Genomic DNA, 57,671 nt, shown 5'->3' with positions numbered 1-57,671 from the left:
GGCGCCGAGCGGGTGATCGAAAAATACCAGCCGCTGGTGAACGCCGTGATCGCAAAATATCGCCCGCGCCTGCAGGGCAAGACGGTGATGCTGTACGTCGGCGGGCTTCGTCCGCGTCATGTGATTGGCGCCTACGAGGACCTCGGGATGGAAGTCGTGGGGACCGGGTACGAGTTCGGTCATAACGACGACTATCAGCGCACCGCCCAGCATTACGTAAAGGACAGCACCCTCATCTACGACGACGTCAACGGTTATGAGTTCGAGCGCTTCGTCGAAAAGCTCCAGCCTGATCTGGTCGGCTCGGGCATCAAGGAGAAATACGTTTTCCAAAAGATGGGTGTGCCGTTCCGGCAGATGCATTCCTGGGACTATTCGGGCCCATATCACGGCTATGACGGCTTTGCGATCTTTGCTCGCGACATGGACATGGCTGTCAACTCGCCGATCTGGAAGAAGATGAAGGCACCTTGGAAGGAAGCGTCGAAAGCCAAGCTCCTGGCTGCAGAATAACAAGCACTTGGTCCCAAAATAGAGCAACCGATCCCAGCTCTCCGCGGAGAGCTGGGCGACATCAATTTCGATAGTGAAGGATCTTAACAATGGCGCAGAGTGCAGAACATGTGCTCGATCATCTCGAACTGTTCCGCGGTCCAGAATACCAACAAATGCTGGCCGACAAGAAGTTGTTCGAAAATCCCCGCGATCCTGCCGAGGTCGAACGTATCAAGCAATGGACGAAAACGCCCGAATACCGCGAGAAGAATTTCGCGCGGGAGGCGCTTACGGTAAATCCGGCCAAGGCCTGCCAGCCGCTTGGCGCGGTATTCGTCTCAGTCGGTTTTGAGGGCACGCTGCCCTTCGTCCATGGCTCGCAAGGCTGCGTGGCCTATTACCGCAGCCATCTGTCGCGGCACTTCAAGGAGCCGAGCTCCTGCGTATCTTCGTCGATGACGGAAGACGCCGCTGTATTCGGGGGGCTGAACAATATGATCGACGGCCTCGCCAACAGCTACAACATGTACAAACCCAAGATGATAGCGGTCTCGACGACCTGCATGGCTGAGGTGATCGGTGATGACCTCAACGCCTTCATCAAGACGTCGAAGGAAAAAGGCTCAGTTCCGGCAGAGTTCGACGTGCCGTTCGCGCACACACCAGCGTTCGTCGGCAGCCACGTCACGGGCTACGACAATGCACTCAAGGGCATTCTCGAGCATTTTTGGGACGGCAAGGCTGGAACGGCGCCGAAGCTGGAGCGCAAGCCAAATGAGGCAATCAACATCATCGGTGGTTTTGATGGCAATACCGTTGGAAACCTTCGCGAGATCAAGCGAATCTTGGCATTGATGGGCATCAAACACACGATTCTCGCCGATAACTCTGAAGTCTTCGATACCCCGACCGATGGCGAGTTCCGGATGTATGACGGCGGCACCACGCTGGAAGACGCGGCTAACGCGATTCATGCCAAGGCGACAATCTCCATGCAGCAATGGTGTACGGAAAAAACGCTGCCGTTCGTGTCCGAGCATGGCCAGGACGTCGTGTCTTTCAATTACCCGGTGGGTGTATCCGCAACGGATGAGTTTCTCGTGGCGTTATCACGCATCAGCGGCAAGGAGGTTCCGGAGGAACTCGCGCGAGAGCGCGGCCGCTTGGTTGATGCCATCGCGGATTCCAGCGCGCATATCCATGGCAAGAAGTTCGCGATCTATGGCGACCCGGATCTCTGCTATGGGTTGGCTGCCTTTCTGCTCGAACTCGGCGCCGAACCGACCCATGTTCTGTCCACCAATGGCAACAAGGCGTGGCAGGAAAAAATGCAGGCGCTGTTTGCAAGCTCGCCATTTGGTCAAGCCTGCCAAGTCTATCCGGGGCGCGACCTCTGGCACATGCGCTCGCTCTTGTTCACGGAGCCTGTTGATTTTCTGATCGGCAATACCCACGGCAAGTACCTGGAACGGGACACTGGAACGCCACTGATCCGGATCGGGTTTCCAATTTTTGATCGGCATCACCATCACCGCTCCCCTGTGTGGGGCTATCAGGGCGGCCTGAATGTGCTGGTGAAGATCCTCGACAAGATCTTCGATGAAATCGACAAGAAGACAAATGTTCTTGGCAAAACTGACTATAGCTTCGACATCATTCGTTGATGGCGGAGAGTGCGCGTGCCCATCGCCGGAACACTCGCCGATGGCACGCGCAAGATGGTCGGCAGAGAGTTGCTTTCGCTGAGAGGAAAAAGCTTATGAGTTCGCTAGCGGCCACGGTCAAGGATATCTTCAGCGAGCCGGGCTGCGCTAAGAATGGCAGTAAGTCGGAGGCTGAGCGCAAGAAGGGTTGCACCAAGCAACTGCAGCCGGGCAGCGCTGCGGGCGGGTGTGCCTTCGACGGCGCCAAGATTGCGCTGCAGCCCTTTACCGACGTCGCTCACCTCGTGCATGGCCCGATCGCATGCGAAGGCAATTCTTGGGACAATCGCGGCGCGGCGTCCTCCGGCTCTAGTCTGTGGCGTACCGCATTCACAACGGACATGAGCGAAACAGATATCGTATTTGGGGGTGAGAAGCGGCTCTGCAAAGCGATCAAGGAGATCATCGACAAGCACGATCCGCCCGCAATCTTCGTCTATCAGACCTGCATCCCGGCCATGATCGGCGACGATATCAACGCGGTCTGCAAGGCGGCGTCTCAAAGGTTCGGCAAGCCGGTGATTCCGATCAATTCCCCGGGGTTCGTTGGTTCCAAGAACCTCGGTAACAAGCTCGCCGGCGAGGCCTTGCTCGACTATGTAATCGGAACACAGGAGCCGGACTACGCCACACCGTACGACGTCAACCTGATCGGAGAATTTAATCTCTCGGGAGAGCTCTGGCAGGTAAAGCCGTTGTTCGAAGAGCTTGGCATCCGGATTCTGTCTTGCATCTCGGGCGATGCCAAATATCGCGAGGTCGCTTCATCCCATCGGGCACGGGCGGCGATGCTGGTGTGCTCGAAGGCCATGGTCAACGTCGCACGCAAGATGGAGGAACGCTACGGGATCCCGTTCTTCGAAGGGTCGTTCTACGGTATTCAGGATTCGAGCGATTCGCTGCGCCAGATTGCCCGCTTATTGGTTGAACGTGGCGCGCCGCAAGAGCTGCTCGAGCGCACCGAAGCGGTGATCGCACGCGAGGAGGCGAGAGCGTGGGCTGCGATCGAGCCGTACAAGCCACGATTAAAAGGCAAGAAGGCGTTATTGATTACCGGCGGCGTCAAGTCATGGTCGGTCGTTGCGGCACTACAGGAAGCCGGCCTCGAAATGGTCGGAACCAGTGTGAAGAAGTCGACAAGGCAGGACAAGGAACGCATCAAGCTGCTCATGGGGCAAGATGCCCACATGATCGAGGATATGACGCCGCGCGAAATGTACAGGATGTTGAAGGACGCCAAAGCGGACATCATGCTCTCGGGCGGCAAATCGCAGTTCGTTGCACTGAAGGCGGCGATGCCCTGGCTCGATGTCAACCAGGAGCGTTGCCACGCCTATATGGGCTATGTCGGAATGGTCAAGCTGGTGGAGGAGATCGATAAGTCGCTCTCCAACCCGATGTGGGAGCAGTTACGTCGACCGGCGCCATGGGAGGCATTGGCCAAGGCGATGATGCAGATGCAATCGCCGGTGGCCGCGATCGCGCACGATCCGGCGCTCGCCGAAGCGGCGCGGCGCGCGAGGAAGATCTGCTTCTGCAACACAGTCGATCTCGGCACGATCGAAGATGCGATCTACACGCATGACCTGAGGAGCGTCGAGGCAGTCAGAGACCACACCAACGCCGTCGGCGGATGCTGCAGGCGACGCATCGAGGACGTCCTGGCGTCCTCGCCGCCCGCCGGGCTGCAGGCCGCCGAATAGGGAGGTGTCATGGCCATCGCCACGGTGCCGACGAAAGCATGCGCAGTTAACCCGTTGAAGATGAGCCAGCCGATCGGCGGCGCATTTGCGTTCATGGGGCTAAGCGGGGCGATGCCGCTCTTGCACGGCTCACAAGGTTGTACCTCCTTCGGGCTCACCCTCTTTGTGCGGCATTTCAAGGAGGCTGTACCGCTGCAGACCACCGCGATGAGCGAGGTCGCGACCGTGCTCGGCGGCTATGAGAATCTCGAGCAGGCGATACTCAATATCTACAATCGTGCCAAGCCAAAGATCATAGGAATCTGCTCGACCGGTGTCACCGAGACCAATGGAGACGATGTCGATGCCTACCTCAAGCTGATCCGGGACAAGCATCCGCAGCTTGCGAAATTACCGCTGGTCTATGTCTCGACGCCTGATTTCAAGGGGGCGTTCCAGGACGGCTGGGAGAAGGCCGTGGCGAGCATTGTGGAGTTGCTGGTGGAAGGGCCAAACGTCAATGGCCTGCGCGATCCATCGAGGGTGAATGTTCTTCCAGGATGCCACCTCACGCCGGGTGATCTTGATGAACTCCGCGCTATCCTCGAGGATTTTGGGTTGCGGCCGTCTTTCCTGCCTGATCTGGCGGGGTCGCTCGATGGGCATATCCCTGATGACTTTATCCCGACGACCATCGGCGGCATCGGCGTGGCCGAAATCGCAAACATGGGCGGCGCAGGGTGGACTATCGCAATAGGCTGGCAGATGCGGCGAGCAGCAGAGGTCATGCAGGCCAGGACCGGCGTGCCATTTCGCCTGTTCGAACGGTTATGCGGTCTCGGTCCGAACGACGAATTCATGACTTTTCTGAGTGAGATCAGCGGCCGCCCCGTGCCATCGAAATATCGGCGCCAGCGCGGCCAGCTCACTGACGCAATGCTGGACGCGCACTTCCATATTGGTGGTCGCAAACTTGCAATCGCGGCCGAGCCAGACCTGCTGTTCGACCTGTCCAGCATGCTGCACGAGATGGGCGCGCAGGTGAGCGCGGCCGTCACGACCACGCAGTCGGCGGTGACCGAGCGGATCAAGACCGAGGAGGTGCTGATCGGCGATCTTGAGGATCTGGAAGAGCTAGCCAGAACAAAGCATTGCGACCTGCTGATCACGCATTCGCATGGCAGGCAAGCGGCGGCTCGGCTGAAAATCCCGTTCTATCGAGCCGGTTTTCCGATGTTCGATCGGCTTGGCGCAGGGCACCAACTATCGATCGGTTATCGTGGCACGCGCGATCTCATCTTTGATATTGCCAATCTTGTGATCGCGGACCGCGAGGAGAATCATCAGCCGACGCCTGATAGATGGAGGCCTTCGGCGGCACTGCCGCTAGTGTCGGGCCACCGCAGTGCAGCTGAGAGGTCAACTGCATGAAGGTCGCATTCGCCACGCAAGACCTAAGACGCGTCGATGCCCATTTTGGTTGGGCAAAGAATATCGCTATCTACGATGTCGCGCCAAGCGGGCACGTGTTTCTCAAAGCGGTTGAGTTCGAGGGAGATCTCAAGGAAGACGGCGACGACGACAAGCTGGCGCCGAAGATCGAGGCGATCAAGGATTGCGCAATCCTGTATGTTGCCGCCATCGGCGGTGCCGGCGCTGCACGGGTCGTGGCCAACAACATCCATCCTATCAAGGTGAACAAGCCAGAAAACATCCTTGCGCTGCTCGAAAAGCTCGAGCGCGTATTGAAAGGCACGCCGCCGCCGTGGCTGCGCAAGGCCTTGGCGAAGGACCAACGGCGCACATTCGAGTTCGACGAATGAGGTGAGATGACCGAGGCCGCAGAGATGGCGCAGCAGGGCGACGCCCTCGATTCCCCGTTCCTCAAGGAGCTGGTCAAGATATGGCGCGCTCAGGATACCAACGGAGCCTGGGAGGCCAAGAGCGATTTCGAGCTGCTTGAACCCTATATCTTGGACAAGGAGAAGCGACGAGCACTGCCGATTGTCGGCGATCCTGATCCCGACACGCTGTGGCGGCTGGAGCTGTTCTTCAACGCAGTCGCACTCTCGATCGAGAGGGCCACCGGCGTGATGATCCAGCCGATGCTGAAGATGCATCATGAAGGCTTTGGCCGCATGGTGCTGATTGGGGGGCGGCTGATCGCCGTGAACAAGCAGCTGCGCGATATGCATCGCTTCGGCTTTGACAACCTCGCAAAGCTCGCGCGGGAGGGTGACAAATATGTCGGGGCCGGAATCGACTTGATCCGGAAATTTCCGGACGTGGCAAATTATTGAGGGCACTCATGAGCGATCGTGAACTACTGAAGGCGGAGCTAAAGAAACTTTCGGCCAAAGCGCTACAAGCCAAAATGGATCTGCACGACCTCTCGGAAGAACTTCCCATCAACTGGACGTCGATCATGGCGGTGGCCCAGAAGGCGCATGACGCGTATGCCGAACTCGAACGCAAAAACCATGATTTGAAGGCGCTGGAAAATAGCTAAAGGAGTCCGATTCATGTCATTTGCCACGCGCGATGGCCGCGACTGGACGCCGGACTACTTGATCTCGATCGATGCCAAAAAGTGCATCGGCTGTGGCCGCTGCTTCAAGGTGTGCGGTCGAGATGTTATGACATTGAAGGGAATCAACGAGGAGGACGAACTTGTCGACCTTGACGACGACGAGGATGATGAGATCGAAAAGAAGATCATGGTTTTGAATGATCAGGGTGCCTGCATCGGCTGCGGCGCCTGCGCCAGGGTTTGTCCGGCCAATTGCCAGACGCACGGTTCAGGCGCGGCCGAAGCTGCGTGAGCCAAGGCTGGATCTTTCTCTGCGGCAGGGGCGATGGACCCGATAGACTAGAACCATCGCTGGTCTCGTACAACCCGAACCTGAGACTGGGCCGGCGTGAGTGGTAGCCTCGATTGTTGGACGGAGGGAGCGGAGACATTGCGGTTAGGCTCGCAGAAGGCAAGCCAATACATTGAGTGGTAATCCCGTGGAGAAGATCCTCCGCAAGATCTACGTTTTCGTGGAAGGACGTCCTGCACCTATCCGGGCTCGGAGAGTAGGGTGAACTAGACGCGATCCAGATGGTCGGAGAATGCGGGCTCCCCGAAGTAGGGCGCACTCCTCCAGATGGTTCCGATTATGTCCCGTAGCTTGTCCTCTTCAGGAACAGGGGAGCCGTACCTTGGCCTCGGTGCCGCCAACGATGGATCCATGACCGATCGCGTTGACGCGGAATCTGGTGACGGCAGCAGTTAGTTGTTTCTTCCGTACCCGTCTTGGTTTGGCACTGACGGTGTCGTTGCACCGGATCGGAGGGACAGTGCAAGAGCGTATGCGGGATCGTCGAGATCGGTAGCACACTAAGAAAAGCATGGAACGGCTGATGGGGGCAAGCTCGGGCCGGCCCTCGACGAACGGTTGCATTTGGTCAATGGCCTGCTCAAACCTATGAGGTCCCAGCGGTCTGATGTGGCGGTGGTCGCGGATCTGTATCGACAACCGGCCGGTCTCCGAAAAATCAACCATCAGAAATATGCGCGGCTATCGATTGCAGCTCGATGAGCAACGCGTGTTTACGAATCGCGTGCTGATAGCCTGGTCGTTACATGGAAGCCGGGCAGATGTTCTGCGCCGTGTGGGTCAGCTTACGGTCAGCTAAGCCGCGTATCCTCGTGGTCAGAGCTTGCGCGGCACGAGCTCTACAGCGTGCAATTGTGCCGATAAGAGAGCGATCTGATGTATGGCAGAATCGTCGGCTCATCCAGCCAGTCCCCAAACGCCAGCCAAGCTGATGAATCGGAAGAGGCGGGAGATAGCCCGCGCTTTGCGGAAACGCTTTCAGACGTCGGGTCAGGTGGGTCGTCGCCGGCGCTATACTTTCTGGCTTCGGATCCACCAATAGACGACATCACCGAATCTTCCTTCAATGCAGGGCTGCGGAGATTTTTGGGCGACGACATCAGGCAGATCGCCAGGAATCCACAAGAGTACTCGGATTTCGTATCCAAGAAGGCCGAGCGCGCGGCAATTGTTGCTGGAGGCTATAGAAGCACTCATTACGATCCGACCAGGCCCGCGCGATTTTACAGCTATCAGTTGGGTAACGAAACTGTTGGGCTCCTAAGAGCGGGAGGTCCGGTTCTCATCGATAGAGAGGATTTCCGGCAACAGTTCGGGCGCAACGATATCACTTCTGTCGTAGACCTCCGGGTGACGCATCCCCTGGCCGAAAATGCGGGCGATATTCTGCTGGAACACCAATTGAGAAAGGATGGCGCTGATCCGTTGATCTTGTCAAACCCGGCCTTGCCCGGCATGGAACCCCGCTTGGCGGAAATGGGTTTTGTTCACTGGGATGAAAATAACTGGGTGCTTGATCCTCATCAGCATCCCGAAGTGTGGACGAAGAATGATAACAACGAGTGGCAGCGAGTAGGCAAGCCCACAAAGTACCTTGCTAAGGTAGATGACGGCGATACTGCTACTGAAGAGTGGAACTCTTCTGACGATGATCCGTCATTCTACTTAGAGCGCGCCCTTGCCGGGCTGAGCATGGAGTAAAGCAGTCGCGATAATGCCACCCGGCCAGAAGTGGCCGGCCCGCATTCGCGGAGTGCACGCAGCAGCGACCGTTCTTGCTTGATAGGGCGCACGCTTTCTGCGTGCGCCCTAAGGAAAACCTGCCTCGGATTTGGCGGTGATAGGGGTGCCGCCATCGGCAAGCTCGCCCGACTGCAAGGCGTGAATCATTGCCAACTATCAAATCGGCTTCATTAACGAGGCGCTCGGTATTGGCACATCGATTCTGATGTCGCCGCCGAATCCAGTCTGCTCGTCAAGGCGAAGTGGCGACCGGCGAGCGCTAGTCGTAACGCAAACGTTTGCATCGCCGCTCTCGATTAGCTGGCGCTCAGCGAGAAGGCCTGCGAGCATCCAGGATTCATTGTATTCTATTCGGCTCTGATCGGACCGCATCATTCTCATCACTGTTCAAGCCGCTACGGCCCCCGCATGCACGGGAACGTCGCCGTGTATCCGAAGACCGAGGGTACAGAGAGACGGTGTGCCGCCTCCCGTCGAAGACACGTGACGGCCACGCCAATCCGCAGGTCTGGTTTGTTCGGCTGACCAGAACGGCATTGCCGCTCTGTGAGCGACAGCTTAGCGGTTTCCATCAAGTGATCGGAATCTGATGGGCGAAAGCGACGCGGCCGGCCGCACCCGCGCCAATGAGTTGTGCTCGCTGTCGAGCTTGCTCGCTTGGCGTGCCACAAAGCTGAGCCGGTTGGGCGCTCCTACCGGGTCTTGCTTAATTGACGTACAGCGATAATGAGGCACGTCTCGCAATCAACGAGCAGTCAATGCAGCCAGATGCCATCTATGCGATTTGCGGCTTCGACGACATTCCAAACCGACGGGCGAGGGGATTTGACCTTATGGTCGTCGATGACGAGGGCAATCAGCGGCCGTGGCCCATCGTTGTGATCCGATGGAGTAAGAAAGTGCTTGGCTATGTCAACAAATGCCCGCACAACAGCGTCAAACTAGATTGGGAGCGAAACGAATTCCTCGATCCATATGGCGTCCGGCTGATGTGCGGCAAGCACGGATCGACCTTTGAACTGAGCACCGGGCGGTGCGTCGAGGGTCAATGCAAGGGCAGAGTGCTCACGCCGATCGCGCTGACAGTTCTGGACGGCGAAATCTGCGTCGTCGGCGTGCGTCTTGTCGAAGACGATGCGCCCTCCGATGCATGAAGCCTGCGCTCAGACCGGCCGATTTTCGTTCCGATTCTTCACGGGTTCCATCCTCTTCAGTCCATCTTCGTACGAGATCTCGTCACAGGACAGATCCAGATTCTTTGCCGCATCGAGCAGGTAATCCAGCTTGCCACCTGAATCGAGCTTCTTGATGTCGTCCTTGTTGATTCCGACCAGGTCCATCATCTCCTTCCAAACTGTGGACTCGTCGCACGGAAGGACGTGGAAATTGGCATCGCCAAGCTTGACTCGGTATTTCGCCAGCAGATCTATGTTGTTGCAGAACATGAAGTAGCTGCCGTCGGGGCTTAACGCGCTGTCCAGCACGCCTGCAACGTCGGCAAGATAGGCGAAGGAATGCAGATAGCCGGCTAGCACTGGAATGGTTCGCTCTCCATCCTGCGCGATGGTCAAAACTTGTTCGATCGAATAGTCCGGCGGCCGCTTCTCGTCCGCGACCTGGGTTTGGAATTTCAGTGCGACGTCACCACGAAAGCCGAACCGCCCAGGCTTAATGGTCCCGCCTTTGAATACGGCATTGAGCAGGCGACCCTCCTTCTCAAGTCTGCCGAGTGCGGTGTTCTCGATTGCAGTCATTAGAACGTTCCTCGATCTAAGCGTTTCACCAACGCTTCGGCGCCGGTGCGAGATGCAGTGCAAATTGCTTGCCGTCCATGTGCAGCAGTCGGCGGCGTAGCCTGGAAGGAAAAGGCATGAAATGGGCTCCGACTGCCTGAAGCAGCCCTGTCGGAAATTCGACACGAGTTCCAAAGGCAACAGGCCCGGTCTTAAAAGGCAAGCATCATCAGATGTCTGTACGCTGGCACATGACTTGCCATGAGCACGCAGTCTTAAGCAGACGAAGGATAAGCCATGATCAACCTGACGGATAGCGCGGTGAATGCAATCAAGAGTGCGATTTCATCATCGACGCAGCCAGCAAGCGGCCTGCGCATTACGGTCGAGGCAGGCGGCTGCAGCGGGTTCAAATACACGATGGGTCTGGCCGAGGAACCGAAGCCCGACGACAAGGTGATCGAGTGCGGTGACCTGAAGGTGTTTGTCGACGACAAGAGCCATCAACATCTGGTCGGAACAACCATCGACTTCGTGATGGCGCTGGAGAGCTCAGGCTTCACCTTTCACAACCCGAACGCCACCTCAAGCTGCTCCTGCGGAAAATCGTTCAGCTGACAAGGAAGGGACATCAAGCATGCTGGCCGAATCAGAGCAACTCAAGCAATTGCAAGCCGCCGCGAACGGCCGAGAACCGCGCCTTCGCGCCGTACTCGAGGAGATCCGACCCATTCTGCAACGTGGCGGCAGCAGTCGACTGATCACAATCGCTGGCAGCAGGATCATGGTCAGCCTTGGTGCCTGCGCATTCTGCAAGCTTTCGAGCGGGGTGCTGGAAGGCATTCAGGCGTGGCTTGTCGAGAGGCTCGGCGAATTCGCCCGCTTCATCCGGCTTGCTGCCGCAGCCAAGGCGTGAGATTGAGCGGGGGATCAGGTGCCGATTTATCTCGATAACAACGCGACGACGCGGACCGATCCGTCCGTCGTGCAAGCCATGTTGCCTTTCTTCACCGAGCGATTCGGAAATGCGTCGTCCAGCCACGCCTTTGGCGGCGAGGCCGCAATCGCGCTGAAGCAGGCGCGCCGTAGCTTGCAGGATCTGTTGGGGAATGCCCACGATCATGAGATCGTTTTTACCTCCGGTGGGACCGAGGCAAATAATGCCGCGATCCTCTCGGCGCTTGCGAGCCAGGAAGGCCGCGACGAGATCGTCACCACCTCGGTTGAGCACTCCGCCATCCTTTCGCTGGTCGAGCAATTGACGGCGAAAGGCGTCAAGACACACATTGTACCGGTAGACTCCCGCGGCCGGCTCGACATCGAGGCGTTTCGGCGCGCGCTCGGGCCCCGCACGGCAATCGCCTCGGCCATGTGGGCCAATAACGAGACCGGTACGATTTTTCCCGTGGAGTTTCTGGCCGGGTTGACCCGTGAGGCAGGCGCGCTTTTTCACACAGATGCGGTCCAGGCCATCGGTAAGGTACGCGTCGACCTAAAGGACAGTGCGATCGACATGCTGTCGCTTTCAGCGCACAAGCTGCATGGCCCAAAAGGGGTTGGCGCGCTCTATCTGCGCAAAGGGACAAAATTCCGGCCGCTGATCTGGGGCGGATCACAGGAACGTCGGCGCCGCGGCGGTACCGAGAATGTCCCCGGCATCGTTGGTCTTGGAAAAGCTGCGGAGCTGGCGGTGGAGCGGCTCGAGCCGGAGCGTGTTCGCATTGGTGCGTTGCGTGACCGCCTGGAGCAGGGGATTTTGCACAATGGCGAGTGCGCGGTGCTCGGCGATGTTAGCAACCGCCTAGCGAACACGGCCAGTGTCGCGTTCGATGATCTCGAAGGCGAAGCAATCGTCCATCATCTCAATCGTGCGGGCATTGCGGTGTCGCTGGGGGCAGCCTGCAAGTCCGGCTCAATGGAGCCATCGCATGTTCTGGGCGCCATGCAGGTGCCGGCGCGGAGCATGCGCGGCGCGGTGCGCTTTTCTCTGTCGCGTGAAACCTCTGTTGCGGAAGTCGATGAGGTCGTGTGCGTACTATGCGACATCGTGGCTCGCCTGCGCGCCAATTTGCGGGGATCGGCCAGTCTGGCCAGCTATGCGCTGCAGTCGAGGGAGTTGAGCTCGTGAAGATCATGATCCGCCGCGCTCCGGATTCGGGCCTGTCGATCTACGTGCCGAAAAAGGATCTCGAAGAGCCGATCGTGGAATCTGAGTATGAGACGCTATGGGGCGGCTGGATCAAAATAGCTAATGGCTGGGTGCTCGATTTGCCGCAGATGGCGAGCGATACGCGCTTGCCGGTGACAATCAATGCCAGAAAACGGGGCGAAAACGGTGACGATCCGTGAAGGCGCCCGTGCAGATCGATTTTGTCAACGCGACCGATGCTAAGGCCATTCTCGCGGATGTCGCTGCCGGGCTGAGGGCCGCGAGCATTGTTCCCTATATCGGTCCTGGGCTTGCCGAACTGTCCAGACCCGATGTGCCGACGACACCCGAGGCGTTATCTGCTTTCTTCGCCAGCAAGGTTGCGCTGCCGCGGCGGGCCAAGGGCAATGCATGGGCCGCGGCGCAGCACATCGAGATCAGCAAACATCGCTCCACCGTGACGGCATTGATGGCGCAGGCCTTCGCTCGGCCGGTCGAGTCGACCGTGTTGCACGATCATCTTGCGTCTCTGTCGCTGCCCATCATAGTCGACACATGGTACGATGGCGCGATGCGCGGGGCGTTGGATAAGCGCGATGGATGGGGCGAAGTGCAGGGTATCACCCGCGCCAGCATTGGCGAGAATCGCTGGTATCGATTTTATGACTCGATTGGCCAAGAGGTCGACGGTATCGTGGCGGACAGCTGGACGACGGTGCTGTACAAGCCGCATGGCAGTGTGCGGCCGGCAAAGAACTTCCTGATCTCCGACGCTGACTATGTCGAGCTGCTGACCGAAATCGATATCCAGACACCGATTCCGGACATCATCAAGAAAAGGCGGATCGGACAGAGCTTTCTCTTTATCGGCTGTCGGTTCAACGACCAGCTGTTGCGTAGCTATGCCCGGCAAATCATCAAGCGTTCAGCCAAAACCCACTATGCGATCGTTGATCTGGATGCGCTCTCACGCAATGAGCTCCGCTTTCTGCGCGAGCAGGGCCTGACGCCGCTTGCGATTGGATTGCCTCGCGCAGTCGAGATACTGCTCACTCATTAGCGGCATTGCGAGGTCGGATCGCTCAGCCCGCATCGGCCCATTGTGAGATGCCGCGTCGCATTAAGGCCAACAGGGATGGAGCCCAGGGTCGCGCGTACTTGGCCGTTAAATGAATGCACCTGCCGTGGAACTCCGCGGCAGAAACACGACGTGCTTGTTGCGTTTCAAACATGTGCATCATTGCTGTTCTTGCATCCGCTGGCGTTGATGTTCCCGCTAACTGTTTGGCGCATGGCTGCAAATCGCATCGTCTCTACCATGGCATGTGAGTTGCTACTGCTCTGGCTGAAGCTCTCTCGGGGCTGGTCCTGAGAAGCCGATGATTGCCTGCAGGGAGACATGGGAAATGAACGCGGTCGTCGGGCTCGGAAAATGTGCCAAAGCTGCGGTAGGTGCCGGCAAGATGGTGCAGCCGGCCGCTGAGCATCGGGGCTGCCGCGTCTCGTCCAACACCGGCCAGGCGAGCTGCGGCTCGCGGGCAGGGCAAGGCGATCTGCCGACCGAGATCTGGGAAAAAGTAAAGAACCATCCCTGTTACAGCGAAGAGGCGCATCATCATTACGCCCGCATGCACGTCCCAGTAGCGCCAGCCTGCAATATCCAGTGCAATTACTGCAACCGAAAATACGACTGCGCCAACGAATCACGTCCGGGCGTGGTGAGCGAGAAGCTCACGCCGGAGCAGGCGGTAAAGAAAGCGCTGGCAGTCGCGGCCACTATTCCCCAGATGACCGTGCTTGGCATCGCCGGTCCCGGCGATCCGCTGGCCAATCCAGAAAAGACATTCAAGACGTTCGAACTCGTCGCCAAGGCGGCTCCGGACCTCAAGCTGTGTCTGTCAACCAATGGGCTGAGCCTGCCGGATTATGTTGACGTCATCGCCAAGTCAAAGATTGATCATGTCACGATCACTGTCAACATGATCGATCCCGAAATCGGCGCCAAGATCTATCCTTGGATCTTCTTCAACCACAGGCGCTACACCGGCCTCGACGCGGCAAGGATACTTGCCGATCGCCAGCTGCTAGGCCTGGAGATGCTCAGCGAACGGGGGATCCTGTGTAAGGTCAACTCTGTGATGATCCCGCATATCAACGACGATCATCTGGTCGAAGTGAACCAGGCGGTGAAGTCGCGCGGCGCCTTCCTTCACAATATCATGCCGCTGATCTCCGCACCCGAGTACGGCACAGTGTTTGGCCTCAACGGTCAGCGCGGGCCGACAGCGCAGGAATTGAAGGCACTGCAAGATGCTTGCGAAGGGGAGATAAACATGATGCGTCACTGCCGTCAGTGCCGGGCCGATGCTGTGGGTCTGCTCGGAGAAGATCGCAGCGCAGAGTTTACGACCGACCAAGTCATGAAGATGGACGTCAAATACGACCTCGAGATGCGCAAGGCTTACCAAGATCGGGTAGAGGACGAGCGTGCCGCCAAGGCCGCGGGCAGCAAAGAGGAGCTCGGGGAATTGGCCAGAGAGGTGAGCGAGATCACGCTTCTGGTGGCAGTCGCAACCAAAGGCTCCGGGCTGATCAACGAGCACTTTGGACATGCGAAGGAATTCCAAGTCTACGAACTTTCCACATCCGGCGCAAAATTCGTCGGCCACCGCCGCGTGGACGTCTACTGCCAAGGTGGTTATGGGGAGGAGGATAGGCTTTCGACCATCATTCGCGGCATCAATGACTGCCATGCGGTGTTCGTGGCCAAAATCGGCGGCGACCCGAGAAGCAATCTGATCAAGGCCGGAATCGAGCCGGTTGATCAATATGCGCATGAGTTCATCGAGAAGTCGGCGATCGCCTGGTTCCGTTCCTATCTCGACCGGGTGAAAAGCGGTGAGATCCAGCACGCGAAACGTGGCGACGCCTCAATTCGGCAGGGAGCCCTGATCTCTGCGGCGTAGGGGGGGTATGTGCCATTCAAGATCATTGCCTCGCAGTGTACGAGCTGCTCAGCCTGCGAACCCTTATGCCCGAACGTTGCAATCTCGGAGAACGCGGGGAGCTTCGTCATTGAACCAGCAAAATGTACCGAATGCATTGGCCATTTCGACGAGCCGCAATGTGTCGCCGCCTGTCCGGTCGACAATACCTGCGTCGTTGACACATTCTTGGCGCGCTACCAAGCGCCAGCCTAAAGGGTGAGCCCCGTGAATGGATTGCCGCCGCTTGAGGATGCGAACCGTGCCCGGGAATGCGCCCGCCTGCTCCTGGGACTGCGAAGCGTGCCCCATCGCAGCCTCGCCGTCTGGCCCGGATCTTCGTTTGATGCGAGGGAATGACGCCGATGCTGGCCGGCCAGGACAATGAAGTTGATCGCGCCGTCGCACGCCGCATCGCGCCGCAGCTGTTCGACCGATTGATCAGCGATGAGGAGGTCGAGTGTCGCCACTTGTGGCACGGGTTATCCACAATGAGTGGCCGTTAGCCATGGTGAACGACCCGAACGCCTCCGTGCGGTTCGAGAATATGCAAGGACTGTTGCCGAGGGCGCTAACTGCTCCGCAGCGCGGTCCTGACCGGCATGTCCGCCATGAAATCGCGTGCGGCATCGCCACTGGTGAATCGCCAGATGCCTTCGAGAATGAGGCCAAATCGATGCAGGACCTCGCTTGCGCTGGTACGGCAGCGGCCCTGCATGTTCACGAGGGAGCGTTGCATGAATAAAATCGTTCGCGATAGCGACGTTGTCGAGCTCAGCGGGCCGCCTGTCTTCAGCTTTAGCGAAAAGGTGCGCGCCAATCGCACTATCCGTAATGACGGTACGTTTCGCGGCAAAGAGATTGGCGAGGTTTTGGTCAAGAAGGGAGAGGTGGGTTACGTCGTTTCGATCGGCACGTTCCTGCAGCAATTCTACATCTACGGCGTCGAGTTTATCGAACGTGGCTACCGCGTTGGCATGAAGTGCAAGGAGCTTGAGTCAGTGGACGCGTGCGAGGAGATCGATGATTCGCCATTGCCGGAAGAGGCTGTGTCGTGACTGAGGGCCGCTTTCCGAAATATCGGCGGGGCCAACGTGTTAAAGCGGCGATCGACCTCATCAACGATGGCTCGTTTCCCAACACGGAACCCGACGGGATCGTGCTTGGCGCCGGAGCAACCGGCGAGATCGTCAGGGTCGCTATCCATACCGAAGCCGACGTGCCGATCTATACTGTCGATTTTGGTGTGCAGCTGCTCATTGGCTGTTTTGAAGAAGAAATCACGGTGCTCTGAAGGGGGCTTTCGCAATGACTGCCGCGCTGATGAGGAAGGTAAAGACCGGGTTGGTTCCTCACCCAAACGAGCTCGATCGCAAGCGAATCGAGCGCGGCTTGAGCTCGCGTAAGCGCTATCTCTATGTCTCGCCGAACGTGACGCCAGTGAGGGGTGGCTATCTGGTCGAGAGTCCCTGTTGCTCGCGCAATATTGACAAGAATGGTGGTCTCATTGATGTCGCGCTGATTCTTTACGACGCCGTGAGTGGGATCTGGAAGCTGTTTTGCAAGAACCACGCGCGAGGGATCTGGGAATTTTACAGCCTTTATCACCGCTTGACTTCAGCAATCGATGAGTTGAACGCAGATCCGGAGCGCCTGTTCTGGCAATGACGACCGCCTTGGCGAGTCATAGAGGAGCCACGATGGCGCTTACTGCGGAGGAATTGATCGAAATCGAACGGCTGCTTGCCTCCGATAGCGCGGACACGGGTCCCCTTGTCGAGCTGCGGCGCCGCTTTCCGCAGCTTGCATGCGTTCGCTGCGATGCGTCGGATGTGACGGATCCGCCGTTTCGGCAGTTTCCTCGTTTCGACCTGCATTTGCTCGACGGGTCGGATCACTGCGTGCAGATTACGGCCGATCCGAAGCGGGCGACCGGTATCGTGTTGGCAAAAAGGAATGTTCCCCGGTGAGCGGCATTGAGTTCGCAGAGCGTCGGCTTGATGGTGCTGACAGGATGGAGGCAAATACATCCTTCATTCCACTGTCCGATCCCGATATCACCTTCGCCGAGCTCTCCGCCGTGGAAGCGGTTCTGTGCTCGCCGCAGATTTCCAATGGGCGGGTCACCGAGGAGTTCGAGCACGCTTTTGCAGCCAATCTTGGCCGCAAATATGCCGTTGCGATCTCGAGCGGTACCATCGGGCTCCTGCTTGCGCTCAAGGCGGTCGGCATCGGGCCAGGGCAGGAAGTCATCGCCTCGCCCTATTCCCTTCGCGAGACGGTCCATGCGATCGGTCTTGCAGGCGCACGGGCGGTATTTGCCGACATCGACTATTGGTCGGGAACATTGGTCCCAGATAAAGCCGAAGAGCGCATCACGGCCAACACGCGGGCGATTGTTGCCGGCAATCCCAACGGCCATCCCGCGCCGTGGTCGGAACTGCGGGCGATCGCGCAGCGCCACCATCTGGCGCTTTTAGAGGATTCCACCGAAGCAATCGGATCGCGTTACAAGGGTGAGCTCGTCGGCCGGTTCGGCGACCTGGCGGTCTTCGACTTTGCCCAGCCCTTGGCCCTAAGCTGTGGCGAAGGCGCAATGGTGGTAACGGACGATATCGACATCGCGGTTGGCTTGCGTCGCTATCGCTCCCACCGCCTGGACGAACGCTCCTCGGTGATCGTCGGTGCCGCAGCGCCATACCAAGCCGGCATGAGCGATCTCACGGCAGCCTTGGGGCTGGCACAGCTCAAGCGTCTCGATGAAATCCTGGAGCGTCGTCGGCTGGTGGAGCAGGTCTACAATGCGCATATGCAATCATTTGAGGGCATCAAGCCGCCTTATGTTGGTCCCCATGTGACCGAGGTGAACTGGTTGCTCTATCTCGTTCATCTCGGAACACGCTTCACGCGATCCGGCCGCGATGCCATCGTCGATGATCTACGCGTCGCCCAAATTGAAGCCACCGCCTATAGCTACCCGCTGCACTTGCAACGCCACTATTTCGAGCTCGGCTATCGACGTGGCGATTTCCCGGTTACGGAAAAGATCGCCGATCGCGCCCTGGCGCTGCCGTTTCACACCCATCTCACGAACAACAAGATCGAGTTCATTGTCGAGGCCATGAAAGATGCGTCGATCAACGTGGGCGCAGGGGCAGCGATCTACTGAGATGCTCGTCATCCACCACATCGAAGGACGAGGATGGAATGGCGATGATCCTACTTTGTGACGTCGCGCAAGATGAGCGGGGCGACCGAGGGCAGGCCCGTGAGCACGAAGAAGACCTGCTCGAAAGTAGCGAGGCGCGGTCTCCAAGCCGCGGCTCGAGGCCACGCGCCAAGCTGCCGGAAACCGGGCACGTCACAACAGAGATCCTCAGTCTCGGATCGGGTCTTTAAAGTCGGTCAAATCGGGGTTGCCATGAATTCTCAACAAGTCATCATTCACGTCCGCTTCGCTCCAAACGGGAGGGTAATCCAAATCAGCGAGCGTCCGGCGAAGCTCACGCCGAACCAATGGTTTGATGTCCTCAATACCCGTGCCGGCTCGACCTATCGGCCGCTCGCTCGTGGCCGCGGCGTTTTTCGGCTGGCCCGGGCTGCTGTCGAAGCTTTCAAGCAGGAAACTGCGAGGCCTGGATGAGCAAAGGGATGAGCGGCCCGATGTGTGATCAGATCGAGGTGTTCGCCGTCTGTCCGGCCGATGCCATCGAGCGGTGTGGCGCCAAGGCCTTTAGCTTGTCGCAGGTAGACGACAGCGGCGAGAGCCGGCCGTTTCCAATTGTTGTGGTTCGCACTTTTGGCGACGACTATTTAGGGTACGTCAATCGTTGTCCGCATGACAGCTTATGGCTCAACATCGGCTCCGGCGAGTTCTTCTCCTCCGATCGCTCCTTTCTCAGATGCGCACGGCACGGTGCGAGATTTGAGATCGACACTGGGCTGTGCATCGATGGTCCCTGCACTGGACAAGCGCTTGAGCCGGTCGCACTCGCCGTCATCGAAGGTGACGTCTGCCTGTGTGGCATCAAGCTGCTTGAGGATGATCGGTTTTCCGAGCCGTTCGAGGACGGCGACGAAACCATGGATATAACCATCCATCCCGATTAACAGGCGTATCACTTGGCCGTTGCTCAGTTGTTTCCCGGCGCGTTGTCGCCGAACAATGCCATCGTACTAGTGAGCGCTGGCGCGGATGCGCGTCAATGGTTTTGAAGTTGAGAGGCAAACAGGCGAACCGTCGTTTCCCAAACGTGCAACTGCGATCTTGGCGGCACAAGTGCTTTGGTGCTAGCTCACCAAATCGAGCCAGCAGGCCATTGCCGCCGCTTGATACAATGTCTTCGAGAAGGAAATGCCCTCGGCGGTTACGCCGAGGGCACCGTCTGGGCTTGGTGAAATGGGGGGACCCAGACTGACAGGACCGTTTGGTTTGGAGGAATGACGATCCTGTGTCACGATTATTGGACGATTGCCGAAGCGGGCGTAGCAATTGCAATGCCAAGCTTTCGTTCATGCGATGCCCTTAGCAAGTGCCGCCACCATAGTCAGCCGGTGGCGGCGGCCAAGCTCAAATGCATGAACGGGCGCGTGGACGCGGCCCGGCTATTGTGCGTGCGATCTGCGAAACGCTGAAGCGGGAGAGGGTCAAACGCGATGCGCCATATGTCACGTATGGAACAGGGGAGGGTGGCATTGTTGCAACCTCGGCATAATTGTCAGTCGCGCCGGAGCGGAGAATGAGATCGCTGCAGAAATGAGCGCTACGCACCTGGTGCGGAACTTGCTTGGAGAAGTTGGATGGTTGCGTAAGGAGCTAGACAATCGCGAGGTTGAAACTGATCAAGGAGGCTGTTCTAGATGCCGAGTATCGCTGATCGTCAGCGACAATCATCGGCATTTCGCCCTGCTTTCGCAAGCTGGAGTGGGGGTTAGTGGGATCAATTGGTCGATGCGGCGTTCGACTGAGGAGCAGGTTGTTCGGGCGGATGTGCTCGGATCTTGTCTCTTTTCAGATGATGGAGGCCGTAGATTTCAGGATAGGCGCATGAACGCAGAAACCGAATTCGAGCTTCGTCAACTTTATAGGCATCACGTCTTTGCCTGCAACACGCAGCGTCCGCCGAATCATCCGCACGGCAGTTGCGGCGCTTCTGGGGCGCAGGCCCTCTGGGATCGGATGGGCAAGGCGATCGAAACGCAAGGCCTCACTGATGTCGGCTTCACGGTGACGGGCTGCCTTGGTTTTTGTAACTCAGGTCCTTTGATGGTCGTCTATCCAGACGGAATCTGGTATCGCCCCACCACGACTGAGGACGTTGATGAAATCGTAGACTCTCATCTCAAGCAGGGTAAGCGTGTCGATCGCCTCGTGATGGTGCTGAGGCGAAGCTAAAGGCGTCGCTTGAGCGCCGCTCGCCCGGTGTATCAAACATCGATGGCCTATCCGCCCAATAGCTGGCATCTCGGAACGCCGGGTGATCTAATGCTTCCAATACGTGCCCAACGCGGACTGCTTACTTGTCGCTATGGCTTTGGATTTCAGGAACATGCGGTGAGAGCGAAGCCTTGATCGGATCCTCCTCATGATCGGGGCCGATGAGCCCTGAGCTCAAGTCTCTTGCAAGTGCGGTCGTTCTCACACAGGGGGCGACCGCCTTGAATTCTCAGGTCCGATAAGCAGGCGGCCGCTTCCGCTAATGCCGAGAAACAACGAGCAGCATCCTATTGATCGCTGGTGGCTCGATTTGCTTGTTTTCCGCCACTTACCGATACACCGTGACTCACAGCGAGAGCAATGCTGGGAATGGCTCCTGGCCTTCAGCGAGACGACGTGTCTTTACACATCATCTCGCTCGCCTTCGCACTGCACTACACGGAGAGACGCGCCCGACGACCCCCGGCGCGTCCGAAAAGTTCACTGAAGGGTGTTTCCTGCCTCAGAACTTGTAGGTGATGCCACCGCTGACGAGCCATGGGTCGATATTGGCGCGGCCGGTGACGGCAATCGCATTGTTTACGGTCGCCGAATATTCCGGGCGCAACCACAATTTCTTCACGTCGAAGTTGAGGCCCCAATGGCGGTCAAGCATATAATCGAAGCCAAATTGGACCGCGGCGCCGAACTGGTTGCCGATGTGCAAATCCGTCACGGCAAGGCCGGCGAGCGACGTATTGGCAGCCGATTGGTTGAAGAATGCGGTGTAGTTGATGCCCGCGCCGATGTAAGGCTTGAGCGGGCCAAAATCGGTGAAGTGATATTGCAGCGTCAGCGTTGGCGGCAACAGCCAAACCTTGCCGATATCTAGTCCATTTAGCGTACCTGTGCCGCTGATGTGATGGCGGCTCACACCGAGAATGAGTTCGGCGGCAACGTTTTTTGTGAAGAAATAGGTGATATCGAGCTCCGGTACCGCTTGGTCGCTGATCGATAGCCCGGAAGCGGGCGAGGACAGCGGCGGCGCCCCGGCGACATTGACGGAGCTGCCTGCGGTATCCGGCAAAACGCCAAGGACGCGCAGGCGGATCATCCACGGATTGAAGGGCTCCATTGGGGGTGCTTTGTAGTAGATAGGTGCCTGCGCCAGGTCCGCGGCCTCAACCGAGATGCTGGCCAACGAGCTCGCGAGCGCAAGCAGCGATGCCGTCGTCAGAATTGTTTTCATCCTCATCGAATTCTCCATTCCAAAGTCCGCGCGAAGAGTCGCGCGAGATCTCTGTCACACATGGGAGACGGCCAATGATTTGATGCTGATCAAAACGGCGGCGGACGTAGCGCAATTATGCAGCCACGTTGCATAAGGGTCACGACCGCGACGCTCCGTGGTTCTGTTCGGATCGGTATTCAGTGCAGTGTTCTGTCCGAGCCGAATCTATTCAATAAACCGTGTCTCGGCTTAAAGCTCTGATCAAATCCAGACTGCAGGAATCGTGCGCGACAAACGCGATCGAACTGCGATGGTTTCACGCACCGCAGGCGACGAACATGTCTTATTCAAACCGAGTATACTGAGCGCCGCTGGTTACGAAGCGCCACGCACGCCGACGTTCTCGCCGAATATGCCGTCGGCCATTCCCGACAAAGCCGGTACTGGGAGGATCGTTGTTCGCATCGGTTGGCGGCGTGGCAGTATGATCGATCGTATCCTCACATCTGCGGACAGTGCGTGCCCTGTTGTTCGTGGGAGCATCCCTCAAGATCATCTTGCGTGTCCCGGCCAAGCAACGACAGCACGGGTTCATGATCGAATCCGGCGCATTTTGCACCATCGACGTCGATCAGCGGTCGTCTGATCAGGAGCGGATCTGCCAGCATCAACGCAAGTGCACTCGCTTCGTTGATTACGTCAGGATTAACCGCGCCTGACTTGATACGAGGCGCGGCTCGGTTGAACCAGGATGCGATCGGCATCTTGCCGAAGAAGTGTCGCAATTCCTCCGCAGCCCACGGCTGCTTCAATATATCCTTGGCTATCACGTCATGGCCAGCGGCCTTCAGCGCCTGCATCTGACGTGCATTGGTGACGCAGCCGGGCTTTTGATAAAAGAGGATTGTCGCCATGGTATACCTATGTGGGTACGCTGAGCTGAACGATCGGAGGCGGTTCCGCTACGTCGCAGAGCGCGTTTGACACTCGTGCAAACGATCGCACATAAGCGGCTTGACCACCGTATCGTGCTTGCGCCCCGCTTTAATGCCTTCGTTGGACCACTAACTCATTAACGAGAATTGGCCTTTCATGTCTCGCCAACGAAGCGCGACGCAGGACCTCAGCTAGTTTCGACTCGAGGCACCCTTGTAAGGCGCTTCTTGCTGCCTTTAGGCTCCGGCGCATCGTTCTGATTAGTTGGATCAATTGGTAGTTTGGCTGCACAATTGACCTCGTCATCATCGACCGACGAAACCCCATCGCCGGCCACGTGCCTTAGAGATGCCGACCTCGACCTGCATCTCGCTCTGCCGAAATTGCCGACCACCGGTTTACAAGAGAAGGAGCAAGTCCCGTTCCATTTGAGAGCATTGGATCTGGTCATGCCAAGCTGCCGTTTTCCAGCCTGATCGGTGTGACCGGTGTTCGTTTTCCGACAGTCCAGCGGATCCTGTCCGCTGCAAAACACTCTGGGGTTACTCAACGGCTCGTCGGCTTTTTAGAACGCAATCAGAAGCTTAATGAGCGCGGACAGTGTTGGCATGGCGGTTGCTATTAAGCGGCAGCAACACTGAGTGAGGGCTGAGTGCACGCCGACGCGCAAGACGAGCGATGCGCTCCTTCCCTTGAACCCGTGTGCCCCGTTTCTGGGAGAGAAACAAGCTCGCGTGTAGGAATCGCGCAACTTTTGGCAAATCGGTTGATGGAGAACAACATGTCTTCACTGAGACAAATCGCGTTCTACGGAAAGGGCGGCATCGGCAAGTCGACCACTTCCCAGAATACGTTGGCGGCACTGGCCGAGATGGGTCAGAAAATCCTGATCGTGGGATGCGATCCTAAGGCGGACTCGACCCGCCTGATCCTGCACGCCAAGGCGCAGGATACGATTTTGAGCCTTGCAGCGAGCGCCGGCAGCGTAGAGGACCTCGAACTCGAGGACGTGATGAAGGTCGGCTACAAGGACATCCGATGCGTGGAGTCCGGCGGTCCTGAGCCGGGTGTTGGCTGCGCCGGCCGCGGCGTCATCACCTCGATCAATTTCCTGGAGGAGAACGGCGCCTACGAGGACATTGACTATGTCTCCTACGACGTGCTCGGCGACGTCGTTTGCGGTGGCTTTGCAATGCCAATCCGTGAAAACAAGGCGCAGGAGATCTATATCGTCATGTCCGGAGAAATGATGGCAATGTATGCCGCAAACAATATCTCCAAAGGCATCCTGAAATACGCCAACTCTGGCGGCGTACGGCTGGGCGGCCTGATCTGCAACGAGCGGCAGACCGACAAAGAGCTGGAGCTGGCGGAGGCGCTAGCCAAGAAGTTGGGCACCCAGCTGATCTACTTTGTGCCGCGCGACAATGTGGTGCAGCATGCCGAGTTGCGCCGCATGACGGTGCTGGAGTATGCGCCCGAGTCGAAGCAGGCCGATCACTATCGCAATCTTGCGACCAAGGTTCACAACAATGGCGGCAAAGGCATCATTCCGACCCCGATCTCCATGGACGAGCTCGAGGACATGCTGATGGAGCATGGCATAATGAAGCCCGTCGACGAATCCATCATCGGTAAGACCGCCGCCGAACTCGCGGCCTCTTAAGGTCGCGGGTCGCGGCCTTGTGAAGGCGCGCGACGGATGCCGGTCTCCCTCACCCCCCATCCGGGGAGACCGGCATTCTGACGATCACCCGGCCAGCTAGAATGGGGCGGGGCACACGTGACCGCTCTAAAAAAATTCATGCCTGAAGCGAACTTCCAACCGTTTGTAGCTGCTTGCGCCGACGCGGGCAGCAAGGTGCAAAGAGGAATAGCGACCTACCGAGCGCTCAACGGTGTGCCTCCTGACGAGGCCGACATTGCGAGCGACAGCAATTTCGATTGCCATGTCCTGGCGTCAATTCTGGCGGTCGCCTCGATGGATGGTGGTCCGCTTCCCGAGCGGGCCGGCCTGTCCGGCCACGAGCTGGCGGCTCTGCTGGAGCGCTATTTTCCATCGATCGGGGTCAAGATCTCAGAGCAGCTCCTGGCTTTCAAGTGCGATGAGAACGACGAAATCGCAATGGTGCGCGATCTCTTGCTCAAGCAACGCTCAACGGAAGAGCGTATCGGGGGGTGGCTGGCCGCGATGATTGCACGCCGCGCCATAGAGCCAGACCACTTGTGGAAAGATCTCGGATTACGCAATCGCGGCGAACTCTCTCGGCTGCTGAGCCGCCACTTCGCGCCGCTCGCAGCACGTAATAACAACAATATGCGCTGGAAGCGCTTCTTCTACCGCTCGCTGTGCGAGGATGAAGGCCTCGTCATGTGCACAACGCCCGTTTGCACGCAATGTAACGACTTCAATCTCTGCTTCGGCGAAGAAAGCGGCGAGAGCCGGATGGCAGAACGCCGGCGCGACGTTCTGTTGCAGGCGGCTCGCCCTGTCATCAGCGTTGACTGGCCCATTTAAGCTGTTGCAAGACGCGATCGCCCAGTCAGCTAGAACCCCGCGCGAGCTTTGGCGAGTCCCGCAGGAGCTGGAGGGCGCGGCGAACGGCGTTCGATGCGCGCAACCATGGGTCTAGGGCGGTGCCGGGCCACAAATGCTCCGCGACAATTCCTGCCCCCCCGGCGTGCCGCAATCGAGCTAACATTTGCGTTCGGCGTTGCAAGAGGCAAGGTGAGGCGTGCGCTTCATAAGCCTGTCGCGTTTGCGACAATCCATTTGCGAAGGGAAGCTGGCCGAGGAAGAGAGCGTATCTTTTTCAACGGGTTGCCAAGAATGGCGGGCTGGCATGGGGGTTGCTGAAGGGTATCCGGGTCAAAAGCAATGAGGAGCCCTTTCGTGATGGCCGCCACCAAGACCGCCAAGCCGGCTTGGCCCGAGCAGGCGAGCGCCAAGCCGACCGTGCTCAACGACACGACGTTACGCGACGGCGAGCAGGCGCCTGGCGTTGCGTTCACCACAGAGGAAAAGCTGGCGATCGCGCAGGCGCTGGCGCGGGCCGGCGTGACGGAGATCGAGGCGGGAACGCCCGCGATGGGCAACGAGGAGATCATTGCCATCCGCGCGATCGTCGAAGCAGAGCTTCCGCTGACCACCATAGGCTGGTGCCGGATGCGCGAAGCCGATATCGACGCGGCGATCGAAGCGAAGGTGTCCATGGTCAATATGTCGATCCCGAGTTCCGATGTCCAGATCGCGGCCAAGCTTGGCGGTCGTCGCGACCTGGCGCTGGAACAAGTGAAGCGAGTGGTAGGTTATGCACGTGAGCGGGGACTTGAGGTTGCCGTCGGCGGCGAGGACTCCTCTCGCGCCGACATCGATTTTCTCATCAGGCTGATAGCCGCGGCAAAAGCGGCGGGAGCGCGTCGCTTTCGTATTGCCGATACGCTCAGTGTGCTCGACCCGGACACAACCTCCGCGCTGGTCGGAAATTTGCGGGCGACCACGGATCTCGAACTCGAGTTTCATGGTCACGACGATCTCGGCCTCGCAACCGCCAATACGCTCTCCGCCATCAAGGCCGGCGCGAGCCACGCCTCAGTAACCGTTATCGGCCTCGGCGAACGGGCTGGAAATGCACCGCTCGAGGAAGTTGCGGTCGCGCTCAAGCAGCTCTACAGGCACGAGACCGGGATCATAATGCCAGAGCTCGAGAACGTCGCCGCGGTGGTTGCAGCCGCAGCCGCACGTGCGATTCCTCTGAACAAAGCCATCGTCGGAGAGCATGTTTTTACGCATGAATCGGGCATTCATGTGGATGGTCTTCTAAAGGATCAACGTACCTACCAGTCGCTTGATCCGGTTCTGCTTGGGCGCCGCAACAGTTTTGTGATCGGCAAGCATTCCGGGCTCTCGGCGATCACCGCGTTGCTCAATGAATTACAGCTCGTCGCCAGCGCCGACCAGGCCAGACAAATCCTGGCGCAAGTCCGCAAGCATGCCATAGAGCACAAGGTGCCGGTCGAGCGCGAAACAGTAGCGGCGATCTGGCGCGATGTATGCGGATGCTTGTCGCCCCACCCCGCGTGAAGAGGCGCGCCCAGCAGGATCTAGACAGGCATTCGAAAACCAAGCGCCGCGAGGACAGTATCGGGCATCGTTGATCGGCGGCAACGACGGCCTGCGTCCGCATAGTTGTGCGAGGTGGGGCTGCAGCAGGATCACCAAGCACGGCTGCGTTGTCGCCGACCGTCCACGTGCCAATTCAAAGGGGAGTTTTCGATGAGTAACTCGCACTCAGCAGCCAGTATCCTGGATCGGCTCAACAAAGCCTCATCGGCGGAAGAGTTCTTTTCACTGCTGGGCGTCGAATACGACCCCGGGATCGTCAATGTCGCGCGCCTTCACATCCTAAAGCGCATGGGACAATATCTTGCCAACGAGCAACTCGCTGGTGCCGCAGAGCCGGACATCAGAGCTCGTTGCAAAGCGATGCTGGAGCAGGCCTATGCTGACTTCGTGGCATCGTCGCCAATCGACCAGCGGGTGTTCAAGGTTTTGAAGGATGCTGTCGCAGACCATGACAAGCCGACGGCCTTTGTCCCATTGAGCGAGCTGAAGTGATCTCGCGCCCCGAAGTTTGTCCCAAGTGGCGTGGTGATGATCCCTCGTGCAGCACTCGTCTTCTTTCAGATCAACTCTCTGCAGCCATGACTCGCGCGGCGCTGTCGTATTCCCGACCCATGTCCAGCCTGGTCGTGTCTTGGGGATTAGCAACCACTCCAAGTGTCTCCTAAGTCATTGCGTTCGCCTAATCTTCCTTGATTCTTGCAACTGGTACGACACTTGCTGTTGTCGTGTCGATCCGGTCATCGATGCAGACAAATGGTAGCCGTCCGAGATGAGATTTGAAGGAAGACCTTTCACGTTACGTCTACTGCCGGCCGAGTTGTGCGGCATCATCTCGTGGCTCACACTCGCGCAGTGTCACCCGAAATGGCTTGTGACGCGATTGAAGCGACGATCGAGTCCGCGATGGGGGGCGATGGGTAAGCCGCCTGTCCACGCTACACCTGGGGAGCGTATGCGCATCATCGTTCGCATCGGGCGGGTGTCCACTTGCGCGCAGATCCACATCCACCCCAGAGCCGATAGCAACATGCGCCAGGACCCTGCGAGTCAGCGGCGCTGGCGGCCGAGCACTCATCGCATGAAAGTGCGGTGGCAAGATCGGCCGGATCGTCACGGCCGATGTGGCGCGCTAGGCCGAAAGCAAGGTGCAGCTATTGCGCAGCAAGCGAACCGGCGTACTCAGGCATGGAGAGAGTCAATTAGAGTGATCGCAGCGGCCAGGCCGCCTCGCTGGCGCTTGTCGAATAGAGCGCGCAAGAAGCCTGTCTCGGGGCTCTCTCGGAACTCGGCCCGCCCGGCACGTTCACCCCGTGCGACGCCTCTCGTTGCGCGGTCGGGCCGCGCCGGGCAGGCGGGACCACCGAGAAGCCGGCCATCTGCTGATCAAAAGTGACCTTCAGCCAACCGAAGTAGAAACCAATCCTGTGGCGCGGTCGCGCGTATTTTTGAGGGGAATCTAAAGCATGAGCAATGTCACCAAAACGGCCGCGCCGGCGGCGGCCGGCCGCGCGGCGGCCAAAAAGGAACTGCCGGAGCACTTTAAGGCCTACAAGCATGTCTGGGTTTTCGTCGAGCAGGAGCGTGGCCAGGTGCATCCGGTTTCCTGGGAGCTCATGGGAGCGGGGCGCAGGCTTGCCGACAGGCTGAAGGTGAATCTCGCCGCGGTCGTTATCGGTCCGGAGGGGCAGCCGACGCGTAACGCCGCGCTGGAGTCATTTTGTTATGGCGCCGATCTGGCCTATCTCGTGAGCGATAATGTATTGTCGGATTACCGCAACGAATCATATACCAAAGCGCTAACCGAACTCGTCAACACCTACAAGCCTGAGATCCTGTTGTTAGGCGCGACGACACTCGGTCGCGATCTTGCAGGTTCGGTGGCCACCACCTTGTCGACGGGACTCACAGCCGACTGTACTGCGCTCGACGTCGACGCCGATGGTTCGCTTGCGGCGACGCGTCCGACCTTTGGCGGCTCGCTGCTGTGTACGATTTATACCTTGAACTATCGTCCGCAGATGGCAACCGTCCGCCCGCGCGTCATGCCGATGCCGGAGCGCGTCGTACGCGATGCCGCTCGTATCATCATCCATCCGCTTGACCTTGTTGAAGATGATATCGTCACGAAGGTGCTGACGTTCATTCCCGACCGCGACTCCGAAACGTCAAATCTGGCCTATGCCGATGTCGTAGTCGCCGGCGGCTTGGGACTGCGATCGCCCGAGAATTTTCGGCTGGTGCGCGAACTGGCAACTTTGCTTGGCGCCGAGTATGGCTGCTCGCGTCCTCTGGTGCAGAAGGGATGGGTAACGTCTGATCGGCAGATCGGCCAGACCGGCAAGACCATCCGGCCAAAGCTCTATATTGCGGCCGGCATTTCCGGCGCGATCCAGCACAGGGTCGGCGTGGAAGGTGCGGACCTGATTGTCGCCATCAATACCGACAAGAACGCGCCGATCTTCGACTTCGCCCATGTCGCGATCGTCAGCGATGCCATGCAGTTGCTCCCGTCGTTGACGGCCGCATTTCGCGCCAGGCTGTTGCCGGAGTCGCGCGCCCGGCTCGCGGTCTAGAGGAGATGCTGTGATGATTGAAGAGAGGTTCGATGCGATCGTGGTCGGAGCCGGTATGGCCGGAAACGCGGCGGCGTTGACTCTGGCCAAGCGCGGCATGAAGGTGCTGCAGCTCGAGCGAGGCGAATATCCGGGATCGAAGAATGTGCAGGGCGCAATTCTCTATGCCGACATGATGGAAAAGCTGATCCCCGAGTTTCGCGAGGAGGCGCCGCTCGAACGCCATCTGGTCGAACAGCGGTTCTGGATGATGGATGATCGCTCCCATGTCGGCATGCACTACCGCTCGGATGACTTCAACGAGGAGCGGCCGAACAGATACACGATCATCCGCGCGCAGTTTGACAAATGGTTCTCCTCGAAAGTGCGGGAGGCCGGCGCGACGGTGCTGTGCGAGACGACAGTCACCGAGCTCGTACGGGACGACCGTGAGAGGATCGTCGGGGTTCGTACAGATCGCCGCGACGGCGAAATACACGCCGACGTCGTCGTGCTGGCCGAGGGCGTCAATGGCCTGCTCGGGACGCGCGCGGGCCTGCGGTCGCGGCCAAAACCCGATAATGTTGCACTCGCGGTGAAGGAAATGCACTTTTTGCCTCGCGAGACTATCGAGGCGCGCTTCAATCTCAAGGGCGACGAAGGCGTTGTGATCGAGGCGGCCGGTACCATTTCTCGCGGCATGACCGGAATGGGCTTCATCTATGCCAACAAGGAGTGCATTTCGCTCGGCATCGGCTGTCTCGTCGCTGATTTCCAGCGCACCGCCCAGACGCCCTACGGTATGCTCGATCATTTCAAGCGGCATCCGTCCGTGGCGCCGCTCATCGCAGGTTCCGAAGTCAAGGAATATGCGGCGCATCTCATTCCTGAAGGCGGTTACAAGGCAATCCCGCAGCTCTACGGCGAGGGCTGGGTGGTGGTGGGGGACGCGGCACAGCTCAACAATGCCATTCATCGCGAAGGTTCCAATCTTGCGATGACCTCAGGCCGCATCGCAGCCGAAGCGATCGCCCAGGTACAATCGCGCCGCGAGCCGATGACCGCGACAAATCTGTCGCTCTACAAGAAGATGCTGGACGAGTCCTTTGTCATCAAGGACCTCAAGAAGTACAAAGACATGCCGATGTTGATGCACACCCATTCGCAAAACTTCTTCCTTACCTATCCGCAGCTTATCTCCAAGGCGCTGCAGAACTTTGTACGTGTCGATGGTACGCCGAAAGTTGAGAAGGAGAAGGCGACCTTGAAATCCTTCGTCAAGGCGCGGTCATGGACTGGTCTGTTCGGCGATGCGTGTCGTTTTACCCGGGCCTGGCGCTGACCGCCAACAGTGTGAAGTTCAGCAATGGAAGGTCAAAGCATGAATGTCGAGCCCATAGTGCGCGTCGAAGACAAGCTGTACTACAACCGCTATCTTGTCGACGTCGGTCGTCCTCACGTCACGGTGCGCGCGCACACGACGCCGTCGCCACAGCTACTTGCGCTTTTGAACGCCTGTCCCGCGCGATGCTACGAACTCAACGACAACGGCCAAGTCGAGATAACCGTCGACGGCTGCATTGAGTGCGGAACCTGCCGCGTGATCGCCGAACCCACCGGCGACATCAAGTGGAGTTATCCGCGCGGCGGTTACGGCGTGCTGTTCAAGTTTGGGTGAAGTGCAACGAAGGGCCGCGGTGTGATCGCCATGCGATGGGGGATTTCACCGCTTTTGTGGGCATTTTGGCTCATCAGCACTGCAGATGAAATTTGAACGGCGCGCAGCCGTGGAGGACGCCCCGCAAGACACAGCTTGAGCATATTACATTCGCTCCGGACCGGCGAAGCATTGGTTGTGGCACCATTGATTGGTGCCACAAACGGCGTCGATCCGACGGCGCAAAGGAAATTCAGCCCGTCGCCTTGGAGGGGGCGGGGCCGGCGGCCTCGATCGCAACCGCCACTGATTGCACAATCGCAGCAAAGCGCACGGCAGTCTGGATCACTCCGGTACTGACGCCCTCAGCCCGCAGCGTCTTCTCGTGAGCGTCGACACAGGCACCGCAGCCGTTTATGGCCGAGACCGCCAGCGACCACAGCTCGAAATCGGACTTATCCACGCCGGGATTGCCGATCACGTTCATGCGCAGCCGTGGCGGCATGGCCTTATATTCCGGGTTGGATACGAGGTGAACGAATCGGTAGTAGACGTTGTTCATCGCCATCACAGAGGCTGCGGATTTCGCTGCGGCGATCGCCGCAGGCGTCATCACGGCGGAGGCTGCCGCTTCGATCGCGGAAATCAGGGCTGCATTGCGCGTGGCAATCGCGCTCGCCAGCAGCAGGCCGTATTGTCGCTGCGGCGACAGCGTATCATCGGCCAGCAAGGACGCCAAGTTAAGCCTGACGTCCTTGGCGAAATTGGGAATCGTCTCATTCAACTGCTCAATCGACGACATGCTGCCTCACGCAACCTTCAGTGTCTCGCCGCCGACTTCGCGGTTGCAGGGACAGAGTTCGTCGGTTTGCAAAGCGTCCAGAACGCGGAGCGTGTCCTTGGGGCTACGCCCGACATTCAGATTGGTCGCATAGATGTGTTGGATTGTGTTGTCGGGGTCGACGATAAAGGTGTAGCGATAGGCGACGCCCTCGGGCGAACGCACGCCAAGGCCATCGACTAAGGTCCCTTTTGTGTCGGCAAACTGCCAAATCGGTAGATTGTGCAGGTCTGCATGCGAGCGCCGCCAGGCAAGCTTGCAGAACTCATTGTCAGTCGAACCACCCATTACGACAGCATCGCGATCGGCGAATTCTTTGGATAGCCGGCCGAATTCCGCGATCTCGGTCGGACAGACGAACGTGAAATCCTTGGGGTAGAAAAAGATGATCTTCCATTTTTCGGGGAAGCTCGTTTCTGTCAGCGTCTCGAACGCGCTGTGTCCTTCTTCTTCCTGCGCCTGAAAGCCCGGCTTCACGCCCGTGATTTCGAACGGCGGCAACTGACTTCCAATTCCGAGCATGCTGACCTCACAAGTTTGCTTTGCGTAAGTTGTGCCGCCACTAGTGAAGCAAGCTATATGCCATCCGTTCTCTAGATCGGATTGTCGCAACGAAGCGAACCAGCGACCGGGCTGCAGGCATTTGATCGTAAGGTCTGATGGCTCTCACATCCACCTCTATCATGCCGCGTGGAAACGCGATGCTCGATCGCTTGGAACGGTCGGTGAGCGCCGCGGAAGTCACGAGTGGGTACCGCAGTTAAAAAGTCGCAGCCAAATTCCTCGACCAGCGATTGAACCGCTGGTTGAAACGGCTAACTGCCGACCGAGAACGGATCCTCGGCGCCCGCGCAGAGCATCATGATATCTCACGGTGTGAAACGGCCGCGAAGCTAAGGTTGCTTTCGTATGCCGCGAATGAGCGCAACCGGCGATTCCGGAGCCGCCCTTGGCGATATTCTCGCAGCCGTCGTCAAGCTGTCCGGTATCATAGTCCCCAAATAGCTCCACCTAGGACTGAAGGCGCGGCGTCGCGCCGGGCGAGCGGCGACGTCGCGCCACCAATCCTCTACGGCTTGACGATCGCAAAGGAGCAGCGTGCCAACATCACCCATAAAAGCTCTCCAGTCGGAAAGACATTTTTGCGGAACAGCTGTCAGGAGCGGCACACCCCGAGTGATCGCGTCAACAAATTCAGCGCGCAGGCCGCGGCCAACCGCCTCTTGTTTGGCGAATTTGCTGATCACGACGAGATCGACTTTGTCGCGAAGCGCTTGGGAAACGATAATTGCGGCCTCAGCCAGTCCGTTTGTATCGAGCTTACAGGACGCGGCTCCGCTGCCGAGTAGCTGGGAAATCGAGATCTCTCGCCCTGTCGAGACGTCGACAGCGAGCATAACGTGCGTGCCGTTTGCATTTCTGAAGTGCCGCTGGACGATGCCGCCGACACGTACGTCATGCCGCGCGAGATCCTGGACGAAATCGGCAAGCAGTTTATCGGCGTCGTCCTCTGGCTGGTAGAGAATCGCGGCCACAGCTGTCGGGTCGATACTGTCAAAATTGTCGATCATGGCCATGATCCGATTTCTGTTCATTTCGTGTGTCGGCGCTCCGTTGTAGAGCATCTCCTAGTGGTGTTGCAGGCGTTATGAGCAACCGCTCGGGGGGTGAGACCGGCAAGGCTCGCGCGACCTCGGCGAATACGTCCATTCCGTTGCTGAGCCCTAGCACATCAAAAGAGCGGCGTGTGATGCGGGCCAAAAGCGGCACGCCCGAACGGCCAGTTTCGAGCGCTAGAACCAACGTGACCTCCGATTCGTCGAACGGAAGGGAGGCTTTGATGCGTGCCGGAAAGACATTCAGGAAGGAGCTTGCGCGCGGAGTCTCACGCACGATGCTGACATCGGTGGCCGCGATGCGCAGCCGTAGCTGCGCGCCAGGTCTGAGCGGCGGCCCAGGTATCAGCAGACGCGCGCCTCTGAGGCGGGCGATGATGAGTCCATAGCGCCCGTCGTAGCCGCCGACCACGGTATCAACGCAAACCGCCGCTTCGCCACGCGCGGCAAGCGCTGGATCACTTTGAACGACTTGAAGCGGTCCGGCCGCGGTCACCATGCCATCTTTCATCATGACGAGATGATCGGCAAAGCGTTCGATGTCAGCCATGTCATGACAGATATAGATCATCGGCAACGTGAGCTCTTCCCGCATGCGCTCGAGAAATGGCAGAATCTCGTGTTTGGCGGGGCGGTCGAGCACAATGAGCGGGTCGTCCAGCAAAAGTAGCCGCGGTTGGGCTAGTAGCGCGCTGCCTAGGGCAAGTCGCTGTCGCTGGACGCCAGAAAGATGTGACGGGGAACAGTCAAGCAGTGGCGCCAAGTCGAGCAACTTAACCACACCATCAAAGTCGATCAGTGTCGCTCTCGATTTCGATGCGTTGTACAGAAGGGTGCGCTTGACAGACAAATGAGAAAAAAGAATGGGTCGCTGAAATACGTATGCGACAGGACGCAGATGAGGCGGCCGAAACGTCGTCTCGTTCTGCCAAATTTCGCCATCGACGCCACAGAATCCACTCGGTAGATGCTGGATGCCGGCGATGCAACGCGCGAGCGTGGTCTTGCCGCACCCCGGAGGACCGAAAACGGCCGTGACACCTTTGGCCGGGGCGCTGAATTGCGCGTCCAGCGGGATGCCTGCGGGAGCACCGTTGAAGGCGACTTCGATATAGCCCGGTCTTGGTTCTCTCACCTGCCCACGCCTATGCTGCATCTTGCCATCAAATCACGAGGAGAATGGCCGCAAAGGCAATGAACACCATGCCGCCGACAATCCAGTCTGCTTGGCTCCAGCGCGGCGTCTTCGCCCCGAGGAGGCCAACAGGCGCGGCGGCAGCATTGCAGATCGGGTGTTACGGCAGCCGGCATCTTGAGCGTTTCCGTGCCATCGAGAATCGTGACAATGCCGGGCGCGCATACCGATCGCACACGCAAGGCGGGATTCCAATACCGCGGAATCCTCAGCCAGCTTGGCTGGACGCCGGTTGTCCGCTGGCTGAACTGGCAAGGCTTGCGTCGTTTGGCTGTAGAGGTGTCGGCTATCGCCAGAGCTTGATACCGCCTCGGGGCCGGCAATCGGCTTGAAAGGCGCCACAGCTTTGGTGACCAATGTGAAGTGTGCGCCGGTGCCCACATTCATGGCTTCCGCAACGTCAGGCGCAAGCAGCATCAAAGCCAGATCGAATAGGATCAACCGGATAAACCTCATTGGGACCCCGAAGATGGACCGCCGCGACTGCTTTCGTCGCGACAGCTCCTTGCTCCTCAGCCAGCAATCTGCGTGCCGGTTCGAAAAAATGGCGCACGACCCGCTTGGCTCATGGTGAAACTCTTATATGTCCCACCCAGCGTGTGGAATGGCCGCATCGTGTCGTCGGGTTTCAGACGTTCGCGTCGTCAACCGGCCACGCAGGACGGACGAGATAGATACTGAAGATGATGCCGTCGGCTCTTGCGTCGAGAACGGTGTTGGAGGCGTCGCTACAATTTGTCGTCCGTCTGATCCGCGCCGACAAAAGGGGCGCTCATCGGCTGGATTTGACCACATAGCTAGAAGGTTAGTGATCTCTTGGGCGGACCTTTCAAAAATCCGCCTTACCCCGAGCTCATGAGCATCACATCTAGCCCTTGTCCGCGCCCCTAGCGCGATCGCCCTTGCAACGGCGACGCCTCACACGCGAACTCACGGATGATCTCATGATCTCATCACCAGCACGCAGGTGGTTTCGCATGCGAACAATCGCTTGCTCCCGCTGCCTGGACCGCTCTCGTGTCCTGATGCGGGCACATAGGAGAAGCCAAGAAGCCATGACTATCGCCCCACTGCGCAGTAGCGCTCCGCAGTCACCGTATTGAGATTGCGACATCGCAGTCTTGGAGACGGATCCGACGACGCCCACTAGGGTCATCTGTACTGATGCCGACATTGGGTTGACCGCTGCAAGCCCGTCACTTGCGGCGGCCGCCGCGATGGTCAACGAAGTGTCAACGGAGGTGATGTGATCCGTCTGATCGGCGACACCTACCGCCTGGCCCCGATAACCGTTGAGATCGGAGCGCGCGATCTGGCGAGGCAGAGCCGCCGGGTATCTAATGAATTGTGACTACACCGGCGCTTGTGGCGAAGGAAGCGGCGAGCGTCGCGTTGTTAGATCGTACGGCACATTCATTTTGAACACGCGGTACCCGCTGGCGGACTGGCTCGCGAGCAGCGGCGGCGCGCTTATAGGCGCTCAGAAAAATCCTCGCGCCTGACGCCGACAAGCGCACGATTTGCTTCGAGCTGTTCCAAGTGCGCGCGTTAGTTCGTCAGAATCGGCATCGAAAGCCAGCAATATATCCTACGATATCGCCATACGCCAGAAGCTCTCAATGCGTACATTTCGTCGGCGGCCGGCGGCCAACGTGTCGAGGATGATCTGCGATGGATTGCCGCGAATGTCTCCACGGCATCGCGTGAGTTGTCGTCGGATTTGACCCAGCGTCGATCTATAGCTCGGCGCGGTCCATGTTGCCCGAAGTCCCAGAGGCTATTTGAGTGGTTTGCCAATAGACGGGACAAATAACTCCCAACGCAATGGCATTCCTCGAAGTCATTCGCCACGGGTGACCACGCGCAGCATGCGTGTTGTGCTGGGCCTCAGATGCGCACCTTGTTTCGGAATAATCAGCGAACCTGTGCGCAGAGTAAACCGCAGCGATATACAGTTGGCACAGATTCTGCTCAGCATAAGCAGCACGGAAGTAATGTGACAATGTCGGCGCTGCAGCGTTCGTTGCAAATGGCGCGCGGCGTTTGCTCATGTTGCTGTGTGAGGATTGTTGGAGGCGCTTGTCGCTGCTGGCGAGCCGCCGAGCCGAATGTTCGTCAGGTACTAATCCGCCCGAGGCTGAGCCGAAGGGGCATGTCGCTTAAAGTGCAAGAAGGCCAGCCGCACCGAAGAGCTGCGCATCAATCGCGAAGTGACCTCGCATCGGGGTCCGCGCACTAAGAGGGGAGGTGAATCATAATGTACGGATTGGTTGCCTTAATGCTTGCGCTGTTGGCTCAGCAGGAGTGCAAAGCCGCGCAGGCGCACGCGGCGGAGGATGTCGTGAATGTGCCCCTCGCGCGGTCGGATTACGAGCGTGCACTGACGACCGCAGACCGATATGGCCAGCTTACCGTCAATGTCCCCGACGTACCGTTTTGGCTCGGCGAGCGCGAGGCGTTCGTCTATCGGCGGACGACCCATGGCGAGCACCAGTTTATCTTGGTTGATGCCGAAAAAGGCGTAAAGCAGCCCGCTTTTGATCAAGCCGGACTCGCGGCTGCTCTGAACAGAGCGAGCCACCAGAACTATCAGCCCGAGGATCTTCCGTTCGACCATTTCGAGCTGACCGACAAGGGTGGCAGGATGAGCTTCGACCTCGAGAGTACGCGTTGGAGCTGCGAGCTTGCAAGCTATACCTGCACCGGCAATGCAATGCACTCGGGCGCCAATGAGCAGAGCCCTATGACGACACGCCGCCGGCAGACAACGATCCGAACAAGACAAGCGCATCACCTGACGGCAAATGGCTGGCCTGCATTCGAAACTACAATATCTTCTTGCGCAGCCAAGACGGTTTGCAAAACATCCCGTTGACCTGGGACGGAGCTGAGAGTGACTATTATGCTCTCTCGACACTGACATGGTCTCCAGCCTCAACTCACCTGGCCGTCTACCGGATCCGTCCAGGCCATCAACGGGAAGTCCATTACCTCGAATCATCGCCGGCGGACCAGCGTCAACCCAGACATTTGACCATGGTGTATCCAAAACCGGGTGATGCCTTGGCGTTGCTCCAACCCGTGCTGTTTGAAGTCAGCAGCCGACGCGCGGTCGCAATCGATAATGCCACGTTCCAGAATCCTTACGGTCTTTCGGCGATCCAGTGGTGGAAGGACGGGCGGGGCTTTACCTTCGAATATAATCAGCGTGGCCACCAGCTCTATCGCCTGGTGGAGGTTGATGCCGCCACGGGCCGAGCGCGCGCGTTGATTGATGAGGCAAGCAAGACCCTCGTCGACTACCAGCCTTTGGTGATGAAGCAGCTGAATACTGGAAAAACGTTTCGCTACGACGTCGATGGTGGAAATGAGATTATCTGGGCCCCGGAGCGCGATGGTTACGAGCACCTCTATTTGTTCGACGGCAGGACAGGCGAGCTCAAGAACCAGATCACCAGAGGAGATTGGGTGGTCCGTGTGGTGTATTGTGTCGATCCGGTGAAGCGTGAGATCTGCTTTGGCGCCAGCGGAATGAACCCTGGGGAGGATCCCTACTTCGTCCATGCCTATCGCATTGGCTTTGATGGAAAAGGACTCACGCCGCTGACGCCTGAGCCAGCCAATCATCACATCGAGTTCTCGCCTAGCGGTCGCTATTATGTCGACCTGTGGTCACGCATCGGCGTTCCGCCCCGCATGGTACTGTACCGTGCCAGTGATAATGCCGAACTGATGCAGCTTGAGAGCGCCGAGATCTCCGAGCTCATTGCCGCCGGCCGGCGGCCGCCGCTCAGCTTCAACGCCAAGGGACGCGACGGCAAGACGGACATATGGGGCGTCATTCACTTGCCGACTAATTTCGATTAGCGCAAGAAATATCCAGTGGTGGAGCACATCTATGCAGGCCCCACCGGTTCCTTCGTTCCCAAGTCCTTCTCAGCTTCAATCGAACCGCTCACTCAACTCGGCTTTATCGTTATTCAGATCGATGGAATGGGTACCAACCATCGCTCTCGCGCGTTCCACGACATTGCCTGGAAAAATTTGAGGGACGCCGGCTTTCCGGACCGGATCCTATGGCACAAGGCGGCGAGTGCGAAGTATCTCTGGTATGACATATCCAACGTCGGCATTTTTGGCGCTTCCGCCGGTGGGCAGAACGCGGTGAGCGCGTTACTCTTCCATCCTGATTTCTATAAGGTCGCGGTCGCGAACAGTGGCTGCTACGACAACCGGCTAGACAAGATCTGGTGAAATATTCGCAATCCTCCGCCATCGACAATGCCGCCAAACTGCAAGGTAGATTGCTTCTCATAGTCGGCGAACTGGACCGCAACGTCGATCCCTCCGCTACGTTCCAGCTTGCCGATCGGCTTATTAAGGCGGGAAAATACTTTGACATGCTGTATGTGCCAGGCGCAGATCACGGAACACCGGGAAGTTATGCACAGCTCAGGCTCCTGGAGTTCTTGGTCCGTAACATTCTCGAGCAAACACCAGCCAAACTGGAACGCGGGCTCAATGGAACTGCCGAAGAGCAAATCAGGCCATGATGGCTGACGATCCATCGAGATCCAGCCCGGTCCGTGGCGTTCCACGATCGCGTTCTCGAAATTGAGGAATGCTCGTTGCCATTTACGACGAGGTCTCTCGAATATCGCCGCATGCTGTCATGCGTACTTCCTTCCTGATTGGCGCACGCAGCTGCTGATGCCGACAACAAAGATGGGTTTGCGGTGGCCTCATCAATTGGCCCAAAATCGGGGCGCGAGAACGCCGCGCGCGCGACGGTCGGCATTGCGACGCCCCGCGACGTCGCGCCCGGTCCTCGCTCCAAATGAGCCTCGAGAGGCGGGAGCGCTTAGGCAAGCCGGAGGAACTCAGAGCCAGATTTTTTTACTGTAAGCTTCAGCTTGATACAGTGTACTTTGATTTCGCTGCGGGAGGCTTGAGTGCCCGCGCCATCTTTCCTTGGCAAGTTGACGAGCCTGGCTCTGTAAGTTGACAGCCCATTTGGCCTATTTGTCCATAGAGGGCTTTGGCGTTGTGTCGGTGCGCACGGGCAATATCGGATAATCGATCCTAGGCAGCTGCCCGGTGAGTGAATTTAGAAACGCGACGATGTCGTCTTTTTCTGTATCGTTGAGCTTCGCGCCGAGTTGTATCTCACTCATCACGCCGACAGCTTGCTTAAGGCTCCAAACTTGGCCCGAATGGAAGTAGGGAGGACGCAATGCGACGTTGCGCAACGGCGCGGAGCGGAAAACATACTCGTCGCTGGGTACCTTGGTGACGGCGAAACGGCCCTTGTCGTCTCTCGGCAGCAGGCTTGTAATTGGCCGTTCCGTCACGCCGAACGGGAAGTAGTCCTGGCCGCCGACGTTGATACCATTGTGGCAAGTTGAGCATCCCCTTTCTATGAACAGCTTTAATCCTGCTTTCTGCTGAGCGCTGAGAGCATACGCATCGCCCTCGAGGTATTGATCGAAGGGAGCGGCGGGCGTGATCAAGGTCGCCTCGAAAGCCTCGATGGCCTTGGCGAAGTTGTCAAAGGTAATGGGCGTCGCATCGTTAGGGAACGCCTTGCTGAACATGACGATATAATCGGTCATTGAGTTCAGCGTATTGAGAAGGCGAGCGGGCGTCGCATTCATTTCCGTACTGGCCTGGACGGGGCCTGCGGCTTGCGTCTTGAGGTCAGCCGCGCGCCCGTCCCAGAACTGTGCCACATTGAAGACTGCGTTATAGACCGTTGGCGCGCGACGTGAACCTAGCTGCCAGCGATGACCAACCGACCTCGGGCCGGCATCTGCTCCACCGGTCCCAAGGTTGTGACACGTGTTGCAGCTAATGACCCCGCTCGCCGATAGCCTCGGATCGAAGAATAGGGCCTTGCCGAGTGCAACCTTATCGTGGGTAATAGGGTTGTCCTTGACCGCAGGAACGATAGAGGGGATCGGCTTGAAAATCTGCCTCGCCGCACTCATCAAATCATCATCGGCGCCTGCTGTTGACGAGGCCAGGATCCCAGCGGCCATAACACATAACTTGGCTGCGATGTAAAGCTTTCGTGCCACTGATTTCCTCATCCTTGGCTTGCCCTTGTTGTAATTCGTGGAAGTCGCGAACAGAGTGCGGGGTCGTACTAGCCTGCTTATCGCCGAAATCACTCCCAGCAGTCAGAGACGAGCGACTTCTGCTCGGGGTGTGCTCACCTAGTCTGATCCGCTGTCGCTGTGTAGTAGCAACCGCCGTGCCAGTGGAGTTCAGGGGCTGTCCGTTGATTGGTCTTGAACAATTACAGGAATGGCAGCAGTCGGCTCGAATCTTTGGGATCTACCGACTGTCACACACGCGACGATGGCCATCCTGACGAAGTGTATTTCGGCCTGTGATTTGAACCTTTGAGCGAGCCGTAAAGCTGTCGGTTTCTCGATTTTGGGCGTGCAGGCTTGCAACTTAGTAGGACGCCGAACAAAAAGGCGGAGCGTCGACGCAATTCGTCGCGTCATGAACGCGACGGAATCATGTGGCCATGCGAAGCCTTCAACTATGCGTTGCGCTCCAGCGTAGCCGAGCAATTATCGGTCGGCGCTGGATGACGTTTCGTGTGCGCTGCGGCCGGTGAAGCGTGCAATTGTCGAGGAACCCACTTGCGAGCTCCCGTCAAGATATGGGTATGCCTATCTTGGATTGTATTGTCGCCGTTCGACGATCAAAGTGCTTGAATCGACCGTAGCGTCAGGTTGTAGGCAGTGCCAAGCAGGATCGGCGCCTTTGCAGGAATGTCATGTTGGGAACTAACGTCGCAAATGTCACAAGGTTAGACACAATGCCTAAAGTGGGTGGCGCCCGCTGCAAATGTAGCTAGCCTGCGTTGCGCCTTGATGTTGGCAACAAGGCTGACGCGCGATGCAACGATGATTCGGAAGTACCACAAATGACGCCGGCCGCTCCTGCCGATGCGGCAGCCTGCTTTCCTAAACAGGTAATACTTGCGAGGCAAATAACGATAGTGAAGGTTATGCAGCTTAAGAGAGTTCTGTTGAGCCAAAAGCGGCGAACGGGTTGGGCTTACCGTGCGCCTTGCCATGTCACTGCCCTTGTTGCGATCACAGCAACGTGGTGCACGGGATACGCTAGCGCGCGAGAACGAAGATCGGAAGAGATCTTGACGTCTTGCAGACCAGACGTGATGCGATTCTGTGACCGTTTTACAGGGCGTGGCGATATGGACGCGGCCATGTTTTGTCTTAGGGACAATTTCAAAGGCTTGCGTGTCGAATGTCGCCGCGTGATGCCAACCGCGACGGAGAGAAACGGTGGGTCGAAAAAACGAGGCGTCAACAACGTTCCGATCCTGCATCGAGAGTGAGGCACCGGAGCGGGGAGCTTCTTAAGCACCAGAATGCTCGTGTTAGCCATCGATCGAGGTCCGGAAGGGGCCGGTTGGTGCCGTTGCGGCGTTCTCAACGAGCGTTTCAATGGATTCACTTGAACCGGCGGGACTGCTTTTGGTTGAGTTCACCGAAGGGCTCAAGACCAGAGGAAACGCGGTCGTCAAGAGCCGTTCAAAGGCGGTAAGCTGTTCAAGCAGACGCTTCTCGACGGCAGCACTCTCCTCACGAGGCAGTTCCGTCTTAAGCAATCGACGACAGCGCCAGATCTCGTTTCGCACCCATCTGATCTCACTTAATCTATCATCAATCGAGGTCATCACAGATGCAATTAACGTAGGCATTGAAAGTACAAAGCGTACACGTCAGCACTGCGTCGTCGCTCCGTCGGCATTCATGCCGATGGAGTTGCGCCTGTGCGATTGGTCGCCGTTGCTTGGCGGATGTGGCGAGCGGTTCGATGTATTCAAGACTGTTATCCACCGATATCGCCTTACGCTGGGCGTGCGACCGAAATTTGCTACGGATTGCTGCGGGTTTTCGGCGCTACGATCGTATGGGCTGAGGAATTCCTGCGCTCCACAGGGGCGATCGGCGTGCAGTCACATGCAAACGCGGAGCAGCGGCTCACGACTGGAAACGTAGCGATGTTGATCTCCGGCGGCGTGTGCGGTGTCAAACGCTGCGGCTTCATTGCGCTCGCCGTTTCCGTGACAATGGTCAGTGTCGCTAGCCGTCGGAGCATTACAATCGTTTTCCCAATGGGCATGTTTATGAGTAGGTGCGCGCGCTCATCAACATCCTGGAAAGGGCATGGCGGCAATGTTTTCTTCTATAGATAAAACGAGCGTTACCGCGATATCCCGGGTGTGACTCGATCGAACGAAGCGCAGGAGCGAGCGTGGGACCTCAGTGGGTAAATGTCACTCGAAACCGTGTCGAACCGTGGCGCCCCATTGGTAGTCGCCGCGATTGTCGGCTGTGCAACGCCACGCTTCGATACCATTTAATAGCTTGAACCCTACGCTGCGTCAGGTTGTAGTCTCGCAAGGACAAAGGCAGGCTGGGCGGGCGTCGAATGGTTCAATATGATCGGACAGGGATGGCTTCCTAATTGCCGACGTTGTCGCTTGCGGGCCATGGCAAGGCCTTGGGTCGATCGGCGGGGCGATGCCGTGCTGGCCGTTGTCAATCGCGCTGCAACAACCGGAGTCGCGATATGTCATGAGGTGATGGAGCGATGCATGCAGCAGGATGTCGCTGACAACTGCTCCAATCGCATTCCTCGCTGTGCAGTGAGGGCCCGGCGAGTGAATAGCCGGTTCTCGCGAGAGAAGCGTCAACTGCATAGGCGGTTCACATTCAGCCAGAAGCGGTGTCCGGTCGCATTGAGCTCGTGGCTTGACAAGGCGCTGCGGTGAAAGCTCGGAAGATTCCATGTCTGCTCAAGCCAATCTGACGACGGCGCTAAGCGAGATCGATCGTGCTCGCGACATCGTTGAATTCTCAACTGTGGTGGTTGCGCGCGACAAGCAGCTGCGCAAGACGAATCATCCGATCTTTCTGCAAAAGGCTGCGCTTGAGTTTCAATCTAGATTCCTGCCGAATTTCGAGGAAAGCATCCGTGCCGGGAGATCGTGGGGATATGCCACGGCATGCAATGCGGTGAGCCGAAAAGCCGGAGGTCAGGCCGGCCGGGACGTTTGCGAAAGATTAGCTTCTCGCGTGTCGCTGCTTGACCATGCGCTGATTGGGAAGATCGGAATAAAAGCCCTTTCCATATTTGCAGCGTCATTCGGTCGGCACTCCAACAGAGCAGAATGTCGCAAAGGGGCGATCAGAATAGCTAAGTTTTGTCGCGAGGAAAGCAGGTCGCTTCAAGGGTTGAACAATCTGAGCCTGGCGGCGCTGATAAATGGCTTCAGCAAATGGCCGGAAGAAGCGGACTTTCGCCAGGCGGCGGTTGTAATTGCGGGGTGTGTCATTCGGCGCGCAGGCCGCCATCACCAGCTCTCGGATTTTACACAGCAAGGATTGGTGAGCCTGGTCAACGGATTCAGCAAGTGGCCGGATGAGGCGGCTTCGCGCCAAGCAGCAGCCACGCTTGCGCTCGAAATTCTGCATCGTTCCGGCAGGCTCTGCGAGTTTCCTCAGCAGGCATTGGCCATCCTGGTGAACGGTTTCAGCAAGTGGCCGGAAGAGCTGCCGTGTGGTCAGGTCACGATTGCGATCGCAAGCGAAGTTCTTGGTCGGGTCGCCCGGTTTCATGAGTTTAGCGAGCAGGATCTGGCAAATTTGGTGAATGGCTTCAGTAAATGGCCAGATGAGGCAGTGTCCCGTCAAGCCACAGTCGCGATCGCAAGTGAGCTCCTGCGCCGTGCTGACCAACTTCCTCACTATAGCCAACAAGGACTGGCAAACTTGGTGAACGGGTTTTGCAAATGGCCTGAAGATGCGACCTGTCGTAAGGCTGCAGTTGCGATCGCTGGTGAGGTACTTTGGCGTGCTGCCCAACTCCCCGATCTTACTGAACAGGGCCTGGCGAACCTGGTGAATGGCTTTAGCAAGTGGCCGCGAGAGCCGGCGTTTCGCCGAGCAGCGGTCGCGCTCGCTCGTGAGGGTCTGCGGCGTGCCACTCAGCTCTACGAGTTTTCACAGCAGGGACTCGCGAACTTAGTGAACGGCTTCAGCAATTGGCCGGAGGAGTTGCCGTGTGGTCAAGTGACCGTTGTGCTCGCGGACGAGGTCCTTCGCCGTGCCGGCCGCAGGACGGGACTCTCGGACTTCACTGCCCAGGATCTCAGGGGACTGGTGATCGGTTTCAACAGATGGCCGCAGGAGGGCGCCGCTCGCCAAGCCACGATCGCGATCGTCAATGAGGTCCTCGGCCGCGGTGTCCGGTTCTTTGACTTTACCAAGCCGGAGTCGGAGAGCCTGATGAATGCTTTCAGTAGATGGCCGCAAGGCGCAGTAGGTCATGAGGCGATAGCGAAGATCATCGGGGAGCTGCAACTCACACAAAGTGAAGCCACGCAGCTCCGAATAGGGGAGAAGTGGTCCAACCAAACGAGGCAATCGGCCAAAGAAATCTCTTCCTAGCGGTTTCAACACACATGATGCGGCTACGTCGAATACGACAATCCCACGCAGCGACGCTCTTGCGATGTGGTCGAAGGCGTCTACAGTCACGGAATTGAGTAAACAATCGGAAGGACGTAGTTCTTGATCCATGCTGAGAAGGATGTCGTCGAGCAGATGCTCTCATCATTGGCGATCAGCTTGTTGCAGAATCGTGTTGCGCCTTCCTACGAACAGGTGATGCATCAGTTTGGATTGGCCTGCGAGAGAGCAGGGCTGATCGCGACGGAAGAGGTGGCAATTAGGATACTGAAGCGCGTTTCAAGCGAGATCAACGAGGCGCAGTCGGTGCTCGAGTTTATCGGTCGCGGGGCTGATCTACTACATTGATCGATAGCGGTACGACGACCCCACCTCGTTTAGGTGGACGGGATGAGCGAGACTCGCGCGTGGATTTGACAAGGCGAGGGACGCTCATTCCATGCATCAAGACAGGCATCAAGACAGGCATGATGCCGCCTCCTATCAGCGGATCGAGGTGATCACGGGGGAGAGGCGACGGCGCAGTTGGAGCGATGCGGAGAAGGCGCGGATCGTGGCCGAGAGCGCCGATCCGGAGACGAGCATTTCCGAGCTGGCTCGACGCAACGGGGTCAACCGGGGACTGCTCAGTGTGTGGCGGCGCCAGGCGCGGCTCGCGTCGAGCGAAGCGCCGCAGTTCGTGCAAGTCAGGCTCGACGCCGCCGTCGAGGCGCAACCGAACGCGATCGATAAGGCGCATGTTCTGGTGAGTCCGGCCGAGCGGATCGAGGTGATGATCGCGGGCGCGACGGTGCGCGTGCCCGTCGGCGTCGACGCCGCGACGCTGGAGCGCGTGCTGGCGGCGGTGAGGTCGACGCGATGATCTCGTTTGGTCCAATGGTCCGTGTGTTCCTCGCGACGCAGCCGATTGACTTTCGCAAAGGCGTTCATGGCCTGGTCGCGGTGGTAGCGGAGGGATTAGGCGGCGAGCCTACAGCGGCGACGTTTATGTCTTCCGATCGAAGCGATCGGATCGTTTGAAGCTACTGGTTTTTGACGGCTCGGGAATGGTTCTAGCGACGAAGTGGCTCGAGAATGGGGGCTTCGCCTGGCCACCTGTTCGCGAGGGTACGATGCCGGTGACGGGGGCGCAACTGGCGATGCTGATTGAAGGTCTTGCGGAGTGGTCGCGTGTGGTCCCGAAGGTGACGAAGCGGCCGACGAAAGTTGCCTGAATCGTCTTGTTTTGCTGGCGATTGCGAGTGTGTTCGTGTAGCTCTGCGATATGGCGCTTCATCCTGAAGATCTCCCCTCTGACCCTGCGGCTCTCGCCGAGATGGTGCTGGCTTTCGAAGGCGAGAACGACGATCTGCGCGCAGAGATCGCCACGTTGAAGAGCCTGATCTTCGGCGCACGATCGGAGCGCTCGGCAATCGTCTGCGCTGAACAGATCGCGCTCGATCTGGAATGGACCGCGGGCGCGCAGCCTCCGGCCAATGACGACAAACCGGACGCGCCGAGACCGAAGCGGCGCAAAGCGAGGCGCAACATCGGCGCGCTGCCGGCGCATCTGCCCCGGATCGAGCGGGTGATCGAGCCGGCGTCCACGCTGTGCCCGTGCTGCGCGGCTCAGATGCATCGGATCGGCGAGGAGAGCAGCGAAGCGCTCGATCGGGTTCCCGCGTGGCTGCGTGTGCTCCGCACGATCCGTCCAAAATACGCCTGCCGCGCCTGTGAGGGCCCGATTGTCCAGGCCCGGGCACCGGCGCGGCTCGTCGAGGGCGGCATGGCGACGACGGCGCTAATCGCGCATATCGCCGCGGCCAAATATGCCTGGCAATCGACGCTCTACCGCCAGACGCAGATCCTGGCGGGCCAGGGTGTCGTCGTCGATCGTCAGACGCTGGCGCGCTGGATGGGGAGCGCGGCGTGGCTGGTCAGGGGCCTCTACGATCTGCAACTGAAGACCATGCATGGCTTCGAGCGGCTGTTCTGCGACGAGACGCCGATGCCAGTTCTCGATCCGGGACGCGGCCGCACGAGGATCTGCCAGTTCTGGGCGCACGCGACGGACGATCGGGCGTGGAAGGGGCCGGCGCCGCCGGCGGTCGCCTACGTGTTTGCAGGCGGTCGCGGCAAGGAGATCGTGGCGCAGTTGGCCGGCTTCGAAGGCGTGCTGCAAGTCGACGGCTATGCCGCCTACGCCTCGCTGGCCGGTGATGCGAAGATGTCGGGCCAGATCCAGCTGGCGTATTGTCTCGTTCACGCGCGCCGCAACTTCGTGAGGGTGCACAAGACGACGAACTCACCCTTCGCCGCGGAGGTCATCGAGCGCGTAGCGGCCGTCTACGCGATCGAGGAGAGGATCCGCGGTCTCGACGCTGGGGAACGCCGCGCGACGCGACAGGCCGAAACGAAGCCGCTGATGGAGGCGTTGAGGACCCGTCTGATCGCGGTGAAGGACGGGATCTCCCGCCGCTCGACGCTCATCAAGGCGATCGACTACATGCTCGAACGCAGGCAGGGCCTGACGGCATTCCTGGATGACGGGCGGCTCGAGCCGGACACCAACACGGTCGAGCGATCGATCAGGCCGATTGCGATCGGAAAAAAGAACTCGTTGTTCAGTGGTGACGAAGGCGGGGGCGAGACCTGGGCGGTACTCGCTTCGCTTCTTAACACAGCGAAATTGAATGGCCTCGACCCCGAGGCGTATCTCGTCGACGTTCTCGATCGCATGGTGAGCGGCGCCACGAAGACCAACCAGCTTCACGAACTTCTGGCCTGGAACTGGAAGGCCGCGCGCGAAGCCGAAAAGCGAGCCGTGGCATGACGAAGCCGAAGCAACGGCGGGGAACGCGAAAAGCACGCAAGACGACGATGGCGGACTATGCCATGTCGTTCGAACGGCTCGGGCAATGGATCAGCGAGCGCGCCAGGTCGCCGACGCTTCGGCATCCGCAGGCGACGTCGCTCTCCATGCTCGACGGCGCGGTGGCCGCGGTCGTCGCCGGGCCGGTCTCGATGGCATCCGAGGAATGGGTGTGCCCGCTCCTCGGCGTCGATCCCGACGCCTTCAATCACGACACCGAGGAGTTCTCGGCGATCGCTGCCACGCTGATGCGCCACAACGCGATCAGTGAGATACTGTCGACAAGACCGGAGAGCTTCGAGCCGCTGTTCGTGCGATCACCGGAGGGCGAAGTCAACCCGCAGCCCTGGTGCATGGGCTTCTACGCCGTCATGAAGCTTCGGCTTCTCGTCTGGTCGCGGCTTCTCTCCCCGAACGGAACCGAACACCTTATGCTGCGGCCGATCTTGGTCCATTGCATCGACGACGCCGGTCGGCCCTTGCTACCTCCGGCCCGGCGCACGCTGGGAACGCAGCCCATTGTCCAAAACGCCTGGCGCGACATTCCAGCAACCGTCGAGGCCCTGCGCCAGTTCTGGATGCCTATACGCTTCAAGCGCGGTGCGTAGGCCGTCCGCACCAAGTCCGTGGCCCTCTCGTACCGTTTACCATTGATCTTGAGGTTAAGAAACATCCAACGAATTAGTGACGGATGCAGTTTCGGCGCGCGGCTTCAATTGTTCGACTGAGAAAGCGTCCCGGCGCGGGGCTTTGCTGTCCGAGATCGCGGCAGGGTGAGCCGATCTGGCAGGCTCGAGCCTCGCCTTCGATGTCAGAATAGGTGAGAGCTCGTATCCCGGAAGACATAAGCCTGCCTTCGCCGATTGCCGCCGGGCCTACCGCCTCGCAGTGAAGCGCGAGCTGTGCTACATGGGCTTGCGGGCTTCTAGCTAAGATACCAGCGCGGCGAACTGAGCGAGCAGGGACGCGTTCGCCTCGGGCGCACAGGGCAGCAACTCGGCAGCTCTCAGCGCCGCGCTGAGGAGGCGCCGTGACCAGCGAGCACATTGCCAAGCCAGAAACTCCGTTGATCCAAGTCCGTTTTTCGTCAGTCCACAGTCGACGCCTAAGCGTCGCGAGAGGCCGACGACCAGCCGTGCGCCCCATTGTTCGTCGCTCCGAAGCCCGTCAGCTTATCGACAGCTACGTCTCATAGCATAAAGGTCTTTACTGGCTGGCGGGTCCGGCTTGATTTTCTCAGATCTGGCGCCATCAAGCGATCCACCACCGAGGCTTTGGGTGTGCTGCGGTGAGTCGCAGTTGCTCGCCCGCAGGCCGGCAGGTGTTCGCGCCAGCCGCGGGCGGTATGACTGCCAGCTTTGTCATCAGCCGATCAGCGCCAACCATGGTGAGATCTGACGGCTTAAAGCGCGGCTGCAGATGCGCTTGATTTGGACACGGAGAGACGGCGATGAATACAGAGCAGCTTGGCTCAGGCACTCCTTCCGAAACTTCCGATTCGGAAACCTCCGAGCCGGCATCTCCGGCTGCAACGCAGTGGGGCGAAGCCCTGACGGATGCGCTGGCGTCCGCCGGCCAGGCGTCCAGCTCGCAGCTCGAGGTCTTGACGAGCCGGGCTGCCGAAGACGGGCAGGGGCAACACGAGGACCGGCAAGAAGCGGTAACTCGTGCGAGGGCTTGGCAGGACACAGGCGATGTCAATGAGGCCCTAGATCTGTCGTCCCTGTCCCTGACCGGCTTGCCTACGCCGACCCTGGCCGGGCTGCGTCGCCTGAATGTCGACGACAATCAGCTGAACAGCCTTCCTGGGGACCTTCCGGCCAGTCTCCAGCGCCTCTATGCCAGTAATAACCAGCTGACCGGCCTGCCCGAGCTTCCAAATGGCCTGCGGCGGCTCTATGTCGTCAGTAACGGGCTCACCAACCTGCCCGCACAGCTACCGCCCGGGTTGCGGCGCCTGAGGGTCGATAACAATCAGCTAACCAGTCTGCCTGATCGCCTTCCGGCGACGCTTGAGGAGCTTGACGCCAGCGGCAACCGCTTGACCAATCTGCCCGACCTTCCAGCCCGGCTCCAGCGCCTGAACGTCGACTACAATCAGCTGACGGACTTGCCCGAGCCTCTTCCGGACGGGCTCGAATGGCTCAGCGCTAGCCATAACGAACTAACCAATCTGCCCGAAACGGTACCCGACCTGCTATGGCTCGGCGCCAGCAACAACCAGCTGACCAGCGTACCCGAGACCCTGCTGACACATCTAGGTCGTGATTCTAGCGTTAATCTGGAGAATAATCCGCTCCCCGATTTGGTGCAGGCCGGCCTGGCGGCAGCGATACAAGCAGCAGACTATGCAGGCCCGCAGGTCTTTTTCTCGACCGCCGAAGGCGCGCCGGCAGTCCAGCCGCGGTCCCTGCAAGAGGTTGTGGCGGACTGGCTCGAGGCCGAGCCCTCGATAACGGCCACCTGGCAGGGCTTCGCCCAAGAACCGGGTGCGCGGGACTATGCACGCTTCCTCGGCAGGCTCCGGGGTACCGTGAACTATGGCAACGAAGCGTTCCGGCAGGCGGTCGTCGAAGATCTGCGGCAGGCAGCCGTCAGGCCGCGTTTGCGTGAGCAGTTTTTCCAGCTGGCCTCGGGAGCGAGCGAGCGCTGCGAAGATCGGGTTACCTTGACCTGGAACGGCATGCAGAGCGCACGGCTGAACGCTGACGTTGAAGACGGCGTCTATGACGGGCGGTTGGCCGAGCTGCTCCAGCAGGGCCGTGTCCTGTTTCGGCTGGAGGCGCTGGACGGGATCGCACGCGAGACGGTCAACTCGCTTCGTCGTGCCGATCCTGACGCCTACGTCGACGAGATCGAGGTCTACCTTGCCTACCAGACCCAGCTGCGCGACCCGCTGCAGCTGCTGCACATCGCTCCGGACATGCGCTTCTTGAATGTCTCTAACGTAACCGAGGACGATACTGCCAGGGCCGAGGCGTCGGTGCGCAATCAGGAGGCAGCGGAATTTCCGGACTACCTGGCAACGCGTTGGCACCCATGGGATAGCGTGTTGAGGCGTATCGCACCCGAAGACTATGCTGCAATGGAGAGGCGGCTCGTCGACGCGATGGGCGATGAATTCCAAACCCGCTTGGATCGGCGACTGGCCGAGAATGGTCTGACGGGCGATGCCGATGCAGAGCGAGTGCTTGGCGCCCAGATTCGCAAAGAGATCGCCCTCGAGATCAAGGGCCCGGTTATGCACCAGGTCCTCGAAAGATTCGGCCTCGAGCTGTGAAGCGCCCTCGAGCGGGAGCCGTCGATCCGGCCAGCCGCGCGCAATCTCAGGCGGCTATCGATCCTTATCGAGGAGCGAATCTGGAAGGTTCGTCGAGCGAATGAGTTGCCGGCAGGTCTCGGTCGCTTGGTGCGTGCGGACGATCACGAGAAATACTTCTCTCGGCTGCTCGACCAGGCGAGCATTCTGTATCGAATCTCACTCGTTCATCTCTGATAGCGAAATGGATAGTGAGCCGGTCCCTCAGTTGCTCTTGTGCCTCGTAGGCTCTCGACATTCGTTGCGCGAGATCGATAGGACCATCGCTGCATCACGCTCGACTCCAAATCACGAAACATGGTGTAGTTTCGTCGGATCCACTGATGCAGTTCGGTGGTCCAGTCCTTTTCGTCACGCAGATACCCGGTGAAGGAAAAGCTCAGTCGATCGACATATCTCTTTAGAAACAACGGCAGAGCGGAAATCCGGAGCACTCGCTCGCAATCCATCGTTTCAGGTAGTCCTCCGCGCAGCACGAATTCATTGTGGACGGTGACCAGCGCCGCCGGTGGAATCTGTCGCCGCAGCATTTCATAACCACGGAAGGAATGGCGGTCAGCGCCCGCGACGAAGAGGATGACAGGCGCGACATAGCAGCGTGCTGTTTCCTTGATGAAGCCGATCTCCTCGCACATCTTGAAGAACTCGTCGAAGGCGTGGAAGCCGAGGTCGATCACCTTGGCTACCCGATCGTGTATGATCAGCGGGTCCATCAGTTGCATCTTACCGTAAGTGTCAATTACATCTGCGGTCTCCGTGATGTTGGGGAGATAATCGAGCAATGACGGCTCCTTCAGATTTACATCGAAGGAGAGCGCCGTACCATTTTTCAGCAGCAAGTACTCGCTCACGAGGCGAGCGACGAGAGTTTTGCCGACCTGCGGGCTAGGGGAGCAGATGATGTAGATAGGAGTCGCTAACATAGCCAGCAGATCAATCTCGCTTCGTCCCTCGGCTCAACCCGTCGCTCGCCGATAATGCGACTACTTCTCGCCGCTCCGAGTCGCTGACTTGGCGCCGGCCAATTCGGTCAAGTTGATGCGATCAAACTCGCTCCAGACATTTGCCAGCCAGTGCCGTACATAGCCGCGCAGAACGAAGGAATTGTTCGCCGGCTCATCGTTCCGCCCCTTGTTTGCGACAAAATCTACGAATGGGACAGAAGCGACTTCGACCTGCTCATAGGCCATCTCGTTGAGCTTCGGGATGGTCAACTCGGTCGCATGCTTGATGCGGTGAAAATAGGAATTATAGGTCGACTGGTCCCACTGGAAGAATTGAGTGTCGTTGATGAAGTTCTTCACCAGATAGTACTTTGCGCCGGCCATGAAGGTCGCGGTCTCGGCGATCTCGTCCAGCGAAGCGATGGATGATCCCAAAATATGGAATACGGCAAAAGTGATCTGGCCGGACCGCGCCGAATCCAAAAAGCCGATGTCGCGCAAGGAGGCCAGTGCTGTGGATAGTAAGCCGGCGCGAGCATCGATGACGGTGACGGATAGCCCTGAGTTCAGGGTATCGAAGATCTTCATCTGGTCCGCCGTCGTCGTCATATCGACGATCTCGGTGATTGCGGGATAGAAACGCTTCAGCGTTCCCCTCGGCGACTCCGTGTCGAATGCGCGTGTTTGCACGTTATTGACGTTGAAGTAGTCCAGAAGCGTTCGTGACACGGTCGTCTTGCCGACGCCTCCTTTGTCTGCGCCCACTACAATCACAACCGGCTTCACCATGGAATTCTCCTGAGACACTCGCTATTGCCGCGCGCGACGTGCGCAATCGGCGAGTCTCTGCTTTCGATGCGAACATGGCGGAAAGAAGGGGCAATTGTATCTTCGATACAAGAGCGGCACAATCGACGAGGTTTTCCAATGCCCAGCCATCGGGGCTCTTTGATTGCAACGACGATGCAGGTCGATGACAGCAGCTAATCTCTCGTGATTGCGCTTCACGTGAGGTTTATGAAGAGCTGAAGGACAAATTCGTCAAACAGTCGACCATACGCGCTGATGATCGCGATCACCGTCATGCACATTTCTTCTGATCTTTGATCAGCGTGTAACTCGAATCTCACGTAACGAGAGAAAAGTGGGGCTTGACGCAGGCAAGACCGAGGTGGTTCCGCGCCGGTGCGCATGACGCGTTTCGCGCGTTGGGTCGCACGGTGTTGTTACCCAGTCGATCGTCAAACTCGACAATCATGACGGCCGTCTTATCCAGCAGGCGAAGCGGCGAGCGAGCAGAAAAGTATGGAGCATCGGCCTGTTTAAAGCCTCGCTGCACATTCGAATGCCAGAGTGCCAAGCTGAGAGCTCGGCCCCAGAACCTTGACTCTGTTGATCCGTTCGACGGCGGGAAGCGGCGTCCGACGGGCCTTCTGCAGTTGCTTGATCGGCGAGCCTGATGACTATCTCAATTAGGGATCCTCACTTTGCGCACGGGCGTCATCGACCACCCCGCGTGCTTGCACCTAGCGGGACGGAGGTTGATCGCTCGGAGAGTAGCCCGTTCGTCCCGCGACACGTCGAAAGTGATATTTTAGTCGTGCATACAATCGATCGGGATGGGTCAGCCACAATGCGGCCGATCAGGTGGCATCCCAGGCAGCGCGGTCGAGCCGACCCGCCATTATTGTTGTCTGCCATTGCCACGATGGGCCGCCGCTGATCATCGCCATGGGGCCGGCACGCGTGACGCCACAAAACATAACGCCAGTTCGCGACGGTCACGCCAGCTCAGCACGCCTGTAACGCGCAAGGCGGCTAAAGCAGATATTCGCTGGCAAATCGAGTAAGAAGCGGAAACAAGAAGCGTCGACTTCATAGCTTCTGCTTCTCTGCCTCGGAGTGCGCCGACAGGAGCAAACTCTAGCTCTGCGAAGACTCTAGGGCCTGGAATCGCCGCTCGGGCCAGCAGTCAGAGATTAGCAATGATCGGCAAGCGGTTAATGTGCGATTGCGCCGCTGGTGCGAGAATTGTGAGCGCAGTTGTTTTGCTGCTCCGCCCGTACGGCGCGGATGCCGTCCGACCAGCCTCGGACGTCGTCGATGCTCAATCCGGTCGTCAGCCCGCCGCCATACCAGGTCGCGAGCTCTTCCGGGTTGTCGTGGGCATAGATTGCTCGCGCGATCAGCTGTGTCTTGACCCGCTCGAGATCCTCTGCCTGCGGGGAATTGTGTGCAATATTGGCGACCACCTCGTCGATGGCGCACTCGAGCTGCCCGAGCTCGACGTCCGGTTTCGGCATGGCAAAAATCTCGAATTGCGAGGGATCGAGCGCGGTAGCGCGGTAGCGCGTCCAGGCGCTGATCGCAAACCCCGAGGGTACGAGATAGCGGCGCAGGAAAGCGCACGACATTTGGCGCAAACTTCCAGAATGGCAACTTACAGAGAAAGACGAATTGAGCCGCGATATGACGCCGGATCAAATCCCCTCGCTTTTACTGTCTCGTTCTATGCCGGGAGTGGCTTGGCGATGTTTCTCATGATCGCGAGGCGAGAGTTGGCGAGAAGCTCCTTGGAGTACGCTGCGCCGAAGTAGTCCAGGACGAAGGTGCCGGAATAGCGTAGATTCTCGCACCCGCGGATTAGGCTATCGAGCATTGCGCCGACTTGCCCCATGCGGTCGCGATAGCGCGCGCGAATGACATTAACAGCGTTCATCGAATGAACTGCTTCGTCGGCAATTACCTGCCGCAGCCAATGATGAAACGTGTTGTTTCCGAGAGCGTCGTAAAACGGCTTTTCTGCTGCGTAGGCGCGGCAAGTGCACATTTCGTCAAACGCAATCATAACCAACAAGGAGAATTCGTCCTTCAGGTATTCGGTGATCGGACCAAAATCATGCGATCGAGCGCCCAATCTCTCGCGAAGATCCTTTTCGGATCCGTTCGCGACAAGTTCAATGATACGGATGAAGCCATTGGTGTGACGCTCTTCATCAATCGCCCAGGCGCTGAGGAATGCCGCAGCTTCATCGGTCGCGATAAGATTTCTAGCGGCAAGTTCTTGTTTCAAATGCCGGGCGTCATACTCCGTGTATAGATCAGGCCACAATTTATCCCAACGTGCGCGTATGGTTGATGGTTCGGCGCTGAACATCGTCGGTGTAAGAGCGCTGAACAATTCTTTTGGACTCCAGTCCCGCCGAACCGGCGTGATCATCCCTGTCCCCTAGTCGCGAGCGCTCGGGCGAACGTTTTTGTCTTTCCGAGCCCTGGCAAATATTAGCTGCATACGAGACGCCGTCGCCTCTTAGTTTTGGTGGGGTAATTCCGGCTCGTACTGTTCTCGGCCCAATCCAAGGTCCCGGTCAATGGCCAGCGAAGGTTTATCGCGGTGAGGAGCAAGCCAAGAATAAGCGGAATACGCGCGATTACCGCTCATTGGGTCGAACGTCGCCTCCGTGAAGCCGACTGGTTCCGTCGTACTGATCGACACGCATAGCATCGTCAGTCTACCATCGGCCGGTTGTTCGGACTGCACGACACTTTTGCCGCCACTATCTGCTGTCGCTGAGCGTCGAGCGATGGGACATGCGCCAAGCAACGTGCTGTGCGAGAATGCTAGTTGAGCAGACTTAGAGCATTGGAACGATTGGCAATGCTCCCGATCCATCTTCGTCGCTGTTTAGTGCGAACTGCCATTCCCCTTTATTCCTGCCGCACTCTGCCCTGTCCGGTGTGAAACTTACAATGTCCAGACTCCGACGCCGCGGATCAGGGCTACGGGAGCGCTGCATCAAACACATGTTTTTCCTGTTCGTCGACGGCACCCCCTCAGGATCGCTTGTGGCACGTTGCTTGTTCGGTCGAGCTGAAGGACAATAGCGGCCTCACAATCGTGGGCCAGAGTGCAGACGCGCCAATTAGTGATCATAGGAGACACGCGGGAGCTCTGCTCAGGCGTCGTCTCGTCCATATATAACGACACAGGAGATGGCCATGACGAAAGAAACCGGAATCAACGATGACATCGGCATTGCAGCCGGCGCATTTCAGGACTTCACGAAGCATGCCATAGGAGCGCACAACGAGTTTGTGAAAAAGTACTCTGAGGCCTATTGGCACTGCCGGGAGCGCATTCAAATCGAATCGACACAGTTGACAGAGTTCTTCAAGGAAGTCTCCTCAACGTGTTCAGCACCTGATCAGATCGGCGTTCTTCAGGGCTGGATCAAAGGCGCCAAGCAGCGGATCACGGAGGATGTTGTCTATTCTATCGAAACCGCGAAAGCTCTTATGAATGTCGGACTGCAGGCCTAATTTGTTCTCTGCCGACGCTGGGTAGCGGTGTCGTAAACATCTGCAAGGTAAGCAGGTAAGCGACGGATGAATTGCAATGATACTATACGTGGCGATTCGTATAATTATCGACCACATCGCTTATCACTCTTAGAGTACACATACGATGAAGACCGCCCGATTGACGCGTGCGCGCGGGCCCGGCGAGCTCTATGATGGCGTTGCGTGAAGGTCAGGCGGCCTGTTGACCGGCGGGCTTGCCGGCTTGGCCCAGGAGCTTCCATTCCCAGGGCAGCAGTTCGTGCAGATGCGATGTGGAAAGATCGGCGATACGGGCGAGGACGTCGGCGAGCCAGGCCTTGGGATCGACCTCGTTGAGGCGACAGGTCGTGATCATCGTCAGCATGATGGCGGCACGGTCGGCGCCACGCTGGCTACCAGCGAAGGTCCAGTTGCGCCTTCCCAAGGCGATGCCTCTCAATGCGCGCTCAGCGCAATTGTTGGTCAAGCAGATCCTGCCATCGTCGAGGAAGCGGCCGAAGTCGTCCCAGCGCCTGAGCATGTAGTTCATAGGCTTCAGGACCTCGGAGGAGCGCGAGAGGGTTTCGCGCTCGCGCAACAACCAGGCGTGCATGTCCTCGAGAAGCGGCTTGCTCTTTTCCTGGCGCACGGCGCGCCGCTCGTCGGCGTCGCGGCCGTTGATGGCGCGCTCGATCTCGAACAGCGCATCGAGGCGCCTGACCGCCTCCAGCGCGATCGGAGAGACCGGTTTGCCCTTGTTGCCTTCCCGGGCAGTTTTC

Annotated in this window: 53 protein-coding genes and 2 pseudogenes (1 of these 55 running past the window's edge); 41 read left to right on the top strand and 14 right to left on the bottom strand. The window is 58.5% G+C overall.

Annotated elements, in window-relative coordinates; translation table 11 throughout:
- The 10 genes from nifD to CI41S_RS11320 form a co-directional block, all read left to right on the top strand.
- A protein-coding gene (gene nifD / locus CI41S_RS11365) for a nitrogenase molybdenum-iron protein alpha chain (RefSeq protein WP_139859022.1) crosses the window boundary here: on the top strand, positions 1-513 show its final stretch. Its footprint begins 990 nt before the window's first position; the window shows 513 of its 1,503 coding nt (coding positions 991-1,503); the start codon falls outside the window, past its left edge; its stop codon occupies positions 511-513.
- A gap of 89 nt (positions 514-602) precedes the next feature.
- Positions 603-2,159, top strand: coding sequence for a nitrogenase molybdenum-iron protein subunit beta (nifK, locus tag CI41S_RS11360; protein ID WP_139859021.1), 1,557 nt, complete (start codon positions 603-605; stop codon positions 2,157-2,159).
- Positions 2,160-2,254: 95 nt separating this feature from the next.
- Positions 2,255-3,901 (top strand): nitrogenase iron-molybdenum cofactor biosynthesis protein NifE, encoded by a 1,647-nt coding sequence (gene nifE, locus CI41S_RS11355; RefSeq protein ID WP_139859020.1) that lies wholly within the window; start codon positions 2,255-2,257, stop codon positions 3,899-3,901.
- Between the two features lie 9 nt (positions 3,902-3,910).
- Positions 3,911-5,311 (top strand): nitrogenase iron-molybdenum cofactor biosynthesis protein NifN, encoded by a 1,401-nt coding sequence (nifN, locus tag CI41S_RS11350; protein ID WP_139859019.1) that lies wholly within the window; start codon positions 3,911-3,913, stop codon positions 5,309-5,311.
- Positions 5,308-5,703, top strand: coding sequence for a nitrogen fixation protein NifX (nifX, locus tag CI41S_RS11345; RefSeq protein WP_139481186.1), 396 nt, complete (start codon positions 5,308-5,310; stop codon positions 5,701-5,703). Before nifN ends, nifX begins: the two co-directional genes overlap by 4 nt.
- A gap of 6 nt (positions 5,704-5,709) precedes the next feature.
- On the top strand, positions 5,710-6,180 hold the full coding sequence (locus CI41S_RS11340) for a NifX-associated nitrogen fixation protein (RefSeq protein WP_139859018.1): 471 nt from the start codon (positions 5,710-5,712) through the stop codon (positions 6,178-6,180).
- A gap of 8 nt (positions 6,181-6,188) precedes the next feature.
- Complete coding sequence (locus CI41S_RS11335) at positions 6,189-6,389, top strand: CCE_0567 family metalloprotein (RefSeq protein ID WP_139481184.1); 201 nt, start codon at positions 6,189-6,191, stop codon at positions 6,387-6,389.
- Positions 6,390-6,402: 13 nt separating this feature from the next.
- Positions 6,403-6,702 carry a ferredoxin III, nif-specific gene (fdxB, locus tag CI41S_RS11330; protein WP_139859017.1) on the top strand — a complete coding sequence of 100 codons (300 nt, stop codon included), beginning with the start codon at positions 6,403-6,405 and terminating at the stop codon, positions 6,700-6,702.
- Between the two features lie 936 nt (positions 6,703-7,638).
- Positions 7,639-8,463 carry a host specificity protein gene (locus tag CI41S_RS11325; protein WP_244622148.1) on the top strand — a complete coding sequence of 275 codons (825 nt, stop codon included), beginning with the start codon at positions 7,639-7,641 and terminating at the stop codon, positions 8,461-8,463.
- An 800-nt stretch (positions 8,464-9,263) separates the two neighbouring features.
- Positions 9,264-9,659, top strand: a complete 396-nt coding sequence (locus CI41S_RS11320) for a Rieske (2Fe-2S) protein (protein WP_139859016.1) — start codon at positions 9,264-9,266, stop codon at positions 9,657-9,659.
- A 9-nt stretch (positions 9,660-9,668) separates the two neighbouring features.
- Here the strand turns inward: CI41S_RS11320 and CI41S_RS11315 are convergent, their stop codons facing one another.
- Positions 9,669-10,259, bottom strand: a complete 591-nt coding sequence (locus tag CI41S_RS11315) for a hypothetical protein (protein WP_172627989.1) — start codon at positions 10,257-10,259, stop codon at positions 9,669-9,671.
- Between the two features lie 276 nt (positions 10,260-10,535).
- On the opposite strand from CI41S_RS11315, the gene CI41S_RS11310 reads away from it, so the two are divergent.
- The 8 genes from CI41S_RS11310 to CI41S_RS43365 all read left to right on the top strand — a co-directional run bounded on the left by CI41S_RS11310 (position 10,536) and on the right by CI41S_RS43365 (position 15,877).
- Complete coding sequence (locus tag CI41S_RS11310) at positions 10,536-10,856, top strand: HesB/IscA family protein (RefSeq protein WP_139859015.1); 321 nt, start codon at positions 10,536-10,538, stop codon at positions 10,854-10,856.
- Between the two features lie 19 nt (positions 10,857-10,875).
- A complete protein-coding gene (locus CI41S_RS11305) occupies positions 10,876-11,154 on the top strand; it encodes a NifU family protein (RefSeq protein WP_139859014.1) in 279 nt (92 codons plus the stop codon).
- An 18-nt stretch (positions 11,155-11,172) separates the two neighbouring features.
- Positions 11,173-12,366, top strand: a complete 1,194-nt coding sequence (gene nifS / locus CI41S_RS11300) for a cysteine desulfurase NifS (RefSeq protein ID WP_139859013.1) — start codon at positions 11,173-11,175, stop codon at positions 12,364-12,366.
- Positions 12,363-12,587, top strand: coding sequence for a putative nitrogen fixation protein NifT (gene nifT, locus CI41S_RS11295; protein WP_139859012.1), 225 nt, complete (start codon positions 12,363-12,365; stop codon positions 12,585-12,587). The genes nifS and nifT overlap by 4 nt, the downstream gene beginning before the upstream one ends.
- Positions 12,584-13,447 (top strand): SIR2 family NAD-dependent protein deacylase, encoded by an 864-nt coding sequence (locus tag CI41S_RS11290; RefSeq protein WP_139859011.1) that lies wholly within the window; start codon positions 12,584-12,586, stop codon positions 13,445-13,447. Before nifT ends, CI41S_RS11290 begins: the two co-directional genes overlap by 4 nt.
- Positions 13,448-13,793: 346 nt before the next feature.
- Positions 13,794-15,353 carry a nitrogenase cofactor biosynthesis protein NifB gene (gene nifB, locus CI41S_RS11285; RefSeq protein ID WP_139859010.1) on the top strand — a complete coding sequence of 520 codons (1,560 nt, stop codon included), beginning with the start codon at positions 13,794-13,796 and terminating at the stop codon, positions 15,351-15,353.
- A 9-nt stretch (positions 15,354-15,362) separates the two neighbouring features.
- A complete protein-coding gene (locus CI41S_RS11280) occupies positions 15,363-15,587 on the top strand; it encodes a 4Fe-4S binding protein (protein WP_139859009.1) in 225 nt (74 codons plus the stop codon).
- A 140-nt stretch (positions 15,588-15,727) separates the two neighbouring features.
- Positions 15,728-15,877 (top strand): hypothetical protein, encoded by a 150-nt coding sequence (locus CI41S_RS43365; protein WP_172627988.1) that lies wholly within the window; start codon positions 15,728-15,730, stop codon positions 15,875-15,877.
- A gap of 65 nt (positions 15,878-15,942) precedes the next feature.
- On the opposite strand, the gene CI41S_RS43360 is transcribed toward CI41S_RS43365, so the two are convergent.
- On the bottom strand, positions 15,943-16,110 hold the full coding sequence (locus CI41S_RS43360; RefSeq protein ID WP_172626718.1) for a hypothetical protein: 168 nt from the start codon (positions 16,108-16,110) through the stop codon (positions 15,943-15,945).
- Here CI41S_RS43360 and CI41S_RS11275 point away from each other — a divergent pair.
- The 7 genes from CI41S_RS11275 to CI41S_RS11240 all read left to right on the top strand — a co-directional run bounded on the left by CI41S_RS11275 (position 16,109) and on the right by CI41S_RS11240 (position 20,766).
- Positions 16,109-16,429 carry a nitrogen fixation protein NifZ gene (locus CI41S_RS11275; RefSeq protein ID WP_139859008.1) on the top strand — a complete coding sequence of 107 codons (321 nt, stop codon included), beginning with the start codon at positions 16,109-16,111 and terminating at the stop codon, positions 16,427-16,429. The two genes, CI41S_RS43360 and CI41S_RS11275, sit on opposite strands and share 2 nt — an antisense overlap.
- Complete coding sequence (locus CI41S_RS11270; RefSeq protein WP_139481174.1) at positions 16,426-16,665, top strand: nitrogen fixation protein NifZ; 240 nt, start codon at positions 16,426-16,428, stop codon at positions 16,663-16,665. The genes CI41S_RS11275 and CI41S_RS11270 overlap by 4 nt, the downstream gene beginning before the upstream one ends.
- A gap of 14 nt (positions 16,666-16,679) precedes the next feature.
- Positions 16,680-17,039 carry a DUF3024 domain-containing protein gene (locus CI41S_RS11265; RefSeq protein WP_139481173.1) on the top strand — a complete coding sequence of 120 codons (360 nt, stop codon included), beginning with the start codon at positions 16,680-16,682 and terminating at the stop codon, positions 17,037-17,039.
- Between the two features lie 32 nt (positions 17,040-17,071).
- Positions 17,072-17,341, top strand: coding sequence for a DUF6129 family protein (locus CI41S_RS11260; RefSeq protein WP_139859007.1), 270 nt, complete (start codon positions 17,072-17,074; stop codon positions 17,339-17,341).
- 44 nt (positions 17,342-17,385) lie between these two features.
- A complete protein-coding gene (locus CI41S_RS11255) occupies positions 17,386-18,540 on the top strand; it encodes a DegT/DnrJ/EryC1/StrS family aminotransferase (protein WP_139859278.1) in 1,155 nt (384 codons plus the stop codon).
- Between the two features lie 482 nt (positions 18,541-19,022).
- Complete coding sequence (locus CI41S_RS11245; protein WP_139859276.1) at positions 19,023-19,481, top strand: Rieske (2Fe-2S) protein; 459 nt, start codon at positions 19,023-19,025, stop codon at positions 19,479-19,481.
- Between the two features lie 937 nt (positions 19,482-20,418).
- A complete protein-coding gene (locus tag CI41S_RS11240) occupies positions 20,419-20,766 on the top strand; it encodes a (2Fe-2S) ferredoxin domain-containing protein (RefSeq protein ID WP_139859006.1) in 348 nt (115 codons plus the stop codon).
- A 544-nt stretch (positions 20,767-21,310) separates the two neighbouring features.
- On the opposite strand, the gene CI41S_RS11235 is transcribed toward CI41S_RS11240, so the two are convergent.
- Positions 21,311-22,036, bottom strand: a complete 726-nt coding sequence (locus tag CI41S_RS11235) for an OmpW/AlkL family protein (RefSeq protein WP_244626483.1) — start codon at positions 22,034-22,036, stop codon at positions 21,311-21,313.
- A 482-nt stretch (positions 22,037-22,518) separates the two neighbouring features.
- Positions 22,519-22,932, bottom strand: coding sequence for an ArsC/Spx/MgsR family protein (locus CI41S_RS11230; RefSeq protein ID WP_139859005.1), 414 nt, complete (start codon positions 22,930-22,932; stop codon positions 22,519-22,521).
- A gap of 803 nt (positions 22,933-23,735) precedes the next feature.
- Between CI41S_RS11230 and nifH the strand changes: the two genes are divergently transcribed.
- From nifH to CI41S_RS11195, 7 genes are all read left to right on the top strand, one after another.
- Positions 23,736-24,620: a nitrogenase iron protein gene (gene nifH, locus CI41S_RS11225; protein WP_137479509.1), complete on the top strand. Its 885-nt coding sequence runs from the start codon at positions 23,736-23,738 to the stop codon at positions 24,618-24,620.
- 138 nt (positions 24,621-24,758) lie between these two features.
- On the top strand, positions 24,759-25,472 hold the full coding sequence (locus CI41S_RS11220; RefSeq protein ID WP_244626482.1) for a nitrogen fixation protein NifQ: 714 nt from the start codon (positions 24,759-24,761) through the stop codon (positions 25,470-25,472).
- Positions 25,473-25,850: 378 nt separating this feature from the next.
- A complete protein-coding gene (gene nifV, locus CI41S_RS11215) occupies positions 25,851-27,038 on the top strand; it encodes a homocitrate synthase (RefSeq protein ID WP_139859004.1) in 1,188 nt (395 codons plus the stop codon).
- Between the two features lie 192 nt (positions 27,039-27,230).
- Positions 27,231-27,572, top strand: a complete 342-nt coding sequence (nifW, locus tag CI41S_RS11210) for a nitrogenase stabilizing/protective protein NifW (RefSeq protein ID WP_139481167.1) — start codon at positions 27,231-27,233, stop codon at positions 27,570-27,572.
- Positions 27,573-28,543: 971 nt separating this feature from the next.
- A complete protein-coding gene (locus CI41S_RS11205) occupies positions 28,544-29,653 on the top strand; it encodes an electron transfer flavoprotein subunit alpha/FixB family protein (RefSeq protein ID WP_139481166.1) in 1,110 nt (369 codons plus the stop codon).
- A 13-nt stretch (positions 29,654-29,666) separates the two neighbouring features.
- Complete coding sequence (locus CI41S_RS11200; protein ID WP_139481165.1) at positions 29,667-30,974, top strand: FAD-dependent oxidoreductase; 1,308 nt, start codon at positions 29,667-29,669, stop codon at positions 30,972-30,974.
- 39 nt (positions 30,975-31,013) lie between these two features.
- Positions 31,014-31,310 (top strand): ferredoxin family protein, encoded by a 297-nt coding sequence (locus CI41S_RS11195; protein WP_139481164.1) that lies wholly within the window; start codon positions 31,014-31,016, stop codon positions 31,308-31,310.
- A gap of 232 nt (positions 31,311-31,542) precedes the next feature.
- Here CI41S_RS11195 and ahpD read toward each other — a convergent pair whose 3' ends face one another.
- The 4 genes from ahpD to modC form a co-directional block, all read right to left on the bottom strand.
- A complete protein-coding gene (ahpD, locus tag CI41S_RS11190) occupies positions 31,543-32,091 on the bottom strand; it encodes an alkylhydroperoxidase, AhpD family (RefSeq protein ID WP_139859003.1) in 549 nt (182 codons plus the stop codon).
- Between the two features lie 6 nt (positions 32,092-32,097).
- Entirely contained in the window at positions 32,098-32,652 is a 555-nt protein-coding gene (locus CI41S_RS11185; RefSeq protein WP_139481162.1) for a peroxiredoxin, read from the bottom strand.
- A gap of 371 nt (positions 32,653-33,023) precedes the next feature.
- Positions 33,024-33,707, bottom strand: coding sequence for a DUF2478 domain-containing protein (locus tag CI41S_RS11180; RefSeq protein ID WP_347339246.1), 684 nt, complete (start codon positions 33,705-33,707; stop codon positions 33,024-33,026).
- Entirely contained in the window at positions 33,685-34,881 is a 1,197-nt protein-coding gene (gene modC, locus CI41S_RS11175; RefSeq protein ID WP_430650015.1) for a molybdenum ABC transporter ATP-binding protein, read from the bottom strand. Before modC ends, CI41S_RS11180 begins: the two co-directional genes overlap by 23 nt.
- A gap of 2,317 nt (positions 34,882-37,198) precedes the next feature.
- Here modC and CI41S_RS45250 point away from each other — a divergent pair.
- A pseudogene (locus tag CI41S_RS45250) lies at positions 37,199-39,501 on the top strand (DPP IV N-terminal domain-containing protein).
- Positions 39,502-39,959: 458 nt separating this feature from the next.
- On the opposite strand, the gene CI41S_RS11165 reads toward CI41S_RS45250, so the two are convergent.
- Complete coding sequence (locus CI41S_RS11165) at positions 39,960-40,979, bottom strand: cytochrome-c peroxidase (protein WP_430642055.1); 1,020 nt, start codon at positions 40,977-40,979, stop codon at positions 39,960-39,962.
- Between the two features lie 2,796 nt (positions 40,980-43,775).
- Here CI41S_RS11165 and CI41S_RS11150 point away from each other — a divergent pair.
- The 7 genes and pseudogenes from CI41S_RS11150 (at position 43,776) to CI41S_RS11120 (ending at position 51,589) form a co-directional block, all read left to right on the top strand.
- A complete protein-coding gene (locus CI41S_RS11150) occupies positions 43,776-45,437 on the top strand; it encodes a hypothetical protein (protein WP_139859000.1) in 1,662 nt (553 codons plus the stop codon).
- Between the two features lie 123 nt (positions 45,438-45,560).
- Positions 45,561-45,806 carry a hypothetical protein gene (locus tag CI41S_RS11145; protein WP_244622145.1) on the top strand — a complete coding sequence of 82 codons (246 nt, stop codon included), beginning with the start codon at positions 45,561-45,563 and terminating at the stop codon, positions 45,804-45,806.
- Between the two features lie 91 nt (positions 45,807-45,897).
- Positions 45,898-46,320, top strand: a complete 423-nt coding sequence (gene tnpA / locus CI41S_RS11140) for an IS66-like element accessory protein TnpA (protein WP_139858999.1) — start codon at positions 45,898-45,900, stop codon at positions 46,318-46,320.
- Positions 46,317-46,672, top strand: a pseudogene (tnpB, locus tag CI41S_RS11135) (IS66 family insertion sequence element accessory protein TnpB). Before tnpA ends, tnpB begins: the two are co-directional and overlap by 4 nt.
- 50 nt (positions 46,673-46,722) lie before the next feature.
- The gene (gene tnpC, locus CI41S_RS11130; protein ID WP_139858998.1) at positions 46,723-48,270 is read left to right on the top strand and encodes an IS66 family transposase; all 1,548 of its coding nucleotides are present in this window, start codon (positions 46,723-46,725) and stop codon (positions 48,268-48,270) included.
- Positions 48,267-48,917, top strand: a complete 651-nt coding sequence (locus tag CI41S_RS11125) for a UPF0149 family protein (protein ID WP_244622144.1) — start codon at positions 48,267-48,269, stop codon at positions 48,915-48,917. The genes tnpC and CI41S_RS11125 overlap by 4 nt, the downstream gene beginning before the upstream one ends.
- 842 nt (positions 48,918-49,759) lie before the next feature.
- Positions 49,760-51,589, top strand: a complete 1,830-nt coding sequence (locus CI41S_RS11120; protein WP_139858997.1) for an NEL-type E3 ubiquitin ligase domain-containing protein — start codon at positions 49,760-49,762, stop codon at positions 51,587-51,589.
- Between the two features lie 206 nt (positions 51,590-51,795).
- On the opposite strand, the gene CI41S_RS11115 is transcribed toward CI41S_RS11120, so the two are convergent.
- The 4 genes from CI41S_RS11115 to CI41S_RS11100 form a co-directional block, all read right to left on the bottom strand.
- A complete protein-coding gene (locus CI41S_RS11115) occupies positions 51,796-52,551 on the bottom strand; it encodes a hypothetical protein (protein WP_139481154.1) in 756 nt (251 codons plus the stop codon).
- A gap of 60 nt (positions 52,552-52,611) precedes the next feature.
- Complete coding sequence (locus CI41S_RS11110) at positions 52,612-53,361, bottom strand: P-loop NTPase family protein (protein ID WP_139481153.1); 750 nt, start codon at positions 53,359-53,361, stop codon at positions 52,612-52,614.
- Positions 53,362-54,572: 1,211 nt separating this feature from the next.
- Positions 54,573-54,986, bottom strand: coding sequence for a peptidase M16 family protein (locus CI41S_RS11105; protein ID WP_175607150.1), 414 nt, complete (start codon positions 54,984-54,986; stop codon positions 54,573-54,575).
- A gap of 95 nt (positions 54,987-55,081) precedes the next feature.
- Complete coding sequence (locus tag CI41S_RS11100) at positions 55,082-55,792, bottom strand: hypothetical protein (protein WP_244622143.1); 711 nt, start codon at positions 55,790-55,792, stop codon at positions 55,082-55,084.
- Between the two features lie 779 nt (positions 55,793-56,571).
- On the opposite strand from CI41S_RS11100, the gene CI41S_RS11095 reads away from it, so the two are divergent.
- Positions 56,572-56,892, top strand: a complete 321-nt coding sequence (locus CI41S_RS11095; RefSeq protein WP_139858996.1) for a hypothetical protein — start codon at positions 56,572-56,574, stop codon at positions 56,890-56,892.
- A gap of 211 nt (positions 56,893-57,103) precedes the next feature.
- On the opposite strand, the gene CI41S_RS11090 is transcribed toward CI41S_RS11095, so the two are convergent.
- The coding region (locus CI41S_RS11090; RefSeq protein WP_139858995.1) for an IS66 family transposase at positions 57,104-57,671 on the bottom strand (568 nt) is incomplete at its 5' end.

The organism is Bradyrhizobium ivorense (assembly GCF_900696085.1).
GTDB classification, from domain to species: domain Bacteria; phylum Pseudomonadota; class Alphaproteobacteria; order Rhizobiales; family Xanthobacteraceae; genus Bradyrhizobium; species Bradyrhizobium ivorense.
This window is presented reverse-complemented; position numbering and strand designations above follow the sequence as displayed.

Coding starts and splice junctions, on each gene's coding strand:
- CI41S_RS11105 (WP_175607150.1), bottom strand. CDS start 54,986: ATGTCGTGCGCTTTCCTGCGCCGCTATCTCGTACCCTCGGGGTTTGCG.
- CI41S_RS11110 (WP_139481153.1), bottom strand. CDS start 53,361: ATGGTGAAGCCGGTTGTGATTGTAGTGGGCGCAGACAAAGGAGGCGTC.
- CI41S_RS11310 (WP_139859015.1), top strand. CDS start 10,536: ATGATCAACCTGACGGATAGCGCGGTGAATGCAATCAAGAGTGCGATT.
- CI41S_RS11120 (WP_139858997.1), top strand. CDS start 49,760: ATGAATACAGAGCAGCTTGGCTCAGGCACTCCTTCCGAAACTTCCGAT.
- CI41S_RS11340 (WP_139859018.1), top strand. CDS start 5,710: ATGACCGAGGCCGCAGAGATGGCGCAGCAGGGCGACGCCCTCGATTCC.
- CI41S_RS11115 (WP_139481154.1), bottom strand. CDS start 52,551: ATGTTAGCGACTCCTATCTACATCATCTGCTCCCCTAGCCCGCAGGTC.
- CI41S_RS11230 (WP_139859005.1), bottom strand. CDS start 22,932: ATGGCGACAATCCTCTTTTATCAAAAGCCCGGCTGCGTCACCAATGCA.
- CI41S_RS11315 (WP_172627989.1), bottom strand. CDS start 10,259: ATGACTGCAATCGAGAACACCGCACTCGGCAGACTTGAGAAGGAGGGT.
- nifV (WP_139859004.1), top strand. CDS start 25,851: ATGGCCGCCACCAAGACCGCCAAGCCGGCTTGGCCCGAGCAGGCGAGC.
- CI41S_RS11335 (WP_139481184.1), top strand. CDS start 6,189: ATGAGCGATCGTGAACTACTGAAGGCGGAGCTAAAGAAACTTTCGGCC.
- CI41S_RS11305 (WP_139859014.1), top strand. CDS start 10,876: ATGCTGGCCGAATCAGAGCAACTCAAGCAATTGCAAGCCGCCGCGAAC.
- CI41S_RS11320 (WP_139859016.1), top strand. CDS start 9,264: ATGCAGCCAGATGCCATCTATGCGATTTGCGGCTTCGACGACATTCCA.
- CI41S_RS11165 (WP_430642055.1), bottom strand. CDS start 40,979: ATGGCCGCTGGGATCCTGGCCTCGTCAACAGCAGGCGCCGATGATGAT.
- fdxB (WP_139859017.1), top strand. CDS start 6,403: ATGTCATTTGCCACGCGCGATGGCCGCGACTGGACGCCGGACTACTTG.
- CI41S_RS11265 (WP_139481173.1), top strand. CDS start 16,680: ATGACTGCCGCGCTGATGAGGAAGGTAAAGACCGGGTTGGTTCCTCAC.
- nifK (WP_139859021.1), top strand. CDS start 603: ATGGCGCAGAGTGCAGAACATGTGCTCGATCATCTCGAACTGTTCCGC.
- CI41S_RS11195 (WP_139481164.1), top strand. CDS start 31,014: ATGAATGTCGAGCCCATAGTGCGCGTCGAAGACAAGCTGTACTACAAC.
- CI41S_RS11100 (WP_244622143.1), bottom strand. CDS start 55,792: ATGATCACGCCGGTTCGGCGGGACTGGAGTCCAAAAGAATTGTTCAGC.
- CI41S_RS11235 (WP_244626483.1), bottom strand. CDS start 22,036: ATGAAAACAATTCTGACGACGGCATCGCTGCTTGCGCTCGCGAGCTCG.
- nifW (WP_139481167.1), top strand. CDS start 27,231: ATGAGTAACTCGCACTCAGCAGCCAGTATCCTGGATCGGCTCAACAAA.
- CI41S_RS11200 (WP_139481165.1), top strand. CDS start 29,667: ATGATTGAAGAGAGGTTCGATGCGATCGTGGTCGGAGCCGGTATGGCC.
- CI41S_RS11255 (WP_139859278.1), top strand. CDS start 17,386: ATGGAGGCAAATACATCCTTCATTCCACTGTCCGATCCCGATATCACC.
- CI41S_RS11205 (WP_139481166.1), top strand. CDS start 28,544: ATGAGCAATGTCACCAAAACGGCCGCGCCGGCGGCGGCCGGCCGCGCG.
- nifH (WP_137479509.1), top strand. CDS start 23,736: ATGTCTTCACTGAGACAAATCGCGTTCTACGGAAAGGGCGGCATCGGC.
- CI41S_RS11240 (WP_139859006.1), top strand. CDS start 20,419: ATGAACGCAGAAACCGAATTCGAGCTTCGTCAACTTTATAGGCATCAC.
- CI41S_RS43365 (WP_172627988.1), top strand. CDS start 15,728: ATGACGCCGATGCTGGCCGGCCAGGACAATGAAGTTGATCGCGCCGTC.
- nifB (WP_139859010.1), top strand. CDS start 13,794: ATGAACGCGGTCGTCGGGCTCGGAAAATGTGCCAAAGCTGCGGTAGGT.
- tnpA (WP_139858999.1), top strand. CDS start 45,898: ATGCATCAAGACAGGCATCAAGACAGGCATGATGCCGCCTCCTATCAG.
- CI41S_RS11220 (WP_244626482.1), top strand. CDS start 24,759: ATGCCTGAAGCGAACTTCCAACCGTTTGTAGCTGCTTGCGCCGACGCG.
- CI41S_RS11150 (WP_139859000.1), top strand. CDS start 43,776: ATGTCTGCTCAAGCCAATCTGACGACGGCGCTAAGCGAGATCGATCGT.
- CI41S_RS11260 (WP_139859007.1), top strand. CDS start 17,072: ATGGCGCTTACTGCGGAGGAATTGATCGAAATCGAACGGCTGCTTGCC.
- CI41S_RS11245 (WP_139859276.1), top strand. CDS start 19,023: ATGAGCGGCCCGATGTGTGATCAGATCGAGGTGTTCGCCGTCTGTCCG.
- nifE (WP_139859020.1), top strand. CDS start 2,255: ATGAGTTCGCTAGCGGCCACGGTCAAGGATATCTTCAGCGAGCCGGGC.
- CI41S_RS43360 (WP_172626718.1), bottom strand. CDS start 16,110: ATGCAACGCTCCCTCGTGAACATGCAGGGCCGCTGCCGTACCAGCGCA.
- nifN (WP_139859019.1), top strand. CDS start 3,911: ATGGCCATCGCCACGGTGCCGACGAAAGCATGCGCAGTTAACCCGTTG.
- CI41S_RS11095 (WP_139858996.1), top strand. CDS start 56,572: ATGACGAAAGAAACCGGAATCAACGATGACATCGGCATTGCAGCCGGC.
- CI41S_RS11275 (WP_139859008.1), top strand. CDS start 16,109: ATGAATAAAATCGTTCGCGATAGCGACGTTGTCGAGCTCAGCGGGCCG.
- nifX (WP_139481186.1), top strand. CDS start 5,308: ATGAAGGTCGCATTCGCCACGCAAGACCTAAGACGCGTCGATGCCCAT.
- tnpC (WP_139858998.1), top strand. CDS start 46,723: ATGGCGCTTCATCCTGAAGATCTCCCCTCTGACCCTGCGGCTCTCGCC.
- ahpD (WP_139859003.1), bottom strand. CDS start 32,091: ATGTCGTCGATTGAGCAGTTGAATGAGACGATTCCCAATTTCGCCAAG.
- CI41S_RS11325 (WP_244622148.1), top strand. CDS start 7,639: ATGTATGGCAGAATCGTCGGCTCATCCAGCCAGTCCCCAAACGCCAGC.
- CI41S_RS11125 (WP_244622144.1), top strand. CDS start 48,267: ATGACGAAGCCGAAGCAACGGCGGGGAACGCGAAAAGCACGCAAGACG.
- CI41S_RS11180 (WP_347339246.1), bottom strand. CDS start 33,707: ATGGCCATGATCGACAATTTTGACAGTATCGACCCGACAGCTGTGGCC.
- CI41S_RS11185 (WP_139481162.1), bottom strand. CDS start 32,652: ATGCTCGGAATTGGAAGTCAGTTGCCGCCGTTCGAAATCACGGGCGTG.